This is a genomic window from Streptomyces sp. NPDC002870 (genome assembly GCF_042888505.1).
Lineage (GTDB): Bacteria > Actinomycetota > Actinomycetes > Streptomycetales > Streptomycetaceae > Streptomyces.
Window position 1 is genome coordinate 1 of sequence record NZ_JBIAPW010000032.1, and the last position, 57,671, is coordinate 57,671.

Below are 57,671 nucleotides of genomic sequence, written 5' to 3' on the forward strand. Positions count from 1 at the left end.
ACTTCGCCCGAGCACGGTTCACTTCGTGTGCGTCCACACCCCCAACATGCCCCCAAACACGACCAAGAGGAAGACCTAACGGAGTCCTACTAGGGCGCTTCCGTAGTACTCCGTGTCTCGTCGGGCGCGACCACAGACTGTGTCAGCGGGATCCGGGAGAGCGCGACGGCGCCCAAGGCGATCAGTGCGAGGCCGAGCAGCTGCGGCAGCAGCCACCAGCCGGAGCGGACCTGCTCCTCGTAGAGGGTGATGCCGAGGGCCAGACTCACCATCGCGTCGCCCAGAGTGATCGCGGGCTGGGAGGCGACCAACGGGCCGGCCTGCATCGCGTTCTCCAGGAAGAAGAGTGCGGCTACTCCGGCCAGTGCGAAGGCATAGGTCTGCCAGGCGGCGAAGAAGGCTGCGATCCCCTGATCGTCCAGGATGTGCATCGACGCCTTCATCAGTGCCGCGGTCAGCGCGTAACTGATGGCAGTGGCCGTGCCCAGACAAGCCGCGCGGGCCCGGCCTTCGCTGCGCCGCATCGCCGTGAAGGCGAGTGCGACGACCGCGCCCACGCAGACGACGAGGGCAGGGCCCCAGCGGTCCAGCGGCACATGCGTGCGGTTGCCTGTCGGCGAGGCGGCGACGAGAGCGACACCGAGGCCCGCCACGACGAAGGCCACGGCCACCCAGCCGACGCGCGGGAGCCGTCGGCGCAGCAGGAGTGAAGCGACGATCAGCGTGAGGGGCAGTTCGAGGACGAACAGGGGCTGTACGACCGTCAGTGGCCCGGTCGCGAGAGCCAGCGCCTGGCAGACGGCCGCGGCGATGACGGCGAGGATTCCGGCCAGCCAGACGGGGCGCCGCAGCAGATCGAGGATCAGACCCGCGCGCAGGCCGTCGGAGCGTGGCACGCTCAGGGCGGCCTTGCGTTGCAGCACGGTGGCGACGCTGTTGCTGAGCGCCGCGCAGAGCGCGAAGAGGACAGGCAGCAAGGTACGCACCGTGGACGGCCTCCAAGGCTCAGCGGTCGCCGGGATCAAAGCCGGACGTGGGCCGGGAGAACAGCCGCCGGGCGTTCTCGTCGAGGGCGGCGAACCCCTCGACCAGTTGGGCTGCCACCCTCCAGTGACCGTCCGGCGCCTTGGCTGATCGCCCGTCACCCGACGCGCCGGGTGGCCGGGGTGCCGGAGCGAACTCCCAGACATGGAACGCCTTGCCGGTGAAGGCGTCACTCACCGGCGATCCGTCGAGGCGGTGGCGCAGAAAGAACTCCAGCCGGGTGTGGACGATCCAGCGACCGTCGGGCAGCCGCACCGGCGTGGACATCTGTTCCACGGTGTGGGATTCGTCGAAGAACTCGGCGCGGGCGCCGAGGAAGTCACGCAGCCCCTGCTCGCCCTGCCAGATCAGACCGTCCACGAAGCCCGTGCGGAAGTCGTGGGTGAGGATTTCGTCCAGCATCCGCTCCGCGGACACATGGGCCTGGAGCAGAGCGAAGTACCGCTCGATCGTGTCCCAGATCACCGGGGCAGCGCGCTCGGAAGACATACGACCTCCCACGTCCGCTGAGGTCCGGCGCCCTGTGCTGCCGGGGCCGGGCCGTTGCACTCCTTGTCATGGTGGCCCCGGCCCGCTGTCCTCCGCGATCCGACCGCGCGGCGTGGCGGGCTCCCGGTCCGGGGCGTAGGACCGGACCGACCGGGCTGCGGGCCGTCGGTCGCGCGCCGACAATGGACGAGGACGCACGCCCACGCCCGGCAGCTCCCCGACGGCGGCAGCGGCTGAGAGGAATGTGCCCTTGTGCCCAATGTGCGCAGAGCCGTCCTTGGCCGCGGCGGCAGCCGGCAGCGCCCCTGAGGCGCAACCGTGACCGGCGCTCGTACCGCTGAACGGCCCCGGCGGCACCATCCCGATGCGCGAAAGCCGGAGCGTGCGGCCATCGTGCACCGGGCGGTCCGGGTCACCCTCGCCGCGTCCGCCGGGTTCTATCCGCTCGTGTACGGGCTGTACCAGCCCCATATGGCGCTCTACGCCCTGTTCGGACCAGTGGCGCTCGGAATCCTGTCGCCGATTCCCGGGTCCGGGCGCCAGCGGGCCGCCGTCATGCTGCGGGCGCTGCCCGTCGGACTGGTGCTGGTCGCCCTGGGGACGGCGCTGGCCGTACAGACATGGGCGGCGGTTCTCGGGATGCTGGTCGTCGGATTCGCGCTGGCCTTTGCGGCGGTGGCGGGTCCCCGCCCGGCCGGGGCGGCACCGGGCCTGCAACTCTTCTACATCCTGGCCTGCTTCCCGCCCTACGCTCCGGACACCCTGTGGGCGCGGCTGGCAGGCCTCACCGTGGGCGTGCTGCTGCTCGCTGCCTGCGAAGTGGTTCTGCTGCCCGCCCCGCCGACCGTCTCGTACAGGGAGAGCCTGGCGTACGCCGTCGAGGAAGCGGGCCGGGCGGCCGCGGGGGCCGCGGCGTCTTCGGCGGGCACGGCGGCGCCGGACTCCGGCGCGCGCGACGGCCCGGCTGCCCGCCCGCCCGACGGCCCGGTCGGCAGCTCGTCGGACAGCCCGCGCGACGGCCCGGCCGACAGGCCGGTCGAAAGCTCGCCCGACCGACTGCGCGCGATCGGGCACCAGCTGCGCTTCTCCCGTCTGCCGCCCGCCGAGCGGCCGGCGGGGGCCGGGCGCATCGACCGTGCCATGGCGCAGGCCGGACTCGCGGCCCGCACACTGCTTGACCAGTTGGCACGGCTGAGCGACACCTCGCCGACCGACACGCCGGCCGAGACGGCCCGTCGAGGCGCGCCCGCGGACGCCGCTTCGGCCGATCTCCTCAGCCGTATCGCGGCGCTCTGCGGCGCCACGGCGGCAGCCCTGCGCACGGGACGGCCGCACGCGCTGCCCGGGTCACTGGAACAGGCGATACGGGACTTCCAGGACCTGCGCATCCGGCAGGCGACCGGCCCACCGGAGGCCGTGCCGCCTGTTGCGGAACTGCGCCGCCAGGCCGCCGTCCTGGGCATGGCCGAATCGGCCAGGATGCTGGAGACCGCCGTACGCGTCGGGCTCGACGGGCGACGCACCCGGCCGATCCCGCCGCGGGAGCTCTTCTGGTACGCCGACACCGGCACCGCCCGCCTGTGGTGGCGGCGCGTCGTCGGCAATATGACGCTGCGCTCGGTCCAGTTCCAAAACGCCACCCGGACCGCGCTGGGTCTGGGCGCTGCCCGGCTGGTAGCAGGTTCCCTGGAACTGACCCACGGCTTCTGGGTCCTCCTCGCCGTACTGACTCTGGGCCGCACCACCGCGGGTGAAACCTGGGCGGCAGTGCGTTCGGCGCTGATCGGCACGCTCGCGGGCGCGATGGCGGCGGGCACGCTGCTGCTCCTCCTGGGGCAGCACACAATCGCCTACGCGGCCTTGCTCGCGCCCGGCATGCTGGCCGCTTTCGCGCTGGGGCCGCTCCTCGGGATCGCCTGGGCGCAGGGGCTGTTCACCCTGGTGGTGTCCGCAGCGTTCGCCCAACTCGCCCCCGCCTCCTGGCAGCTCGCCGAAGCCAGAATCGTGGACGTGGTCACGGGCAGCGCAATCGGTCTGGTGTGCGGGCTGCTCGCCTGGCCGGCCGGTGCCCGGCGGGAGGTGCGAAGAACGGTGGCCGGCCTGCTGGACTCCTACGGACCCCTGATCACCGGCACCGTCCGCGCGCTGCTGGCCGACCCGCCGGGAGCCGCGCCCCTGCCCTCCACGTATCCCGTCCTGCACAGACTGCGCCTCGCGGAGACCGCGTACGCGCAGTACCGGAGCGAACCGGGCGATCACGGGATCGCGCGTGCCGACTGGCAGGCCGTGCTCATCACCGCGAACCACATCCTGGCCGGCTCCCGCTGGCTCCCCCGCTTCGATCTGCCCCCGGCCGCCATCACCCCTGATGCCGCCGCCTGGGCCCGTACGACCGCGGACCGGCTCGTTCTGACCACGTCTCGGCTCGCCGCCTTCTGCGCGGGCAAGAGTCCGCCGCCAAAACCTTCTCCCCCACCGGCGCCCCCCACGCCCGCCGAGCCACCGGGCAGCCCGCCGCTGCCCATGCTGATCGACCTCGAACAGTGGCTGAGCAGCCTCGCCGCGGAACTCGGCCATATCGAGCGCTCGGTGTCGCCGCTCAGGAGCGGCGCACCCGGGAAGTCCCGCTGGTAGTAGGCGCGACGGGAACGCGCGAGCGTCCGCGAGCAGCGGAGGCGCACCCAGGGGTGCCGCCTTACGCTCATGGTCATGACCATCGACCGGCGCATGCTGCTGCGCGGCATGGGCAGGGCGGCCGCGGCAGGCGTGGTCGGTGCCGCACTGGCCGCGGGTGACACGGGCAGGCGGGCTGCGACGGCCCGCCAGTCCCACGCGCGGGCCGAGCCCGCCGCTCCGTGGGCCGCGGCTCAGCCGGCCGTCGTTCCACGCACAGCCTGGCAGGCCGCCCCGGTGCGCCGCCGGAAGCCGACTCTGACCGCGAGCGCGGTCAAGGCGGTGTTCATCCATCACACCAACAGCGGTAACGACTACACCCGACGAGAGGTCCCCGACCTCATCCGCTATCTCTCCGGCGATCACACCGAGAACCGGGACTGGGACGATGTGGGCTACAACTTTTTCGTCGACCGGACCGGCACCATCTACGAGGGACGGGCCGGGGGCATCGCCAACCCCGTCGTCGGCGCGCACACCATGGGCTTCAACATCGGCACCGTCGGCGTAGCGGCGATCGGCAGTTTCGGCGCGGGCTCGACCGTCCCCGCGCCCATGCTGGAGGCCATCGCCAGGCTCTCCGCGTGGAAGCTCGGCCTGTACGGGGTCGATCCACGCGGCAGCACGGTCCTGGTCTCCACCAACGACGACAGTAAGTATCCGAAGGGAAGCCGGGTCGTGTTCCACACGATCTCCGGGCACCGCGACGGGTACTGGACGCGGTGCCCCGGCACCGCGCTCTACACCCTCCTCCCCCAGATCCGCGACCGCGCCGCCCGCCTTCAGTCGCGCCCCTCCGGCCCGGCGTCAACCGCCTGACTCGCTCAGAACCGGACACAGAGCGTCCGTGTACGAACGGTGGCGATTGACGCATAGCGCTGCGCGTCACGGCCCGCCGCAGGCGGGTGGTACTGGTGGGGCGGCCGTTGCCTTGTGTGCTTTCACGTCGCGACCCCGGACCGCGCCGGACGGAAGCCGTCCGCGCCACGGTCAAGTCCCGGAGGCGCGCGTGTGCATGAGCCACCACAGCGGTACGGAGTCCGGCACGCCGACCGCGACGGGAGCCAGACCTGTGCCGCGCCGGTCCAGGGCGCCCTCCCGTCGGGGCTCGTCGACTGTGAGCAGCAGAAAGAGCGAGCACCATTCCGGCTACGGAAGTGGGCGCTGCGGAGCTGACCGCTCCCCATCACCTGACCCATGAGTCAGTTGACAATGCATCAGCAAACGGCCGAGAGTTTGCCGCTTTCCCAAAGCGCTCGCCCGCACGGGCACCCGCACCGGCACAGCTTCCGCGCGCCCTGACCGGCGGGGCGAACCTCGCGCCGCCGTCCGGCAGTTGGCACCGATGGACGCGCGTAGAGCGGCTGAAAGGCGCCCTTGCCGCCGATCCAACCGGAGCCCAGGATTCCTACCGGTGCGAGTTGTCAGGATCATGACCGAGTCGATGGTCATGTCCGGGCTTCCGCGCGCTGACGGGTCCGCCCACCCACCGGGCCCCGGATTCCCCCACCGGAGGATGTAGTGAATTTCAAGCGCTTCTCCCCCCTCGGCGGCGTCGCGAGACGTGCGCGGCTGATCGCCGTCGCATCAAGTCTCCTGGCAGTCTCCGCGCTTGCCGCCCCGACCGCCGTGGCCGAATCGGGCGACGGCGTACGGGCCACCACCGCCCAGCTCGCGCAGGCGAGCGACGCCGTGCTCGCCACCGATGTGGCCGGTACCGCCTGGTACACGGACACCGCAACGGGCAAGCTCGTCGTCACCGCTGACGACACTGTCTCGGCCGCCGAGATAGCCAAGATCAAGAAGGCCGCCGGCGCGCGGGCCGGCGCCCTTGAGATCAAGCGCACGCCCGGCACGTTCAACAAGCTCATCGCCGGCGGTCAGGCCATCTACACGGGCGGCGGACGCTGCTCGCTCGGCTTCAACGTCCGCAGCGGGAGCACGTACTACGCCCTCACCGCCGGACACTGCACCGACATCGGCAGCACCTGGTACACCAACTCGGCCCAGACCACGGTTCTGGGGTCCACCGCCGGTTCCAGCTTCCCCGGCAACGACTACGGGATCATCCGGCATTCCAACGCCTCCGCCGCGGACGGCCGGGTCTACCTCTACAACGGCTCGTACCGTGACATCACAGCCGCGGGCAACGCCTACGTCGGCCAGTCCGTACAGCGCAGTGGCAGCACCACCGGCCTCCGCGGCGGCTCCGTCACCGGCCTCAACGCGACCGTCAACTACGGCGGCGGGGACGTCGTCTACGGCCTGATCCAGACCAACGTCTGCGCCGAGCCCGGCGACAGCGGCGGCGCACTGTTCTCCGGCAGCACCGCGCTCGGTCTGACCTCGGGCGGCAGCGGCAACTGCTCCTCCGGCGGCACCACGTTCTTCCAGCCCGTCACCGAGGCGCTGAGCGTCTACGGGGTGAGCGTCTTCTGACGCCCTGATGCGCTGACGCACTGAGGCGCTGACGCACCGCACAGAGCCGGCGGACCCCCTTCGGGCGGTCCGCCGGCTCCTTCCCACCGCATATGGGCACGCCACCGCCGTCAGCCGTTCGGGTCAATCCGCAGCTCGTGCTCCTCCTCGCCGGAGCCGACGTCGCGGTGACCCTCGTCGGTCACCTCGAAGTACATCTGAAGGCCGCGGACGAGGCGCTGGATGTCGTCCGGGCGGCCGTAGACGCGCGCGTGGACCACTTCGGACAGCGGGACGGTCGTGCTGACAGGGCGGCTGGTCCGTACGTCGAAGGACCTGGTCGGCACCGTTGGGCGCCCGTTCGCAGGGGACATGATCGCGCCGGTCCCGGGCAGCGTCGGAGCGAAGATCGCGGCAAGCGTCTCGTACACGACCGAGGCCGCCGCGCTCCCGTCCATGTGCACGCCGACCGTACCCGGCCGACGGCTGCCCACAGATATCTCACCACTCACTCGATGCCGCATTCCTTCAGCATCAGGGCAGCTGGGTCCATCCGCTCGGGGAGCGACCCGGCTCAGAGGACCTTCCAGCGAACCAGCGCCCCCAGCACCAGGGCCCCGGGAAGCAGCGGCAGCCACACCGTGATGATCCGGAAGCCGAGCACCGTGGCGGTGGCCACGGTGAGCGGCACGCCCGACGCGACGAGCGTCAGGACCAGGGCCGCGTCGACGGAGCCGATTCCCCCCGGGGTGGGCACCATCCCTGCCGCGATGCTCGCCGCCAGGTATGCGATGGCGACATGGTGCCAGGGCAGCGGCACCTCGAGAGCAACCGCCACCGACGCCAGGACACAGGCCTGCAGCGCGGGGAAAGCCAGCGCGCCGCCCCACAGTGCCACGACCCGGGACGGCCGGGTGTGCAGGGCTCGCGCGTCGGTCAGGGCTGTGTGCAGGAAGCCGCGGACGGTGCGACGCAGCGGGCGTATGGCGAACAGGGCCAGTGCCAGCGCGGCGAGCACCGCGGCCACCACCAGAAGCAGGACCAGCAGGGTGCGTCCGTCAGGGGTAATTTCGTCCAGTGGGAGGGCGCCGGGGACGGCAGCCAGCAGGGCGAACAGCAGTACGAAGCGGGCGATCGGCTCGACCAGGGAGTACAGGGCGAGCGAGGCCGTCCCCCGGGACAGTGGTATGCCGCAGTTACGCAGGAAACGCAGCGTCACCGCATGCGCGCCGAGGCCGGCGGGCAGCACGTGATTGGCGGCGCCCGCGGCGAACTGCGAGGCAAGCAGCCGCCCGGCGGGCAACCGCTCGAGGATCGCTCCCTGCCGTACGCAGGAAGCCGCCACCCAGCACAATCCCGTCACCGCCACCGCGATCAGCAGCCAGAGGGGGTCCGCACCGCGCAGCCTCTCCGCCCCTTCGGCGATCACCGACCAGTGCGTCACCGCCCAGGCGCCGATCAGCACCAGCGGGATCAGGCACGCAATCTGACGCAGCGGCACTCTTCGCAAGACCGGCGTCCCGGACAAAGCCACAGCCAGCCGCCCTTCCACATTCACAGGCCGCGCGACGGCGAGACGCCGGGCACGTAAGGACCCTGCCCGCCGTGGGCGACGCACCGGTGTCCAGCAGCCGACGAATGGGCAAGGCGCACATGACTGAAACGGCGACCGGCCCGGAGGCCGATGTGCGCAGGCCCCCGGCTAGGGTGACCCGCCATGACGAACCTTGATCACGCCACCGCTCCGGATCCGGCTCCCGCGTCCTTCGCCGTGCACATTCCCGACGCCGAACTGGAGCCGGAGCCCCTCGACCCGGCCCAGATCATCTCCGGCGAACCCGTCGTGACCGGAAAGGTCCTGTGGGAGTCCGCCGACGGCAAGCAGCTGCGCGGGATCTGGCAGATCACCCCGGGCGTGGTCACCGACACCGAGGCCGACGAGCTGTTCGTCGTGGTCAGCGGACGCGCCACGATCGACGTCGAGGGCGGTGACACCCTCGACGTCGGGCCCGGGACGGCGTGCGTGCTGCGAGAGGGCGACCGTACGACCTGGACGGTGCACGAGACGCTGCGCAAGGCGTACCACATCAGCCTCTGAAGGGCCCTTAGGCCCGTACGAAGCTCTCCCGGCGGCCTCACAAGCGGCTCACGCCTCAAGCGGCTCACCGCCGCGCACTCAGGTGATCACGGCCGGGGACACCGGCGGACTTTCTCACTCCTCGCGGCGGGCCGCGCCCGCCACGGTGATGTTCACGAAGCGCGGCACGCGCCGCCCGCTTGTGCGGAACTCCTCGGCCACCGTGGTACGGACATGGGTCACCAACTCCTGCGGCACCAGCACCAGGGCGCTGCGCTCCGGGCGCAGTCCGGGCCACCAGGCGGCCGTCGCACCCGCACGCCGCGCGCTCTCCACAGCGCGCTGGGTGTCGGGTGCGCGGGGGCCTTCCGTGCGGGTCACCAGCAGCGTCAGCCGCGCGCCGTGCTCGGCCGGGTCGAAGGGGATGCGGCGCCGGCCGTGGCTGCCGAGCAGCAGGGCCTGGCCGGGGCGGGCGAACAGCACGGCCTCGCGCAGCGCGTCGTCGCTCCCGGGCGCGGCGGCTCTCGCAAGGTCGGCCAGCCTGGCGCGCGGCGGGTGCCGCCCCGTACGTCCGGCGTGCAGGTCGGCGACCGCGAGCGCCACGGCACACTCCAGCGGTTCTGCGCTCGAAAGACCGGCCGCTGCGGTCAGCGTGGAGTGAATGTGCAGGTCGATGCCGCCGCGGCAGTATCCGGCGCCGGCCATGGTGCGCAGCAGGGCGTAGGTGCGGGCCGCCCAGTCGGGGTGGGGCGGTGGCGGGCCGGTGAGCGGGAGTTCGCAGCTCTGTGCCGGGTGGGCGAGCGAACTCAGTCGTACGAGACCGTCGTCGCGAGGAGCGGCGGCCGCGGCCACCGGCCAGCCTGCGGTGGCGACGAGGCGCGGCGAGCCGACGTGGAAGGCGTGCGGCGCGCTCCACACCGTGGCCGGGGGCCGGTCGTGTGCCGATTCGAGAGCGTAGGCGACCAGCCGGAAGAGCGGGTCGGCCGTGTGGCGGCGGGCGATGTCCAGGGTGCTCATGTCCGTCACCTCGACCCAGTGGCCGGTGGCGACTTGCGGGCGAGCAGCCGGTAGGCGTTGCCGCCGTCGGTGGCGCGGGCCACTGCCGCGCGCGCTCTGTCCAGGGCCGCGGCTGCCGCGTAGCACGGCAGCGCCGCGGTCTGTACGGCTGTGCGCAACGCCCGTCGGGCCACGGTGGCGCCGCCCGGCCCCCAGGGGGCGTGCGGATTGGGGGCGAGCCGGTTAGCGGTGAGGAGGACTGCGCCGACGAAGTCGCAGGACTGGTGGGCCGCGCCGTGCTCCTCGGCCAGGACCGTGAACCCGCGTTCGGCCAGCGCCTGCCGGAGGTTGGCGACCGGGATGAGGTGCTGGTGCTGGGGCTGGAACCAGGGCAGCCAGTACGCGCCCAGCAGACGGGCGAGCCGGGACTCGGGGTCGGGCAGCTCGATGAGCAGATGCCCGCCGGGAGGCAGCACCTCGGCGGCCGCGTCGAGCTCGGCGAGCGGGTCCCGGGTGTGTTCCAGGTAGTGGAACATGCTGACGGTGTCGTAGCGGTGGACGAGCCCGGCGGCGAGATCGGGAAACTGGCCGCAGTGGGCGGTGCCGACCCAGCCGCGGGCCTCCGCCTCGCGCACTGTGGCGGCCATGTCCAGGCCGTCGAAGCGGGTGTCGGGCCAGATGTCGCGCGCGCTGTCGCAGAAGTGGCCGTGCCCGGTGCCCACGTCGAGCCACGCGGCGGGCTTGCCGAACGGCTTGAGCATGGCCGCGCGGCCGCGGTACGAGGGGCCCATCGTGCCGAACACATGGGCTGCGCCACCGACGCCGAGACCGTCGTAGAAGTCGCGGTAGTAGAAGTCGAGGCCGGCGAGGGAGAGGCGGGGGTTCTGGAAGGTGTGCCCGCAGCCGCCGCACTGTTCGAGAGTGAAGTGGCCCGGCTTGCCCTGGAACAGGTCGGGCATGTGGGTGCGTACAGCCAGATCGGTGGAGCCGCACCAGGGGCAGTCGGGGCGGCGGGGCTCGAGGAACCTGTCGGTACCCTCCTTGAGATCGGCGGTGTAGACGGGTCGCAGCGCTTCCAGCTCCGACAGCGCTCCCGCGGAGGCGGAGTCGTCGCTCGCGGCGGTACGCAGTGCGGTGCCCACACAGTGCAGCGGCCGGGCGGCGCTGACGCGCCTCAGGTCTGCCGGGCGCAACGGGCTGCCCGGGCCGCCGAGGACCAGGGCGGGCTGCAGCCAGTAGAGGGCGAGTGCCGCCGCACCCCAGCGGCGGTCTGTGGCGACCGCGCGGACGAGCAGCGCCAGGCCTGCCAGTTGAGCGGCGGCGACCAGGCGCGGGGGCAGCCCCTGGGCGCGCAGCTCCGCGGCCCGCTCGGCGAGATCGGGAGCCGGTGTGGTCAGTCCGGGGGCGACGGCGATACCGGTCGCGGCGGTGGCGTACCCCTTCAGACGGCTGAGCAGGCCGTGCAGTTCCACGCTGTCGAGGTCTGCCTCCGCCTCGGTTCCCGACCGGTCCCGGACGTGGTCTGCCACCAGCAGGGCGTGTCCTGCGCCGCGCACCTTGCCCGTGCGGGCGAAGCGAGAGTCCTTGAGTTCGAGATCACGGAGCAGGCCCAGCGCGTGTTCTGTGTCGAGTCGGCCCGGCACGAGGTCGAGGATGTGTAGACCGGTCCGTTCCGCGTAGGCGACCGCGGCGGCCAGGGTGGCCTTGTCCACCTCGACGCCGCGGGCGGTGATCAGGTGCCAGCCGTCGGCGGGCACACCGTCCACGGGGGCGTCCACGTCCAGCACGGGTACGGCGGCCAGTCTGCGGCGGGCGCGCACCGTGCCTGCGGTGAGCCCGGCCAGGGCGGCGATCGCGGCCCACGGGACGCGAGTACGTGGCTGTGTCATTGCAGCTTCTCCAACCTGTCGGCCGCGGCCGCGGCACCGCCGGCCGCGGCGAAGGACGCCTGGATGCGACGAGCGGCCCGGCGGTGGTCCGGGGCGTCGAGAACAGCGCTCAGGGCGGTGTGGATCTCGTCCGCGCGAGGACGGCCGAAGCGCACTCGGATACCTGCCCCGGCCGCCGCGACCTGCTGGGCGACGATCGGCTGGTCGTCGCGGACGGGCGCGACGACGAGGGGCAGGCCGTGGGCCAGTGCCTCGCAGACGGTGTTGTGCCCGCCGTGGCAGACCACGGCGTCGAGGTGCGGCAGCAACGGGAGTTGGGGGACGTACTCCTGAAGCAGGACCTGGTCCTCCCGTACCGGGCCGACCAGGTCGGCGGGTGCGGCCACAATGAGCTGGACCTGGTCGGCCAGGCGCTCGACGGCCCGCAGGACCGCGGTGTAGAAGCGGCCGCCCGCCTCGCGGTTGAGGGTTCCCAGCGAGACCAGCACCCGGCGGCGTACGGGATCCAGTCGCCGCCACGGGAAGGGTGAGGCGTCGGCCGGGCGGGAGCCGAGCGCGGGTCCCACGAAGGCGTGGTGGTCGGGACCGTCCTCGCCCTCGCCGAGGAGTTCGGGGGTGGAGAAGACCAGAACCAGACGGTCCGAGAAACGCGGGTCCCAGCCGGCCTGTGCGCCGCATGCGGCGAGGAATCCGGCGATCTCGTCCGCCACCCACTCCCCCACCTTGGGGAAACCGGCGAAGGGCCTGGTGAACTCGGCCGTTGTCGTCGCGGACGTCACCCACGGCAGTCCGCGCCGCCGTGCGATCACGGCTCCTGCGATGGCTTGTTGGTCGACGACCAGCACATCGGGGCCGTACGCGTCGACTGCTGCCTCGACTCCGGCCATCATCCCGTGGGCGAGCGGGATGAGCGCCTCCTCCCACAGGAAGCGCAGAGCGGCGACGCCGCGCAGATCGCGCCAGCGGCCGTGCAGCGCGCCGTAGCCTCCCGGCCCGTCGCGGTCGCCGGAGGCGAGGAGGGCGGCACGTGTGGGGAGCAGACCGGACAGCACTTCGGCGGGGCCCGTCCAGGCGACCCGGTGCCCGCGCGCGGTCAGTTCGGCGGCAACGGCGACCGTGGGGTTGACGTGCCCGGCGAGCGGCGGGACGACGAACAGCACCTTCATACCGTCACCGCCTCGGGCTGCCGCCGCGCGGCCTCGGCCAGTCGGTCGAGGACCGCCCCGCGAAGCTCGCCGGTACCGCCTTGGAGCACGTCGTGGCCGAGACCCGGCAGGACGCGGACGGTGCACTGAGGGGCGTGACGGGCCAATTGCCGGGCGCCTGGGACGAGTTCGGAGTGCTCGCCGCAGACGGCCAGCACCGGACAGCGCACCCGGGCGAAGTCGTCGGCCGTGAACGGCCGGGCCGCCGCGATGTCGTCGATCAGGGTGGTTCGGTTGAGGAGTTCGTCGGCCGTGGCGGTCAGCCGGGCGGCCTTGCGCGCGCCGAGCGAGGCCAGTTCCTGCGGCACCTGGCTGCCTTCGAGGCCGAGGGCGGCGACGGAGAGGGTGTCGAGCATGTTCTCGATCCAGGGGCCGCTCAACGGGGGCTCGATCAGGATGAGCCCGGCGACGAGGTCGGGGCGCGCGAGCGCGGTGCGCAGGGCGAGCGTGCCGCCGTAGCTGTTGCCGACGAGATGCACGGGGCGTTCGTCGAGACTCAGGGCGCCGAGCAGGGCGGTCAGATCACGTACTGAGGTGTCGATGTCGTAGCCGGTGGGCGGGCGCTCGGTGCGGCCGTGGCCGCGCTGGTCGTACAGGACGACCTCGTGGCCGGCGCGGGCGGCCGGGACGGCGAGGGTGCAGTAGAAGCTGGAGAGGTTGTCGACGACCAGGCCGTGCAGGAAGACGGCGGTCGCGCCCGTGCCACTGTCCGCGTCGGCGGCGGGCAGCCGTTGGACATGGAAGCGGAGGGAGTTGGCGAGAATCTCGGCCATGGCCGGGCTCAGCCGGCCGCGGATGAGGCGACGGGAGCCGGAGCGCTTGCGACGGCGCGGCTCGCCGGGACGGAAGAGTCGGCCGGGGCGGCGGCCGAAGCGGGTGTGCCGGCGATATGGGACACGAGATCGCCGACCGTCATGGCCAGGATTTCCTCCATGTCCTTCTCGGCCAGGAAGGCGATCAGGTCCACGGCTGCCCCGTACCGCTGCTGGAGCAGTTCGGCGAGTGCGACGAACTCGATGCTCTCCAGCGCCAGGTCCTCGTTGAACGTGGTCTCCAGGGTGACCTCTTCCGCGAGGAGGAACTCGTCGCCGACGGTCTCCACGAGCATGGCGGTGATGTCGGCGAGTATCTGTTCGGCGGTGGGGTCAGATGCCATGGCCGGCCTCCGTCGGATTGGGGGTGGGGGGTTCGGTCCGGGCGACGACGTGGGTCGTGGGTTCGCTGTCGGGGCCGGGCAGATCGTGGACCGTGTCGATGCGTACGGCGTGAGCGCGCCCCTGGGGAGAGCGCACGCTGAGCCCTGCGGGCCCGTCGGTGACGGTCCACTGCCGCAGGCGTCCGCCCAGGCCCGTGCCTTCCGCCTTGGCGGCCGCCTCCTTGGCGCACCACAGCGCGGTGAGCGCATGCGCCGGGCCGCACCCGTCCCGCGCGGCGAGTTCCTCGGCGATGAGCCGCTCGTCCGCGGTGAGCGCGATACGGCTCAGCGCCGCGGGGTCCTCCGTGACGGCCTCGACGTCGATGCCGACGGCGTGGCCGGGGTGGGCGTACGCCACGGCCAGCCGGTCCTTGTGGGCCAGGGAGAGCCGGAATCCGGCGGCGAGCGGGCCCTGCGCATGCGGTCGGCCGTCCTCGTCGTTGCCGACCGGGACCTCCACGGGGAAGAGCGGCCCCGCGCCCCTGTCCCACAGCAGTTGGCGTACGGCGTCCTTCGCGGCGATCCGCCCGAGCAGCCAGGCCGTGCGGGCCCGCGGCGGGCGCTGCTCGTAGGCCATCCGCTCGGCGGCGCCCAGATAGCGCCGCATCACCAGCTCCTGCGAGGCGGGGTCGGTCCAGCGGCGCCGGGCCAGACACCAGCCGCCGGGCTGCGGCTCGCCGATGCCGCAGATCTCCGGGGTGAACTTCATCGGCCACACCCGCTCGTCGGCCGCGAAGCGCCGGTACGTCCAGCCTTCCAGTCGGGCCCACACGGTGCCGTCGACGGCGAGGAGTTCCACGTCGCCGTGTACGGAGCCCGGCCGTACGGCGCGGATGCGGGCTGTGGCGTGCAGCAGTGCGCCATCACGTGGGGCGGGCCCGTACAGGCTGACGCGTTCCAGTGACGCGGGGAAGACCAGCCGGTCGGCGGGCAGGCGCAACTGCATCCAGTGGCCGAGGAGTTGGCCGGCGGCGTCCAGCAGCGCGCCCGGGGCGGGCAGGGCGCGCAGCACCCCGCGAATGCCGTCGTCGGCGACGGCGGTCACCTCATGGACACCGGCGAACTGAGGACCGTGGAACATCCACCGGTCGCGGTAGAGAGCCTCGGCGCTGACGGGGGGCGGTCCTTCCCGGGTCAGCGCCGAGAGATCGGGCGCGGGGCGCACGGGGTGGCGGTCGGCAAGGACGACGGTGACGGTGGCGCACCCGGCGATCTCCACACGTACCCGGCCGCCGGTGGGGGCGGGGATCACGCTGAACTCCGCGTCGACGGGCGGGGCGACGGACAGCCAGCGCAACGCCCGTACGTCGCAGAAACCGGTCACCACACCTCCGGGCACCGCCCTGCGCGCGGCGTCCGCGGCGAGTTCCAGCAGCGTGGTCATGGGGACGACGGGGAAGCGGTCCGAGGCCTCCGGCCAGCTGTCGGGCTGGAGATATACGCAGTGGTCGCGGACGTACGGCATGGTCTCGAGGGAGAGCCGCCGCCGGGTGCGGTGGGCGGGTGGCGTCTCGTCCGGGGCGTTGGGAGCGGGTCGCCTCTGCGGCTGCGGAGCGGGCACGCGCCAGGCTTCGGCGACGGCGCGCGCGGCGTGTTGCGTCTCGTCCAGTACGGCGTCGAGGGCCGAGAGCAGTACGGGCTGGTCGGCGGCGGCTGTCCGGGCCGTCCCCACTGAGCGAGCCAGACGGAGCGGGGACGCGGCGCCACCCAGACTCACCAGCGGGGAACCGAGATCGAGCCGGACGAGGTTCTGCTCGTGCGTCCGTACGGATGGAGGCCCTGGATCGAAACGCACAGACCTCGGCCCGAGGGCCGCGGACCCAGCGGACGCCGCCCGGTCAGCGCGCAGCCCGCCGTTGGGCGCGGACGCGGACGCCGCCCGGTCAGCGGGCGGCCCGCCATTCGGCTCCGGATCGAGCGGCACAACCCCCTCGCCCCGCACCGCGGACGCGCGCTCCGTCAGGCGGTCCCAGCGGGGGTTCAGCCCCTCGGTCCACAGTGCCGCCGCCAGCCGGCGCAGTTGGTCCAGCCCGCTGCCGCCCCGGGACGCACCCGCGGAGACCGCGAGGTGGTCCCGGCCGTGCAGAGTGTCGGACACGAAACCCGGAAGACTGCCCGGGCCCATCTGTACGAAGGCCCGCACGCCCTCGGCGTACAACCGCGTCGTCAACTCCCGGAAGCGCACCGGCTCCAGCAGATGGCGCAGCACCACGTCCCGTACGTCCTGCTCCGCAGCCGGATACGCGGCGACGGTCGTCGCCGACCAGACGGGCACGGCCGGCGGCCGGAGCGGCAGTCGGGCGAACGCGGCGCGCACCTGGTCGAGGTAGGGCGCCCACATGGGTGTGTGGAAGCCCGACCGGAAGGGCAGCTCCTGGGTGAGTACGCCCTCGTCGGCCAGCCGGGCCAGCGCCTCGGCCACGGGGCGGGGTTCGCCGCACAGCACCGACTGGTGGGGGCAGTTGTCGTGGCTCACCGCGACGCGGTCAAGGCCGTGCAACGCGTCGGTGGCCTGCTCCGTCCCGCAGCCGAGTGCCGCGTAGAGAAGATCGGGGACGTCGAGATCGCCCGGCCGCAGTGAGTCGAGAAATGTGTCGACGGCATGCTGCGGGTACATCCCGGCGACCACCATCGCGGTCCACTCGCCCAGGCTGTGGCCGGCCAACAGGCCTGGCTGGACGTCCAGTTCGGGGAGTACGCGAGCGAAGAAGCGGCCGACCGCGATGGCGTCCACCGCCCGTTCCACCAGCGTGCCGCCGCCCGTCAGGGCGGGCCGCGGCAGCCCGAAACGGTCGGCGACGTCATCGACCTGCGGCGCGAAGTCCGGCTCAAGGCCGGGGAAGAGCAGGGCCGGTCGGTCATCGGGCGCGAGCAGCGGGCGCGGTGCGAACCACACGCCGCCGCGCCCGCGCCACGGCCGTCCCCGGGCGACGACCGCAGCGGCCAGGGCCCGGCGCTTCGGGGTGAGGCCGAGCACGGCGAGGCGGCAGGGACCATCGCAGGCGGGCGGCTGCGCGGCCCGCTCCGGAACACGCAACTCATCGACCAGGCGACCGAGTTCGCCGGACGATGCCGCGGCCAGCAGCGTCACCGCGGGATCGTCCGCCGGCGCTTCGACGCGCGCGGCCGCTGCCGATCGGCCCCGTCCCGGCGGGCTGCCCGAGACGAAGGCCCCCGGCGCCTCCTCCAGCACCACATGCGCGTTGATCCCACCGAAACCGAAGGCGTTCACGCCCGCCCGTCGCGGCGCGTTCCCGCGGGCCCAGGGCTCCGCCACCGTCACCGGGCGCATACGCGTCCTGGCGAAACCCTCGTGCGGCTCTTCGAGATGGAGCGTCGGGGGCAGCGTCCCGTCGTGCACCGCGAGTACGGCCTTGATCAGCCCGGCCATCCCGGAAGCCTGCATGGTGTGACCGAGCATCGACTTCACCGAGCCCATGGCGACCGGCTCGGTGCCCGCAGTGCGCGGACCGAAGACGCGGGCCAGGGTGGAGAGTTCGGCCTCGTCGCCCACCGGCGTCCCGGTGCCGTGTGCCTCCAGCAGACCGAGCGCGCCGGGCGCCGCCGGGTCGAGGCCGGCCTGCGCCCAGGCCTGGTGCAGGGCGCGTACCTGGCCGTCCACCAGGGGGCTCATCAGGCTCGCGGCCCGGCCGTCGCCGGCCACGCCGACGCCTCGTACGACGGCGTAGATGCGGTCACCGTCGCTTTCGGCGTCGGCAAGGCGCTTGAGGAGGACGACACCCGTGCCTTCGGACAGCAGCGTTCCGTCGGCGCGGCGGTCGAAGGGGCGGATGCACTGACTCGGGCTGAGCGCCCGCAACTGGGTGAAGACGCTCCAGAGCGTGGCGATATGGCAGTGGTGCACGGCTCCGGCGACCACCAGGTCGCAGCTGCCGGCGGCCAGCAGGCCGGCCGCCTGCTCGACGGCGAGCAGTGAGGAGGCACACGCGGCGTCGAGCGTGTAGGCGGGGCCGCGGAAGTCGAGGCGGTTGGCGGTCCTGGCGGCGGTGAAGCTGGGTACGAGGCCGATCGACGCCTCCGGCCGTTCCGGACCGAGTCCGGCCTGGAAGGCTTCGCGCACGGCTGCGATGCGCTCTTCGCCCAGGTCGGGGGCGAGTTCGCGCAGGGTCGCGGCCAGTTGGTGTGCGGTGCGTACGCGCTGGTCGAGGCGGGCGGTGGCGACGCCCATGAACCCGCCGCGGCCGAGGATGACGCCGATCCGGGAGCGGTCTGCGGGCAGCCGCTCCTCGCCTCCGGCATCGGCCACGGCGTCGGCGATGACGCGCAGGGCGAGCAGCTGGTCGGGTTCCGCACCGGCCACGGCGGCGGGCATGATGCCGAAGCGGGTCGGCTCGAAGGCGGCGAGGTCGTCGATGAAGCCGCCGCGCCGGCAGTAGAAATGGTCGCTGCGGGCGGGCCCTTCGACGGCGTCCGGGTCGTAGTAGACCTCGGGGTCCCAGCGGCCGGGAGGTATGTCACTGATGGCGTCCGCCCCCGCGACGAGGTTCCTCCGGTAGGCGGCCAGGTCGGCGGCGCCGGGGAAGACGGCGCCCATCCCGATGATGGCGGCATCGGCCGGGCGGGGGCCGCGACGGGGGTCAGCCACGGCCGCCCTCCGCCGGGGCCGGGTCCGCTTCCGCTTCCGCTTCCGCTTCCGCTTCCGCTTCCGCTTCCGCTTCCGCGAGGAGTACGACCTGACCGGTGGTGCCGTGCGCCAGCTCGGCGAGGAACGCGGCCGTGCCCGCGGCCGGATCGAGGAGCGGGATGCCCCGGCTCGCGTACATCCGTTCCAGCTCCGGGGTGACCATGCCGCCCGCCTCGGCCGCCCACGGGCCCCAGTCGACGGCGAGGACCCTGCCGGGGAAGCGGCGCGACCAGACGGGGGTGGCCGCGAAGGTGTCCAGGGCGTCGTTGGCGGCCGCGTAGTCGGCCTGGCCGCGGTTGCCGAGGACGCCTGACACGCTGCCGAAGAGGACGAGGAAGACGGGTGCAGGGCCATCACCGTGGTCTGCGGCAGCGTCGGCGAGGTGGCGGGCGCCGTCGACCTTGGTGGTGAACACCCGCGCGAAGGACGCCGGGTCCTTGTCGCGCAGCAGCCTGTCCTCGATGGTTCCGGCGCCGTGCACGAGGCCGTCGAGCCGGCCGTGGCGCATACGTACGTCACGGATGACAGCACGTACGGCAGGGGCGTCGGTGACGTCCGCCGCGTGATAGCGCACTGAGGCGGCGGTGGAGTTGAGGACGGCGAGGGTGGTGCGGATCTCGCGCGCGGCGAGGATGCGGGTCGCGGCCGTCTCGATCTCCGCGGGGGTGCGCAGGCCTTGCCGGACGAGGGCCGCACGCAGGGCGACCCTGTCGTGGGCGTGGGCGACGGCCGGGTCCTCGGCGTCGTCCGGCGGTGGGGTGCGGCCGATGAGTTCGATGTGGCAGCCGGTGGCTCCGGCGAGAGCGATGGCCGTACGGGCCGTGATGCCGCGGGCCCCGCCGGTGAGCAGCACCACCGCGTCGCGGCCGATCGGCAGCGGTGGCGCCGCTTCGGGGTCGGGAAGGGGAACGGCGACGGTTCGCAGGGTGTTGCGGGTGCCGTTGGTGTAGCCGATGACCACTGGCTCCTCGGGGGCGCACAGTTCGGCCATCAGATGGGCCGCGATCCGTTCGGGGCGGTCCTTGGGATCGATGTCCACGGCGCGTACGGCGGTGCCGGGGTGTTCGATCGCCGCGGTACGGGCGAAGCCGTACAGTCCCGCGCCCGGGATCGGGTCGGCAGGGGCCGGCGATTCGTGTGACGGGGCTGTACGGCCGAACGCTCCGCCGCGTCCGGTGACGAGCAGCAGCCGGCGTGTGCCCGCCGTCAAGGTGGCGCGCAACGCGCCGAAGGCTTCCGGAAGCACGGGGTCGGGGGCGGGGCGCAGCGCGCTGAGGTCCACGACACCGTCGGCCCCGGCGGCGTCCGCCAGGCGGTCCGGGTGGAGGGTGCGCACCTCGGCTCCGTGGGACTCCAGCTCGGCGGCGAGGGCGAGGGCGACCCCCAGGCCGTCGTCCACGACGGCGAACCGCAGCCCGGGCAGCACATCGGCGGGGTCCCGGGTGTCGGGGGGCCCGACAGGCGCGACCTCGACCAGGAGCCGGGCCGGGCGGGTGGGGCGGGCAGCGGGGCTCGGCGGGTGCTCGTCGGCGGGCGTGCCGAGGCGGGTGGGCCGGGCCACGGGGGTCGGTGCCGGCGCTGGTGGTAGCACCGGCGCGAGGCTGGGCGGGTGCTCGTCCGCGGGCCCGCCCGGGCGCGTGCCCAGGTCCGGGGCGAGGGTCTCCGCGGCCTGATCCATGCCCGCCGGAACCCGCCCCGTGGTCCCACCGGCCCGGCCCGCGGCCGCGCGCGTGCCCGGGTCCGTGTCGAAGCTCTCCGCGGCCTGGCCCATGCCCGGGGCCGGGGCCGACTCCCTCGTCCCGCCGGTCGCGCCGACGGCCGCGCCGGTGCCTACGGCTCCGGCCGCTGGGCTCAGCGCACGCCCGCCGGGGGCCGCGCCCCGGTCCGTACCCGACTCCGCCGCGAAGGGCTCCACGGCCCGGCCTGTCGCCTCGTCCGCGGCCCGGCCCATAGCCGGGGCCGGCTCCGGGGCGCCCCCGCGCGCCACGATCCAGTCCACGATGCCCCCGATGGACTTCAGCCGGGACAGTTCCTCGACGGCCGACTCCGCCGGACCGTCCGTTCCACGCGGCAGTCCGATCCGGTCCGCCAGTGCCCCGATGATCTCGACCCGTTTGATGGAGTCCACGGAGAGATCGGCTTCCAGATCAAGGCCTGGGTCGAGCATCTCCGGCGGGTAGCCGGTGCGGAGGTGGACGATCTCCAGTACGGCGTCCATGAGTTGCTCGCGCGTCAGGGGTCGGGGGCCGGGGGCGTCTTCGGGTTGCGGTCGCGGAGCAAAGACCCGTCGGGGTTCGGGCTCCGGCACGGGCTGCGCGGCCACCGGCGCCGGCATCGGCCCGCCGCCGTCCGCCCCCAAGTAGCCCAGCAGCACATCGCGTTGCGCGGCGACCAGCTCCCGGGCTCCGCGCAGGTACTCCAGTACGGCGTCCTCCCGCCGGTCCGCGGCCGCCGGGGCAGGGGCCGCCGGGGCAGGGGCCGCCGGGGCAGGGGCCGGGGTCACGCGCCGGGCCGGGCGCAGTCCGCCCGCCACGGGTTCGCCGTCCACCGTCCGGACGAGATGGCCGTCCACCAGCCAGCCGGCGCGCCGGGGGGCCTGGTCGGGCAGCGTCGCGCTGCGGCCCTTGAACAGCGGCTCCGGGTCGAACGGGACGCCCGCCGCGGCGAGTTCGGCCAGCGTGGTCACCAGTCGGCTCAGCCCGTGTTCGCCCGGGACGTCGAGCGGGACGGCGGTGTGCGGCCGGTCGCCCAGGATGCGGCCGACGAGCCCGGTGAGCACCCGGCCGGGGCCTGCCTCGACGAAGGTCCGTACCCCGGAGGCGTACATGGCCTCGATCTGCTCGGCGAAGCGCACGGGTTCGGCGAGCTGGCGGGCCAGCAACTCCCGTACGGCCACGGCGTCGGCGGGGTAGGGGCGCGCGGTGGTGTTCGACCAGACCGGGACCGCGGGCCCGGCCACGGCCGAACCGGCCAGTTCCGCGGTCAGCGCGTCGGTGGCGCCCGCGACGACGTCGCTGTGGAAGGCGCAGGCGACCGGGATGCGTTCGGCGGCGATGCCCGCCTCGCGCAGCGCGCCGATCGCGGCGTCGACCGCGGGAGTCGGTCCCGAGATGACGCACTGCGCCGGTGCGTTGTGGTTGGCGACGACGCATCCGGGCGGGAGTTCCGGCAGGTCCTCGGGCGCCGAGGGCACCGCGGCCATGGCTCCGGGGTCGTCACCGGCGGCGGCGAGGATCGCATCGGCCCTGCGGTCGCTGAGCCGGAGGAGGGTCGCGGCGTCATAGGCCCCGGCGGCCCAGAGGGCGACGAGTTCACCGTAGGAGTGGCCGGCCGTGCAGTCGGGTCGTATGCCGAGCGATGTGAGCAGGAGGTGCGCGGCGGCGCCGGTGAGACCGAGGGCCGGCTGGGCGACGCGGGTGTCGGTGACGGCTGCCCGCTGGGCGGCTCGCTCCGCGGGCGTGAAGGCCGCGGGCGGGAACATCGTCGCTGCCTGGCGCCGGTCCGCTTCGTACAGCAGTGTCCGCAGACGGGGGAAGGCGATGAAGAGGTCGCCGAGCATGCCCGGCCGCTGGCTGCCCTGCCCCGGGAAGAGGAAGGCGACCCGCCCAGGACCTCTCTCGTCGGCTGCGGTGTCGCGCAGATACACACCGTCGCCGGGGCTCGCGCCCGGCTCCCGGGCCCGGTCCAGCTTGGCGGCCAGGTCGTCAAGGCCGGTGGCGACGACCGCGAGCTGGATCTCGTCCTCCCCGGCTGACGTCTCGGCGGCGAGGTCCCGCAGCGGCCAGGGGCGTCCCGCCGCGTCGTTCTGTTCCAGCCGGGCGGCGAGGCGGTCGATCGCACGGAGTGCGGCCACGCGGTCGGCGCCCCGGAAGCAGAACAGCTCGGCGGGCCAGGCGTCCAGGCCGTGGGCGGGCTCGCCCGCATCCCCGTACCCGGTGAGGACCGCGTGGTAGTTGGTGCCGCCGAAGCCGAAGGCGCTGACGGCGGCGAGCCGCCGCCCGGCGGGCGCGGTCCAGGGCCTGGCCTCGGTGTCGAAGCAGAAGGGGCTGGTATCCGGCTGCCAGTCGGGGTTGGGACTGGTCAGGTTCAGGGTCGGCGGCCGTACGCCGGAGTGCACGGCCCGAGCCGCCTTGACGAGCCCGGCAAGGCCCGCCGCGCATTTCGTATGGCCGAGCTGCGACTTGACCGAGCCCAGCGAGCACGAGCCCGCTTCTCCTCCTGCGAACACCTCGGTGAGGACGGCCAGTTCGGTGCTGTCGCCGACAACGGTGCCCGTGCCGTGCGCCTCCACGAGGCCGATCTCGGCAGGCGCGACTCCGGCCCGCCGGTAGGCGCGTTCCAGCGCGCGCCGCTGCCCTTCGGGGCGGGGTGCGGTGAGTCCGAGGGAGCGTCCGTCGCTGGAGGCGCCGACGGCCTTGACGACGGCGTAGATGCGGTCGCCGTCGCGTTCGGCGTCCGCCAGTCTCTTGAGTACGAGGCAGGCGACGCCTTCGCCGAGGGCGATGCCGTCGGCGGCGGCGTCGAAGGGGCGGCACCGGCCGGTGGGCGACAGGGCGCGTACGGAGGCGAACATCAGGTAGTCGTTGATGCCGTTGTGCACATCGGCGCCGCCGCACAGCACCATGTCGCTGTCCCGGTCGCGCAGTTGCCTGCATGCCAGGTCGAGGGCGGCGAGCGAGGACGCACAGGCGGCGTCGATCGTGCAGTTGGCGCCGCCGAGGTCGAGTCGGTTGGCGACCCGCCCGGCGATGACGTTCGCGAGCACGCCGGGGAAGGAGTCCTCGGTCAGCCGGGGCAGCTGGGCGTCCAGCTCGGGCGGCAGCTCACCGAGGTAGCCGGGGTGCAGTGCGCGGAAGCCGTAGGCGCCCGCGAGATCGGTGCCCGCCTCGGCGCCGAAGACGACCGAGGTACGGGAGCGGTCGAAGTGCCGCTCTCCCGCGTAACCGGCGTCGGCGAGGGCACGGGCGGCGATGTCGAGCGCGAGCAGCTGTACCGGTTCGATGCTGCCGAGCGAGGCGGGGGCGATGCCGTGGGCGAGCGCGTCGAACGGCGCGGGCGGCAGAAAGCCGCCCCACCGGGACGGGGTCCGCTCCCCGGCCCGCGCCGGGTCGGGATCGTGGTAGGCGGCGGTGTCCCAGCGGCCGGCGGGCACTTCGGTGACGGAGTCGGTCCCCGCGACGATGTTCGACCAGTACTCCGCGAGGTCGTCCGCGCCGGGGTAGCGGCAGGCCATGCCGACGACCGCGATGTCGAGCGGGGCCTCATCGTGCGGATCGTGCTCGGCCGGCAGTTCGCGGAGCCGCTCCGCCCGCTCGGCGAGCAGGGCGGCGGCTCCCTCGATCACCTGGGCGTGCAGGGCAGCGACGGTGGTGGTGGCGGTGCGGGCGGTGGCGATCTGGCCGAGCATGTAGAGGCCCTCGCCGCGCTGCTCCTCCTCGTCCACCGGGACGGGGCCCGCGCCGGTGTGGCGCAGGCCCTTGCTGGCGATCCGCAGCCGCCCGAGGTTGAGCTTCTCCAGCTCCTCCCAGACCTCGTTGGGGCTCGCGCCGTCCTGCCGAAGCCGCTGGGCGGCGGCGGTGAAGGCATCGGCGTACGGCGTCGCCGCGCAGCGTGTCGCATGACCGGGGGCGGTGCGCAGCAGCGCGGTGGACTCGCACTCGATCGCCGTCCGCTGGAAGCCGGGCAGCACGGCCCCGGCGGCGACGGCCTCCTCGGTGAACAGATAGGCGGTGCCCATGAGGACGCCGGTCCGGGCCCCGCGCTCGGCCAGCGGACCTGCGGCGGCCATCGCCATCGCAGCGGATCGCTCGTCGTGGATGCCACCGGCGAAGAGCACGTCGAGTTCGGCGGCGTACGGGCACGCGAGCAGCCGCTCGATCTGCTCCTCCCAGAGCGGGAAGGCTGCGCGCGGGCCGATGTGGCCGCCGCATTCGAGCCCTTCGAAGACGAACCTGCGCGCTCCCTCTGCGAGAAACTGCTCCAGCAGTCCCGGCGAGGGTACGTGCAGATACGTCCGGGTCCCGGCGGCTTCGAGTGGGACGGCCTGGGCGGGCCGGCCGCCGGCGATGATCGCGTACGGAGGCCGTATCTCAGCGACGGCGGCGAGCTGTTCGCGGCGCAGTTCGTCGGGGGCGAAGCCGAGCAGTCCGACGCCCCAGTCCCGGCCGGCCAGGCGCTCGGCGGTTTCACTGAGCAGCTCACGCACATCCCGGCCGGCCATCACGGCCAGGGCGAGAAAGGGCAGCCCGCCCGCTTCGGCGACGGCGGAGGCGAAGGCGGGCCGGTCGCTGACGCGGGTCATGGGCCCTTGGGCCACGGGCAGGTGGCGTTCGCCGGGGCGCGGCCGGAGGGGGCGGGATCGTACGGCCGCGTCGAGGTGGTCGGTGATGGCTGCCCGGACGGCCTGTACGACGGAGCCGGTGGTGCGGTGGCGCGAGGCGAGCCGGGCGGCGACCGGCCCGTCCTGTCCGATGGGCAGTGGCTGCCTGTGCAGGCCGCGGGCGCCGAGGAGTTCGGCGACGTTCCCCTGTGGCGGTGCCAGGTCGGGACGGGTGTACACCCGGTGGCCCGCGACGACGGTGGTTTCGCTGCCGTCCATGGCCCGGATCGCGGCCTCGACGGCGGCGGGAAGCCGGGCCGCGCCTTCGGTGGTGAGCGCGAGCTGCGTGTCGAGTACGACGCCGGCGGCTCCGCCCGCGACGGCCGCGGCGGCCGTGTGCAGGCCGATGCCTCCTGCCGCCAGGACCGGCACGGTCAACCCGGGGTCGGCCAGCAGCCGTTGCAGCAGTACGGAAGTGGTCAGTTCGCCGACCCGGCCGCCGGCCTCGTGTCCCCTGGCCACGAGGCCGCCCGCGCCGGCAGCGACGGCGGCCGCGGCCTCGGCGGGGCTGATGACCTCGGCCCATACCCGCCGCCTGCCACCGGCCGCCCAGACCTCCGTACCGGTGCGCCACCAGGGCTCGGTGAGCAGCACAGTGTCCACGGCGGCGGGCAGTTCGTCCGGGGTGAGGGGGCATCCGGCCGGTAAGCGGACTCCGTAGCGGCCCTTCAGCCCGGCCATCGCGGTGCGCGCCCGGTCGCGATCCCTGCCGAGGTCGAGCAGACCCAGCGCGCCGGCTCGTCCGGCGGCCGCGACCAGCGGGGCGTTGGGCTCCTCGAACGGGCTGACCACGACGACAAGGTCCCGGCCTGCTTGCCGGGCGGGCTGAGAAATCACGGGCTCTCCTTGGGTGGGGGCTCCCAGCGGGGCCGGGCCAGGGAGCGAAGGAGCGGTGGTTCACGGCCGTGCGACGGTCGGATCGCGGCAGGCAGAGGAGGACGTAGGGGCACCTGGCGAGAAGTAACCGGTGGGTAACGTGTCGTGCCGCGTTGCATCCTGCGGCCCGGTGCCCGCACTGTCAACGCACATCCGCCACCCATGCCGCAGCGGCATGGAAGACAACCTGACTGAATATCAACTTCCGTGCAGGAGCGGGCACTTGTTAACACGGCGCCTCTTACACCCCACACTGCCCGGCGGCTAACGTCCGCCCATGACCCCCACACTGCAACAGCTGCGCTACCTCGTCGCCGTCGCGGACTGCCGCTCCATCACAGCCGCGGCGAGCTCCGTCTACGTCGCCCAGCCCGCCCTCTCCCGCTCCATCCAGGCCCTGGAACGCGAAGTGGGCGTGGAGCTCCTGGACCGCAGGGGCCGCGGCGCGACCCTCACCCCCGAGGGGGCCCGTGTCGTACGCCTGGCTCGCACTGCCCTGGACGCCGTGGCTGCGATCGAGGACATCCGCCCGGCACACGGCGGCAGGGCGCACGCCAAGCTGATCGTGGCCGCCACCCCGACTCTCTCCCTCGATCTCGCCGCCGACCTGGTGCCCTCCTTCGCCGAACGCCACCCAGGCATCGAGGTACGCCTGCTCCCGCACGACAGCCGCGAGGCACTCGTACGCGCCCTGACTTGCGGCGTGGCGGAACTGGGCCTGGTCGATCTGCCGGTCGACAAGGAGTTGTCCACACACCATCTCCAGGACCGTGAGGTCGTCCTGATCTCGCCACCGGGCTCCGGACTGCCCGACCCGATGCCGTTGCGGATGCTGGGAGGCCTGCGGATGGTGCTGCCCACTCCCGGCACGGGCCGGCGCACGGAGCTCGAGGCGATGTTCGGCCGGCTCGGGGTGCGCCCCGTGGCGGTGGTGGAAGCCGACGAGCGGCTGGCCTGGGTGACAAGCGTCGTGGACGGGCGTGGCTCGCTGATCTGGTACCGGGACATGGTGTTACGGGCCTTCGGCCACCGCGTCGAAGTCCGTTCCTTCACCCCGCCGCTGCTGCACGCCGTCGGCATCGCACATCCGCGCGGCCCGCTCAGCCGCACCGCCCGTGCCTTCCTGTCGCACGCCAGGCACAACGCGCCCGTACGGGAACCCGCCGGCTGAAGCCGGGTTTCCCGAGCCCGGCAGTTCGGCACTCTCCGGATCACGGCCACGGCGTCCGATTCCATACGCCGGGCGGCGGCGCCGTCTTCCGGCAATCGGCGCGCCCCCCGCTCGTCGGCTGTACGGCACCTGCATGTCGCACGCCGTGGGCAGCCTGGTGGCGCGACGAAGTCCTGGCGGTGTGTGCGGAGCGGAGACGAACCGAGGCCATGTCCACCCCCCGCGCAAACCTCCTTCGGGGGCTGCCGCTGCGACAGATCGCCTGCCTGGTGCCGATCGCCGCCGTCGGCCTGTGGGCGGCCCAGCACTGGCCTCTCATCACGGCCGGCGGCGGCGAACTCCTCTCGGCCAACCAGCGCTGGCTGCTGGTGGCCGCCACACTCACCGTGCTCGGCTGGGTCGCCGTCGCCGTCACACGGCAGGGAGCGACCCTCGAACCGCTTCCCGCGGTACGGCTCTTCGTGACGCAGTTCGCCGCCGGAGCCGCCAACCATCTCCTCCCGGCGGGCCTCGGCGCGGGAACGGTCAATCTGCGTTTTCTCCTGCGCTGCGGGCTCTCGCTGTCGCGGTCCTCCGCCGCTCTGGCCCTGCACATGCTGGCAGCGAGCACAGCGCGCATCGCTCTGCTGATCGCGCTGCTCGCCGCCTCTCCGAGCGCGCTGCGACTGGACGGCCTCATGCCGGACTCGGCAGGCCCGCTGCTGCTCGTGGCGGGATGCCTGGTCTGCGTGGTGGCGGTGACTCTTGGGACGGTACGGCCACTGCGCAGAGCGATCCGCGCGTTCGTCGACATCGCCCTGAGCGACGCGCGCTCGGTGCACAGCAGGCCCGCGAGAGTGCTGGCCCTGTGGGGCGGCGCGCTGGCCTATCCCACCATTCAGGCCGCGGGACTGGTCGCCGTGGCGATGGCACTGGACGTATCCGTGCCGATGGTCCACATCGGGATCGCCTACCTTGCCGGGAGCACGCTGGCCTCCGTCGTACCCACGCCCGGGGGCATCGGCTCGGTGGACGCGGGGCTCGTCATCGCCCTTGTCACCACCGGGGTATCGATCGCGGTGGCCACCTCCGTGGTCCTCGGGTACCGGATCATCACGGTGTGGCTGCCACTGGTTCCCGGCGCCCTGGTGCTCGGTGTCCTGGTCCGCTCGAAAGTGATCTGAGACCCGCCCGCCATGATCAGTTCATAAGTGCGCCAACAGATCACAAACACGAATCGCTGGCCGTCCGGCGGTGGTTGGGTTCACCGCATGATTCTGAATCGACACCAGTCCCTGCCCGCCGGCACAGGACGCCGTGCTCTGCTGCGCGCCGCCCTCGCCGGAACCGCCACCGCCGGCGCGGGCCTCACACTCGGCACGACACCCGCCACGGCCGCACCCCGAATACCGGCCCCGCGCACTCAGCACGCCACCCCGGACGAGGCGCTGCGTGCGTTGTCCGCCGGAAACCGGCGGTGGCGCAGATTCCAGCAGCAGCACCCTCACGAGTCCCCGTCCGTGCGCCAGGCGCTCGTGTCGGGTCAGCACCCGTTCGCCGTCATCCTGGGGTGCATCGACTCCCGCGTACCGCCGGAGCTGGTCTTCGACCAGGGACTCGGCGATCTGCTGACGGTGCGATCGGCCGGCGAGGTGCTGGACGAAGCCGTCCTGGGCTCCATCGCCTATGGCGTACTGGAGCTGGGCATACCGCTGATCCTGGTCCTCGGCCACCAGTCGTGCGGCGCGGTGTCCGCGGCCGTCCACGCGGACGAGACCGGAGAGCAACTTCCCGCACACGTCCAGTACTTGGCCGAGCAGATACGCCCGGCCATAGACCACAGCCAGCACGGCGACGCACGCGTCGACTCCACCGTCACGCGCAACGTCGGCCTGGTCCGCTCACGCCTCGCGGCCGAGCCCGACCTCGCCGACAAGGTGGCGGCCGGGGACCTCGCCATCGTCGGAGCCCGCTACGAACTGAGTTCACAACTCGTTCACGCCGTCCACTGACCCCGCCCCTCGCCCTCGCCGGTTTCCTCGCGGGAACCAGTCGTGACGGAAGTGTGTCTGTCATGGGGAGAGCCGGTGGGCTATTCTGCCGCGGGCCTAGGGGGGCGAGATGAACGCATGGTCAGTGCCCGGGTACGCGGAGACCCGGGAGTTGGGTTCCGGTGGCAGCGGGCGGGTCGTCCTGGCCGTCCATGAGGCCACCGGCACGCCCGTGGCCGTCAAATACCTCAGCGAGAGGCTGCGGACGGACTCCGCCTTCGTCCAGGAGTTCCGGGCGGAGGCGCGTCTGCTGGGCGACCTGGATTCGCCGTATGTGGTGGGGCTGTACGAATACGTCGAGGCACCGCAGGGCGCCGCCATCGTGATGGAACTGGTCGACGGCATCGCTCTGCGCGCGCTGCTGCTGCGGGAAGGTGCCACGGGCCCAGAGGCGGCGCTGGTGGTGCTCAAGGGCTCGCTGCTGGGGCTGGCCGCAGCCCACCGCGCGGGTGTCGTCCACCGCGACTACAAACCGGAGAACGTCCTGGTCGCGGCGGACGGCTCCTCCAAGCTCGTCGACTTCGGCATCGCCGCGGGCCGCGGCAGCACGCCGGGCGTCGCCGGCACTCCCGCGTACATGGCCCCGGAGCAGTGGAACGGGGAGCCCGCTTCCCCCGCGGCCGACGTCTATGCCGCGACCGCGACGTTCTACGAATGCCTGACCGGCCGCAAACCGTTCTCCGGCGAGAACTTCGCCGAGCTGGCGCTGCAGCACATCGGCGCACCGGTTCCCGAGGAGGGGACCCCGGAGCCCGTGCGCCCGCTGATCAGGCGCGGGATGGCCAAGGAGCCGCAGGAGCGACCCGAGAACGCGGCGGCGTTCGTCGCCGAGCTGGAAGAGATCGCCGGGGCCGCCTACGGCCCGGACTGGGAGGAGCGGGGCCAGCGCAGACTCGCCGCGCTCGCGGCCCTCCTGCCCCTGCTCTTTCCCTCGGCGGCGGGCCAGTCCGCGGGGACCACCGAGCTGGCCACGACGGCAGTGGGCGGCGGCTGGGGCGGCAGCTGGAAACCGGGCCTGCGGGGAGTGCTGACGGGCGTCGCCGCGCTGGTGGTGGCCGTGATGGTCGCCGTTGCGGCGGGAGCGCGGGGGGACGACCCCCGGCAGACGACTGCTCAGTCCCTGGCCACCACCAGCGCGGTGCCGGGCGCGGCCACCACCGCGCCCGGCGACGGCCCTACTTCCGGGGGCCCGTCGCCGTCCGGCAGCGCCTCCCCCGACAGCTCCCCTTCTCCTTCTTCCGCTTCTCCCTCCGCCGGCGCGACCACCGGGCCGCCATCACCCGCTCCCTCGTCGACAGCGGCTTCCCCGACGCCGACGTCCGCGCCGCCCACCGAACCCAGCCCGTCCGCTCCCACCACTCCTCCCGTACGCGTGAAGTCGGTCTCCGTGTCGAGCCTGCGGCAGACGAGTACGACGGGTGCCTCCGCGTCCATCGACGTCGCGACGGACGGGACCGCCCCGGTGACCATCGTCATCGAGTGGTTCACCGGCGACGCCAAGGGCGAACTGGGCGCGCAGGACGGCTCGCAGGCCTTCGAGCGCAGCGGCGCCACGCAGTACACCATCACCCTGGATCACGCCTTCCGGGGAAAGGGCTGCTATTGGGGCGTACGGGCCACCACTGACCCGGCCGCCGCAAACGGCAGTTCCTCGCAGCAGATCCTGATCCGGCGGTGCACCATCCGATGAAGGATCCCCGGACTCCGTACGACGGCCCGGCTCGCGACGAGGCCGAGAACGACGACTACAGCGCGACCGCGCTGGGCAGCCACTGGTTCGAACGGCCCGCCCCCGAGCCCGCGACGGAGAGAGCGACTCTGGTCCAGGGCAAGCAGCCGGCGAGCGTCGCCCCCGACCGCGTGGAGGGCGAGGTCCTCCGCTTCGGTCCCGGAGTGACCGCGGCGGTCCACCGGCACAACCACGGCAACACCACCGCCGAGCTGTGGCACGGCACACTGCCCGGCGGGCCTGCCGGGCCGCAGCCCCCCGCTCGCCGCCGCGGAGGGCTGCGCCGGTACGCCCTGGCCGGGACCGTACTGCTGGCCGTGCTGGCCTTCCTCGCCTGGCAGCGCTATGGGCCCGCCCTGACCGTGGACGACGTGACGGTCCGCACCGCGGCGGAGGGACCAGGGTGTGACGGCACGGCGGACGTCGTGGGCGTCGTGCAGACCAACGGACGGTCCGGCACCGTCACATATCGCTGGATACGCAGCGACGGCACCGCCTCGGAGCTGCTGCGGGAGAAGATGACGCGCGGCCAGAAGCAGGCACGGCTGCATCTGCTGTGGACGTTTCACGGCCGGGGCGAGTACCGGGCCGGCGCGGAGCTGCGGATCGTCTCGCCGTCCCGGCACGCCGCCGCCACGCACTTCATGTACCGCTGCGCCTGATGCTCTGCGGACGTACCCGACTACTGATCATCCTCCGCGAGGTGACTGTGGGTAAGTGACCAGTCTCACTCCGCTCGGCCCCCGGCTCGGGGTTCGGGCCCCTTCCCATCAGCCATGATCCCTGAGTAACGGACCTAAACAGGAATGGAATCAGGGGTGTTGGCGTGATCGATGCGTGGTTACGACGGGTGGCACGGCAGCGGGCGGACGGCGGTGGGGGCTCCGCGTCTCGTGGGCCGGGGGTGTCTCACTCATCGGTCACGGCGAGGCGGCTGGCCGTCGCGGGAGCGGCCGGGGTGCTCCTCGGCCAGCTGCTCGGCGGGCTCCCCGCCGCTGCACAGACGGCCGCCCTGCCGGGGTCCGCGTACCCCCTCGTCCTCGATGTCGATCTGACGCCGAATCCGGTGTGCAGCGGGCCGGTACGTGGTCGAGTCCAGGTGTACGACCCGGCGGCGGCGAAGGCCGGCGCCACCGTGGAGTGGCGCGTGCGCGCCGGTGAGGAGCAGCTGGGCGGCGGGCGCGTGGCCATGGAGGCGAGCGTGGGGGCTGCGGAGTTCAGCATCCCGTTCGACCGGGTGCCGGCGAGCGACACCGCCCTGCGGTTCGACGCCCGCATTGCCGCACCGGACGCCGGCGAGAAGGCGGGCCGCTACGGCAAGGTCTGGCGGGACACCGTCCGCCGGGGCTGCGACCCGGTGCGTGTGGCGTCCGTCGGCGACTCCGTGGTCTGGGGGCAGGGCCTGGACCACGACCAGAAGTTCCCGTATCTGACGGGCGAGCTGCTCGGCCGCGCCACCGGGCGTGGGCATCAGCACATGGACTACTCGATCTCCGGCGCGGTGCTCGACGCGCCCGAACTCCCCGCGGGCAACGACGACGCGGCCTGTCTGCGCAGCAGCGAGAAGCAGGACCCGGACGGCGACGGGGAAATGGAGTTCGGCGAGGTCACCCAGCAAATACCGGACGTCTTCTGCCAGTTGGAGCAGGCCGGCGCCCAGGCCCGGGCGGGCGGTTACGGTCTCGACCTGGTCGTGGTCAACGGGTGCATCAATGACATCGACCCGTTCTTCGGCATCGGGATCGGCATCACCCCGGGCTCGAAGAATCTGCCCGAGGCCGTGCGGCGCGAGTGCTCGGGGATCGGCGCGGCGGCGGAGAACCCGGCGAAGGACGTGCCGTACTTCAGCGGCGCGAAGGTCGGCTACGGCGGCCGTGACATGCAGGCGGCGATCGAGAAGGCTCATTCGCTGCCCGGTCGGCCGAAGGTGATCGTGGCCGACTTCTACTACGCGCTCAGCCGCAGCAGTTCCCCGCTCCCGGTGAGCACTTGCTCCAGCAGGGGTGCGACCGGAGCGCGGCTCACCACCTGCAAGGGCGCGCTCGGCCACGCGGCGGAGCGCTACGAGCAGTACACCCAGCTGGCCAACGACGCCTATCGCAAGGCGGCTGCCGCGGCCAACGAGGCCGCAGCGGACGGCCCTTACGCGGTCGCCGCCGATGGCCTGTTCACTGTGGACAGCGCCGTCCTCGCTCGACACTCCACCGTCTGGAACACCCCGTTCACCGACCCGGCACTCCCGCTGCGCACACGGGCCTGCCCGGAGCTGAGCGCGACGCCGGCGCAGTGTCTGTCGGCGGCCGTCGCCCATCCGGACATCGACGGCGCCCGGCAGTACGCCGACTCGTTCCTCCTCAACCCCAGCGTCCGCGAGTGGTTCAAGCTGCCGCCCGGCGGGCCCCGGGCGCTGCTGAGCGTCCCGAGGGACGCGCCTGTCGGGAGTGAGGTGCGGCTGACCGCGACAGTCGACGGGAAGCAGCCCGCCGCCGGATACCGCTACCGCTGGTACTTCGGTGACGGCACGCGGCAGGAGACGAGCGAGTCGAGCATCACTCACTCCTACGGCCGGGAAGGCCCGTATCTGCCACGACTGGTGGTGACCGCCGAGGGCGGCCGACAGGTGCTGACCGAGGCCGCCCACACCGTCAACGTGAGCTGAGATGAGGGATCCCGCGGCTCCCGCCGGGAAACAAGAGCCGCGGGACGTTTGGGCGGCAGGACGTCGCGGCCGCGGGGCGTCATAGCCGCGGGAAGCCTCACCGCGCGGGACGCCTTAGCCGCGGGCCTGCGCCAGTTGCGGGTACAGCGCGGCGGGGCCGGCCGCGAGCCCTGCCCTGACCTGCCCGCTGATCTCGTCGCCGAGGACTTCGTAGTCGCCCGCCTCGATGCCGTCGAGCGCCAGGTGGGCGACCTTCGCCGGATCGCTCTTGGGAGCGTCGACCTTCGCGGCCATGTCCGTGTCCATGTATCCCACGTGCAACGAGGTCACCAAGGTCTGCTGCTCGGCAAGTTGCACCCGCAGGGAGTTGGTCACGGACCACTCGGCCGACTTGGCCGCGCAGTAGGCGGCGCTGGTGGGGAAGGAGATCCAGGACAGTGCTGAAAGGACATTGAGTAGCGCGCCGCCGCCGTTGCGGGCGAGAGCGGGCGCGAAGGCCCTGCTCATCGCGAGCGTGCCGAAGACATGGGTCTCCATCTCCCGCCGGAAGGCGTCGAGCTCGCCGTCGAGCACGCCGGAACCGGTGGAGATGCCCGCGTTGTTGATCAGGAGCGTGACGTCCTGGGCCTGCTCGGCCGCGGCGCGGACCGAGGCGGGGTCCGTGATGTCGAGTGCGAGCGGCAAGGCTCCCGGTGTCGTGACCGAGCCCGGATTGCGTGCCGCTGCGTAGACCTTGGCCGCCCCGCGCTCCAGGAGTGCCTTGACGAGCTGCTCCCCGAGCCCGCGGTTGCCGCCCGTCACGAGAGCTACTGCGCCTTCGATCTGCATGGTCATGTCTCCTCACCCCGCTTTGCGCGAGTGGTCTTCCCCGAACATCGGAAACCGATCGGTTTCCTCGATGGTAAACCGACCGTTTTCCAATGCCAAGCCCCGGCGGTAACCTCGACGTATGAGTACGCAAGCGACGACGTCCACCCGGGAGCGGCTGCTCGACGCCGCGGCCGAGCTCTTCTACCGCGAAGGCGTCGGCATCGGCGTCGAGGCGCTGTGCCGGGAGGCCGGGGTCTCGAAGCGCTCGATGTACCAGCTGTTCGACAGCAAGGACGCGGTCCTCGCCGCCTCTCTGCAGCGACGCACTCCGGCGTACCAGACGCTGCTCATCCCCCCGAAAGACGATCCGCGGCCGCCCCGCGCGCGGATCCTGCACGTCTTCGAACGGCTGGAGGAGGGCTCCACGGCTCCCGGGTTCCGGGGCTGTCCGTTCCTCGCCGTGGAGGTCGAGCTCAAGAACCCCGAGCACCCGGCGAGCCGGGTGGCCCGCCAGGTCAAGCAGGCCCTCACCGACTTCTTCCGCACCGAGGCCGAACGCGGCGGGGCAACCGATCCCGGGCTGCTGGCACGGCAGTTGACCCTGGTCTTCGACGGGGCCGGCGCCCGCGCCGGGGTCGGGGCGGAGACCCTCGACGGGCTCGCGGTCGCTACCGCCGCTGCACTCCTCGACGTTGCCGGACTGACCTCTCAGAGCCCTGCTTGAGTCGCCTCTCTGCCCTGCTCCGGGCTGTGCATCCACAGGCCGCGTGTCCCGACCGGGCCGGCCGAGCAGCTCTTCCAGTCCGCGCAGGATCCCGGCCACCAGGTGATGGTCGCGCCCCAACTCCTCGAGCACCGGCCTCAGTTCGGGGTGCAGCTCGGCGAGTGCGGGGAAGGCCCCGTCGTCCTCGCCGGTGTGATGTACACGCGACGCTGACGTGGGATCCCATCATCCTTCGGACGGACCGTCAACCGACTTACGGACATCCGGCCCGGCGTCCTTCACCGGAGCCTCGGCCGCGGCCGGGTCCAGGATGCGCATAAGGAAGTTCCTGGTCCGCTCGTGCTGCGGATCGCCCACCACCTGCGCGGCCGGGCCATGCTCGACGATGACGCCGCCGTCCATGAACACGACGCGGTCGGCGACCTCCCGGGCGAAGCTCATCTCATGGGTGACGACCATCATCGTCATCCCCTCGGCGGCCAGCAGCCGCATCACGGAGAGCACTTCGCCCACCAGCTCGGGGTCGAGCGCGGAGGTCGGCTCGTCGAAGAGCATCACCTGGGGGCCCATCACCAGCGCTCGTGCGATCGCCACCCGCTGCTGCTGCCCGCCGGACAGCTGCGCCGGATAGGCGTCCGCCTTGTCCTCGAGGCCGACGCGTTCCAGGTTCTCCCGGGCGACGACGGCGGCGTGCGCCTTGTTCCGGCCCAGAACCCGCCGCTGGGGCAGCGTGAGGTTCTCGGTCACGTTCAGGTGCGGGAACAGGTTGAACTGCTGGAAGACCATACCGATACGGCGGCGTACCGCATCGATGTCCACGTCGAGGTCGGTGACTTCCGTGCCGCCGACGAAGACCTGGCCCGATGTCGGCTCCTCCAGCAGGTTCACGCAGCGCAGCAGTGTCGACTTGCCCGAGCCCGAAGGACCGATGACGCACACCACCTCGCCCCGGGCGATGTCCAGGTCGATGCCGCGCAGCACCTCGTTGTCCCCGAACGACTTGTGCAGCCCCCGGATCTCGATCTCCGGACCGTCCGTGCCCATGCTGTCCACCGTCTTCGACTTCTGTGACATCTCGTCCTCACCTGGCCTTGTCGGCGCGAGCCTCGAGGCGGCGCACCACGAAGCTCAGCGGCACGGTCACGAGGAGGTAGCAGAGTCCGGCGACCAGGATCGGGGTGGAGTTGGCGGTCTGACTGGCCAGGTCCCTGCCGAACTTGGTCAGCTCCCGCTCCTCGAGGGTGACGCCGAGGAACAGCACCAGCGAGGAGTCCTTGAAGAGCAGGACGAGCTCGTTGGTCAGCGGTGGGATCACGATGCGGAACGCCTGCGGGATGATCACCGACACCATAGCCCTGGCGTGCGAGAAGCCCAGTGACCGGGCCGCCTCCATCTGCCCCTTCGGCACCGCCTGGATGCCCGCCCTGATCGTCTCCGCCATGTAGGCGGCGGCGACCAGTCCGAGACCGAGGGCGACCTTGCCGTACGTACCGCCGGGAATCTGCGTGCCGGGGAACGCCAGCGGCACCGCCACACCCACGAAGATGAAGATCAACAGGGCGGGCAGACCACGGAAGAACTCGATGTAGACGCTCGCGACCCACCGGTAGGGGGCGACGGACGACAGCCGCATCAAGGCGATGATCAGGCCGAGCACCAGGCCGAAGATGAACCCGGAGAGCGTATAGATCACCGTGTTGCGCAGGGCGGTGGTGATGATCGCCGGAAAGAGCTCCTTGGCGAGGTCCTTCTGCGCGAACTGGTTCTGCAGCCGTCCCCAGTCGGCCAGGAAGCCGATCACGATCAGCGCCGCGACGAATACGGCGTACTGGATGCCCTGCGAGACGCGGCGCCGCTGGCGCCTGGTAAGCCGAGAGGTCACGACTTGCCCTGGGGCAGCGGGCCGATCCACTGCTCGTACAGCTTCTTGTACGTGCCGTCCGCGCGCGCGTCCTTGATCACCTTGTCGATCGCGGCGAGGAGCTTCTTGTTGTCCTTCTTCACCGAGAAGCCGTACTGCTCACCGGTCTCGATGTTCTGCCCGAGCGTGAACTCGGCGGCGTTCGCCTTGTCCTTGAGCCAGCCCTGGACGACCGGGTAGTCGATGACGACGGCGTCGACCTGGCCCGTACGCAGGCCGTTGAGCACCGCGTCCGAGCTCTCGAAGGCGACCGGGTCGAAGCCCTGCGACTTGGCGTAGCTCTCGCCGGTGGTCTCCGCCTGCGCGCCGAGCTTCTTCTTCTTGGCCTTGACGTCCGCCAGGGACGTCACGCCGCTCTTCTTCGTCGCCAGCAGCGCCTGCGTGGCGTCGAAGTACGGGACGGAGAAGTCGACGTTCTTCTTGCGCTCGTCCGTGATCGTCATGCCGGCGGCGGCGAGGTCGCACGCGCCGGAGTTCAGGAAGGCGCCGGTCTTGAAGTTCTCGAAGGGCGTGTCCAGGATCTTCTGCTCGACCTTGAGATTCTTCGCCACCAGATCGATCAGGGCCACGTCGAAGCCGACGACCTTGCCCTTCTGCTCGAACTGGAACGGCGGGTAGGGCAGGTGCGTGCAGGTGGTCAGCTTGCCCTTGGCCACGACGGGCACGCCGCCCGCCGCCTCACCCGGTCCGTCGTCGCCGGAGGAACAGCCCACGGCAAGGAACATCCCCGCCGCCACGGCACCGGCAGTGGCGCGGGCCCGGATGCTGGTGCGGTGACTGCGATGTCCGCTGGCCGTCCTGAACACGGTTGACCTCCATGATTGTGCGTTGCGGGCGGTCAGCTCGGCGCGACCGTCCGTCGGAGATCGTAAGGCACTAGGGGTGCGGGGTGACGAAGCTGTCCACGATGCGTGCACTGCCTGACCGGGTGCTGGGCAGCACCCGGTCGCGTGTTCCGTGCTCCTGTCGCAGCGCGGGCCTGAGCCGGGCCGCTCCCGCGCTACGGGACCGTGATGACCAGTTCAGGGCGGTCCCACAGCACAGCGGGCGGATTGGCGCTCAGCGTGCCGATCCGCTGCGCGCCCACGCTGCGGTAGAAGCCTTCGGCCGGCGGGTGCGAGACGATGCGCACGGCGGTGAGTCCGGCCTCGCGCGCCTCATCGATCATATGTTCGACGAGGCGGCGGCCGATGCCGAGTCCCTGGGCCGCGTCGGCGACGAACATCAGGTCCAGCTCCGGCGGGGAGAGGATCAGAGCGTAGAAGCCGAGCACCCTCTCGTCCGCGCCCACGGCCACGAAGACGTGGTGGGTCTCGATGTAGTCGGGGCCCACTCGGTATCCGGCGATCACCGAGGCGTACTGGCCCTCGTAGGCGCGGGACTTGCGCACGAGCGCGGTGAGCCGCTTCGCGTCACGGGCGGTGGCTCGTCTGATCCGTACGGCCTCCCCCCGCAGGCCGCCGCCGGTGACCGTCACACGCGAAGTCATGTGGAGAGTATTGCCTGTCGGCCGTCGTCCACGAACAGGCAGCAAGAGCGGGTGGACTGCGGGCTGACCAGGGGCCGGCCGGGACCCGCGCCACCGCCCGGACCGTGCGCTCAGACCGTGCGCCAGTACCCCAGAGCGTGACGGCGCATGCGGCTCCGCGGCGCTACTGCTCCCTGCTGATCAGCGTCCCCTGGTGGAAGTACATCCGCCAGCCCTCCGCCGTTCTGCGCCACAGGGAGCTCCGCCGGGCCAGGCGACCGCTCTCGTCCGACACGTATGTCACCTGGACGAGGCCGGGAGCGAGCAGCTTCCCGGTCAGCTCGCTGACGCCGGTGGCGGTCACCCGCTCACCGCGAGAGGGGGCGATGGCGGTCAGGATCGTCGTACGGTCGTAGCGCGCGCCCGACGCCCCGAACTCGAAGAACTCCGGGTGCAGCAGCTCGGAGACCAGGTGGGGCACGGCGCGCACCGCGGGATCCAGGAGCCGCAATTCCCCCTCGACGGCGGCATCGACCGACCGCTCCTCCTCGTCGTTCATGACGGGAGCCTATGCCCCTGGGCGACCTGCCGCCCGTCAGGCCCGTGACCGCAGAACCGAGGGCCGCGCGACGTAAGACTTTGGTCATCAGGCTGAACGGTGCCGAACGGCTCGCCCTGCCGTTGAATTGAGACCAGGCAGGACCGGGACAGGCCCGGTCCACAGCAAGTGGACGTCAGGAGACGACGGTGGGGCGCGTACGGAAGTGGCTGGGCAGGCCGTGGGGTGTGGCGGCAATGGTCGTCGGGCTGGCGGTGGCCGGCGTGGGGCTGTTCTGGTTCCAGCCGTGGAAGCTCTGGGTGGACGAGACCGTGAGGGACGAGCTCCCCGCGGCGGCCGCGACGCCGGACGCGGCCGGGCCCGCAGCCGGTGCGGCAACGCTGGCTTCCGGCGAGTTGATCAGCCATGAGCACCGGACGAGCGGCTCGGTGAAGGTCCTACAGCTGGCGGACGGGACGCGCGCCCTCCGGCTGGAGAACCTCGATACGAGCAACGGCCCCGATCTGCGCGTATGGATCACCGATGCCCCGGTGAAGGAGGGGACGGCGGGCTGGCGCGTCTTCGACGACGGAAAGTACGTCAGCCTGGGCAAGCTCAAGGGGAACAAGGGCGACCAGAACTACGCGCTGCCCGCCGGCGTCGACCTGAACCGGTACACCAGCGTCACCATCTGGTGCGACCGTTTCGACGTCTCGTTCGGCGCCGCGTCGCTCGCCCGCGCCTGACCCCGCCGACGATTCCCGCGGCTCGCACACCCCCGTCAGAACGGAAGGAGACGGCCCGACGGTCCGCACCGCCGCCGCTGCGCCCCCATGACGGCCTGTGGCATATTCCAGCGGCACCACCGTATCGAGTGTTGCCAAATCCCTTACGGGCCGTCGCTCCCTGTGCAACAGTCATTACTGGTCCTTTGTAGAGACTTGGCTGTGACCGCGCCTGTATCGGAGTACGACATGCCGTCCCATGTGTTCGCGGACCGTCCCGCCCCGCAGCCGCCCGAGCGCGGCACCGTCGACGCGCTGATCACCCGCACGCGTCGGCTGCGCGGCGACGTGGACGCCGTGCGCCGGGACGCAGCGCCGGACGAGTACGACCCGCAGGGGCGATGGCAGCGAGCACTCTGCGACCTGGCGGTCCATCATCTCGACGATCTCGGCGCGCACTTGGGTCAGCTCAAGGAAGGTCTGCCGGAAGAGACCGTCGGCGCCTTCGAGGACGAGCTCGCGGCATACGAGGCGGACAGCGCCCAGAGCACCGGATCGCTGCTCAGCCGGGTCGGCAGCGCGGAGTGGAATCTCCTCACCGACGAGGTGAGTTGGTCCGACGAGCTCTACCAGATCCTCGGGCGCTCCGCGCAGAGCGGCCCCATGTCCCTGGACGAACTGCCCTCCATCGTGTTCGTGGAGGACCAGGCGCTGCTCACCACCCTGGTCACGGACTGTCTGGTCGACGGGCGTCCCATCGACGGCGAGTTCCGTATGGTGCGGGCCGACGGCCGGATCCGTACTGTCCACATGATGGGCGAGCCGGTGCTCGACTCCGACGGATCCACCGCCTCCATGTGGGCGGTCCTGCGGGACGTCAGCGAGCTGCGCCGCACCCAGCAGGCCGTGCGTGAGAGCCGTGTGTCGCTGGAGCGCAGGCAGCACTTCGCGGAGACGGAGCGCCGGGTCGCGGTCGAGTTACAGGAAGCCGTTCTTCCGCCGTGGCGAGGCTCCTTGCAGTTCCCGCTCGACGGCCCCGCCGTGCTGGATGTCGCCGCGCACTATCTGCCGTCCACGAACAGCGCACTGATCGGCGGCGACTGGTACGACGCGCTTCAACTGCCCGACGGCGACTCGCTGCTGAGCGTCGGAGACCTCACCGGGCACGGAGTGACGGCGACATCGGCGATGGCGATGCTGCTGGGTGCGTTGCGCGGGATGGCCGTGGCCGGGATCAGGCCGGGACAGCTCATGGCGCATCTCAATGAGCTGCTGGAGACCTCCGTGCAGCCCGCGCTCGGCAGTGCGGTGTGCTGTCGCTACAACCCGGCGAGCCGGACTCTGACCTGGGCGCAGGCGGGACACCCCGCCCCGCTGCTGTTCCGCAACGGGACGGGGCGTGCGCTGACGCAGCCGGACGGGGTGCTGCTCGGTGCGACCTCCGGCGCCGCTTATGAGCAGGCCGAGTTGCAACTGCTCCCCGGCGATCTGCTTGTCCTGCACACCGACGGGCTGACGCGGACAAGCGCCGCCGAGGTGGGCAACACGGACCGACTGCTCGGGCTGGCGCCGCGATTCGCCGAGGCCCGCAGCGCGCAGGAGTGCGTGCGGACGGTCGTCGAGGAATGCGGTGAGGACGACCGCGAGGACGACGCCTGTGTGATGGTCGCGAGGATCCGTTCGTAGACCCTCGTAAGCCTGGGCGGCGCTGAAATCCCGTACCCCCGGAATGGCGGAATGGCGAAACCCGGCAACCGGGCAACCCGGGCTAGATCTCGGTGCTCCTCGACCTCCTCGAGGGGCTGTTGGGCAGGGCCAGCTGGATTTCCTCGCGCAGATCCTGGATCTTTGCGTACTCCGCGTAGTGCCCGGTGAGCCGGTACATCTCACGGAGCCTGTCCCACGTCCGGTGCGAGGAAGTCTCCCCCATCGAGACGAGTGCCAGCCTGGCGTAGCGGTCGGCCTGTTCGGGGTCGTCGGCGATGAAGCACGCCGATGCCAGTGAGATGTAGTCGAAGATCTTCGAGCGCTGTCGGCCGCCCTCGCGCAGCTCCAGCGCCTGTTTGGCGTGGTTCTGTGCGGTGGCGGCTGCCCCCGGGTCGTGTTCGGCGAGGGTACGGTACGCCAGCGCCTCCATGCCGTGCAGATCCGCCTCGTCGAACATCTGCATCCAACTCGGCGGGGGCACATCGCTCTTGTCGGAGACGAACAGGTCCTCGGCCTCGCCGAGGGTGCGGCGCATGGCCTGGCCGCGGCCCATGGATGCCTGGGCCCAGGCCTCGATGGTGTACAGCATCGCCTGCGTGCGCGGCAGGGTCTGTTCACCCGAGCCGGACTTGGCGAGCTTCATCAGGTCCAGTGCGTCGTCGGGACGGCCCAGGTGGACCATCTGCCGGGCGGCGCGGGAGAGGGCTTCGCCGGCGCGCGGGCGGTCGCCGCCCTCGCGTGCCGCGTGGGCGGCGATGACGAAGTACTTCTGGGCGGTGGGTTCGAGGCCGACGTCGTGCGACATCCAGCCGGCGAGTACGGCGAGGTTGGCGGCGACGCCCCACAGGCGACGCTGCAGATGGTCGGGGTGGCGGTATGCGAGGATGCCGCCCACCTCGTTGAGCTGCCCCACAACGGCCTTGCGCTGGAGCCCGCCGCCGCGGGCGGCGTCCCAGGCGCGGAACACTTCGACGGAACGCTCCAGTGCCTCGATCTCCTGCGACCCGATGGGGGCGGCCTCATAGCGGTCGAACCCAGCGGGGTCGGCGTGCAGGGGACTTTCGATACGGGGGGCGTCGTGGGCGAGTGCGGGGTCGGTGTGCAGCCAGTCGTGCATGGCGCTGCTGAGTGCGGAGCCTGCGGCGAGCGCGGCGCCCGCGCCCACCAAGCCGCGTCGGTTGAGCATGAGGTCCATTCCCGTGAATTCGGTGAGGACCGCCGCCGTCCGTTCGGGCGCCCACGGAAGGCCGTCAGGATTGCCTGCTCCCTGGACGTCCCGCCGCTTCCCCGCTCGCCCGGTCCGTACGAACCCGAGGTCCTCGATGGTCACGACACGACCGAGTCGCTCGGTGAACAGAGCTGCCAGCACTCGTGGCACGGGATCGCGGGGGGACTCCCCCATGTCGATCCAACGCCGCACCCGCGAGGTGTCGGTCGCCAGCTGTGGGTGGCCCATGGCCGCCGCCTGCCGGTTCACGAGTCTCGCGAGTTCTCCCTTGGACCAGCCGGCCAGGCCGAACAGGTCGCAGAGACGGGTGTTGGGTTCTCCGGTCACGTCAAGCCCCCAGGATCTCGGCTGAGTTGACAGTAACCCCCTGTCAGATGCGTGGCGACTATTCGCCAGGGTTCGCCAGGGTGCGCCAGATGGTGTGCCACCCGCGGCCGGGTGTGACGTAGGAACGCGCCACCTCGGCCCGGCAGCCGGACACATTCCCCAGGGTGTTGACCGGCTGCCGGGGCGGGGCCGCGTAGGCAACTTGTCGGCACACGAAGGGATCTGTCGCCCCCATGTACACAGCATCGTCCTCCGTGTCCGCTCCGCACCGGCCGCAGCGCTCCGCCGCTCCGGCCGGCACCGGACCGTATCTCGACCCCACTTACGCCGGTCGGGCTCGGCGGCAGGCGGGGACGGCCGGCCAACCCCTCAGCGGGAGAATCGACTTGTCCGGCCCTCAGGGCGCGCAGCTGCGCATGGCCGTCGCGTCGGTGCACCGCATCTGTCCGGAGTTCAATCCGGTGCAGGTGCTGCGCCGCAGCGGACGCTCCGTACTGCTCGTCGGCACAACAGGACGTACGACAGCCGTCGCCAAGTGCTTACTGGACCACTCGCCCGCATGGGCCGAGCGGTTCCGCCACGAAATAATCGCCTATCGCGCCTTCGTCCGGCACCGCCCACCGGTGCGGGTCCCACGGCTGATCGCCGCGGACCCCGAAAACTGCACGCTGGTGATCGAGCGGATGCCGGGCCGGGCGGCGGCCCTTGCACGGCACCCGGTCGAGGCTCCGCCTCGTGCCGATGTCCGGGCCGCCCTCGGCGCGATCGCCCGGCTCAACTCCTGGCGGCCGCCGGCCGGAATGTTCGAGGCGCCACTGGACTATCCGTCGCGGATCTCGCGCTATCACGAGCTGGGTCTGTTCACCGACCGTGACCTCGGGGATCTGCAGAAGCTGCTGCACGGTCTGGCGCACGCGAGCGGCAGGCAGGGAATGGGGCAGTTCTGTCACGGCGATGCGCTGCTCTCCAACATCCTGTTGTCGCCGACCGGTCCAGTGCTGGTCGACTGGGAGCACGCGGGCTGGTATCTGCCGGGCTATGACCTGGCAACGCTGTGGGCGGTACTGGGGGACGCGCCGGTGGCGCGCCGGCAGATCAGCCAGCTGGCGCAGCAGGCGGGAACGGCGGCGCGGGACGCGTTCCTGGTGAATCTGATGATGGTGCTGACCCGGGAGATCCGTACCTACGAGACGGCTGTGCAGCGGACGATGCGGGAGGCGCCTCCTGCGGGGAGCAGCCCGGCTGCGTCCGGCGGTCTGTCGGCCGGTGAGGAACAGCGGCTGCTGCTGAGGCGGCTGCACGACGACTGCGCACTGGCCCGGCGGGCCGTGCGTGCGGCGGTCGGCACTCGCTGACCGGCTGCCACAGAGGGGGAAGCGCGCTGCGCGCCCAGTGCCGACACACTGGGCGCGCAGCGCGCTGTGCTGCGTCGGCCCGGTCGGGCCCGCCCGGCTGCCCGGGGCGGGCGCCCGGCGTCGGCGGGTCGGTGGCGGACTCCTCCGAGTCCATCGCCCGACCGGATGCCGAGACGCCCTCGGCAGGCGTCAACATCCGTTACATATACGGTTATTGGTCCACGCCACTGACGCGCCGCAGGCCCGCGCCCCCTCACTCAGAAACTCCGTCGCACCGTGCTGACGTGCGAAATTCCTGCCTCTGACGCTGATTGACGGATCGTCCGGGAGCCGATACCCCTGTATTCGTGTCCGGCCCCGCAGACCCCGTCGCGCACCACCCGTCCCTGGAGGCTGCCTTGCAAGCATCCGCCCCCGTACGACCGAGAAGCGCCCGTCGGCGCATGGTGAGGGCAGGGGGCGCTGTGGCGTCGGCCGCTCTGCTGCTGCCACTGGTCTCTGCAGGTCCGTCGGCCACCGCAGAACAGCCCTCGTCCGGCGCGCTGCAGCGTGACTTCGCCGCTGCCGCGGCCCGGTACGGAGTACCGCAGAGCGTGCTGCTCGGCGTGTCCTATCTGCAGTCGCGCTGGGACGCGCACGGGGGCGCGGCGAGCGTCACGGGCGGCTACGGTCCGATGCATCTCACGGACGCCAGGACCGCACTCGCCGAGGCGCCGCACCACTCGCACGGCGTCGAGGACGCACGCGGCGACGACTCGCGTCCGGCGCGCAACACCGCCGAGGCCGCGCTGCCCGAACCGTCCGAGCTTCCTCAACGGCTGCGGACACTGGACCGGGCGGCAAAGCTGTCCGGCTACACCACCGAGCAGCTGCGCGACAACCCTGCCGCCAACGTGCACGGCGGCGCCGCCCTGCTCGCCGGCGCCCAGCGGGGGCTCGGTCGGCCGCTGAGCGAGGACCCGGCCGACTGGTACGGCGCGGTGGCGCGTTTCTCCGGGGCCGACGACACGGCGACCGCGACGACGTACGCCAACGATGTCTTCGACGTGATCCGTACGGGCGAATCGCGCATCACGGACAGCGGCCAGCGAGTCGCGCTCGCGGGTGACCCGGCCGTGGCCCCCGACCCGGCGCAGGCGGCGCTGCTCGGGCTGCGGACGGCCGATGCGGGGAAGACGGAGTGCCCGCGGACGGTGGCGTGCGAGTGGATCCCCGCGCCGTACGAGGAGTTCGGCGATGGCGACTACGGCAACCACGACCTGGCGAACCGTCCCGCGTCCCAGTCGGTGAAGTACATCATCGTCCACGACACCGAGGGCTCCTGGGACACCACTCTGAAGCTGGTGCAGGACCCGACATATGTGTCGTGGCAGTACACCCTGCGCTCCTCGGACGGGCACATCGCCCAGCACGTTCCCCTCAAGGACGTGGCCTGGCACGCCGGCAACTGGTACGTCAACGCCAAGTCGGTGGGCCTGGAGCACGAGGGCTTCCTGGCCTCGCCGGATGCCTGGTACACGGAGGCGATGTACCGCACCTCCGCCCGGCTGGTGAGGTATCTGGCGCAGCGGTACGACATCCCGCTGGACCGTCGGCACATCCTCGGGCACGACAACGTGCCGGGCACGACCGCCGCGACGATCCGCGGGATGCACACCGACCCCGGTCCGTACTGGGACTGGGCGCACTACTTCCAGCTGATCGGCAAGCCGTTCACACCGACCGCGGGCCCGCGCAGCGGTGTGGTGACGATCCGCCCCGACTACGGTCGGAACCGGCCGGTCTACACGGGCTGCGTGAAGCCCGGTCAGGCATGCGTGCCGCACGGCTCTGCCGCCGTCCGGCTGCACACCGCGCCCGCCGAGGACGCCCCGCTGGTCAAGGACATCGGGCTGCGTCCGGGCGGCGAGGACTCCACGACAGGCGTCAACGACACCGGTGCGCGTGCCTCGACCGGCCAGCAGTACGCGGTCGCCGGGCGCGAGGGCGACTGGACGGCGATCTGGTACCTGGGGCAGAAGGCGTGGTTCCACAACCCGCGCAAGCAGCCGACGGCGGTGGGCGCCGGGGGCTTGGTGCTCACTGCGAAGGACGGCGCAACGGAGATCCCGGTGTACGGGCGGGCCTACCCGGAGGCCGCGGCGTACCCCGCCGGCGTCCCGGTGCAGACGATCTCGCCACTGCCGTACAAACTGCTGGCCGGCCAGAAGTACGTGGTCGGCGACCGGACGCCGGGCGAGTACCTGTACGCGACGACGTTCGACACGGCAGGACACCGGGTGGTGCGCGGCAAGGAGGCGTACTACGAGATCCAGTTCGGGCACCGGGTCGCCTTTGTGAAGGCGTCCGACGTGCGCGTACTGAAATAGCCGGGCAGTCGCGGTGCGCCCCCGTTCGTGGGGTCCGGTGGCGCACCGCGGCTCCCCTTGTCCGCTTGTGTGACTAATGGGCCGTAATGAGTGGGCTGTATGGGCGACGGGTAGGGCTGGCCCGTCCACGACCCGTCCGCGCCGAGCGCGGATGCTCACCGAAAGGCCCTGGCGCACATGGCACAGCCCTTCGTACTGCCTGACTTCTACGTCCCGTATCCGGCGCGGCTCAATCCCCACGTCGAACAGGCGCGGCGGCACACCAGGGAGTGGGCACGCCGGATGGGGATGCTGGAGGGCTCCGGCATCTGGGAGGAGAGCGACCTCGAAGCACACGACTACGCCCTGCTGTGCGCGTATACCCATCCCGACTGCGACGCCGACGCCCTCGGTCTTGTCACCGACTGGTATGTGTGGGTCTTCTTCTTCGACGACCACTTCCTGGAGATCTTCAAGCGCTCCCAGGACCGCGAGGGCGGCAAGACGTATCTGGACCGACTGCCGGCCTTCATGCCGATGGACCTGGCGGAGGGCACGCCGGAGCCCACCAATCCGGTCGAGGCGGGACTGGCCGATCTGTGGGCGCGCACCGTGCCGAGCATGTCCGACGCCTGGCGGGTGCGGTTCGCCGAGGCCACGAAGAATCTTCTGAACGAGTCACTCTGGGAGCTGTCCAACATCAACGAGGGGCGTATCGCCAATCCCGTCGAATACATCGAGATGCGCCGCAAGGTCGGCGGCGCGCCATGGTCGGCGGGGCTGGTGGAGTACGCGGCCGGAGCCGAGGTCCCTCGGTCCGTGGCTGGTTCGCGCCCGCTGCGGGTGCTCACCGACGCCTTCTCCGACGGTGTCCATCTGCGCAACGACCTCTTCTCCTACCAGCGGGAGGTCGAGGAAGAGGGTGAGCTCAGCAACGGTGTGCTGGTGCTGGAGACCTTCCTGGGCTGTACGACCCAGGAGGCGGCCGACGCCGTCAACGATCTGCTGACCTCGCGGGTCCAGCAGTTCGAGACCACCGCGCTCACCGAAGTCCCCGCCCTCTGCGCCGAGAAGCGTCTCGGCCCGGCGGAGTGTGCGGCAATCGCGGCGTACACAAAGGGGCTTCAGGACTGGCAGTCCGGCGGCCATGAATGGCACATGCGCTCCAGCCGCTATATGAACGAGGGGGTGGACATCGGCCGGTCGCCGTTCGGCGGGGTACTCGGCACCTCGGCTCTCGACATCAGGACGCTCTTGGGGCGCCCGGCCGCCGCACGGCTGCGCAGCCTCACCCATGTGCCTCAGCAAGTGGGGCCTTCCCTGCTGCCGGAGTTCGACCTGCCGTTCCCCGTGTCGATCAGCCCTCACCACGAGGATGCCAGGAAGAAGTCCGTCGAGTGGGCGGCCCGGATGGGGCTGCTGAACGACATCTGGGACGAAGCGGCACTGACCGGTTTCGACTTCGCGCTCTGCTCGGCCGGGATCGACCCGGACGCCACCCCCGAGGAGCTGGAGCTCAGCGCGGAGTGGCTGACCTGGGGGACGTACGCCGACGACTACTACCCCCTCGTCTTCGGGCGGTCGCGCAATCTCGAAGGGGCGAGACTCTGCAACGAACGCTTCAAGGCATGCATGCCGGTGGACGAACCGGCTGCCGGGGCGGCCGTCGCGGTGTCCCCTATGGAGCGGGGGCTCGCCGACCTGTGGGAGCGCACCGCCGGACCGTTGACTCCCGAGGCGCGGCAGGCCTTTCGCCGGGCGATCGACGTCATGATCGAGAGCTGGCTGTGGGAACTCCACAATCAGGCGCAGCACCGCATCCCCGACCCGGTCGACTACATCGAGATGCGGCGGCTGACCTTCGGTTCCGAACTCACCATGAGTCTGTCCAGGCTGGTCCACGCCGACCGGTTGCCGCCGGAGATCTACCGGAGCGGACCGGTGCGCAGTCTGGAGAACTCCGCCATGGACTACGCCACACTGATGAACGACCTCTTCTCGTACCAGAAGGAGATCGAGTTCGAGGGCGAGCTGCACAACGGCGTACTGGTCGTGCAGTCCTTCTTCGACTGCGACTACCCCACCGCCGTCACGATCATCGACGATCTGATGCGGGGGCGACTACGCCAGTTCCTGCATGTGAAGGAGCACGAACTCCCCTTGCTGTATGAGGAATTCGGACTCGACAAGGACGGCAGGGCCGCTCTCGACACCTATGTGCGGGAGCTGGAGGACTGGGTCGCCGCAATCCTGAACTGGCACCAGGGCATCCGCCGCTACCGGGAGGAGGATCTGCGCGGCGGCCCGGCGACCCCGCCGCAGCTCAACGGGCCCACGGGGCTCGGCACTTCGGCGGCCCGCATCCTGAAACTGTTCGCTCAGCCCTCCCCCGTCAGCACATAGCGCCTGCCGGAGAGTGAGTTGATGACCGGTGCGGCCCCTCGCGAGGACGACGCGGCGGGCCGTGCGGGTCAGCCCTGCTGGAAGAGCTCCGCGGGCAGCGGCTTGAGCAGCGCGTACAGATCGTCGGTGATCGGCCGGTCCCAGCTGGCGATGGTCACCAGGACGTTGTCGCTGCGGTCGAACTGCACGCAGGAGATACGGCTTTCTGAGAGCTTGAGGCGGCGCACGATCAGCAGGTTGTCACCCTGCATCACCGGCGTGTCCTCGACGTCCACGACCTCGACCGGCTCGTCGTTCTCCAGGGCCAGCAGCAGCTGGGCCACCTCGAAGGGGATCTGTCCGTCTTCGAGCTCGCGGGCCGGCGAGCCCTCCGGCAGATTGCCGATGATCATCGCGGGGCCGCGGCCGCCGAACAGGTCGTACCGCAGGAAGACGCCCTGGCAGGTGCCGTCCGGGGCGGGCAGCAGACCGGCGCCGAGATTGCCGGGCCAGTCGCCCGGGTCCATGGCCAGGACATCGAAGTCCGGGCCCGCGGGGGTGGCGGCGCTACGGCGGCGGAGGAACGACATACCGCCATGGTACGTGTCCGGGCGGGCCCGGCGGAGCCGGGGCACGGAGCCTCCTGGACGTCGCCGGTCACCGTCCACGACCGCCGCCGTGGGCCTCGGCCAGGACCTCACCCATGGCCGTCGGCAGGCCCGCCTCGTCGGTGCCCGCCTTTCGGTAGACGGCGGAGAGCAACCTGGTCACGGCCTGTTCGTCGAGGTGGAGAGCGGCAGCGACGGCGGCCCTGTCGCGCCCCTGGGCGGTCAGCACGGCCGCGGCGCGTTCGCGGGCGGTGAGGGCGTCGGTCTCGATGGCCCGCAGTCGGCGCGGGCGCAGCCCGGCGGCCGCGAGTTCGGCTCGGGCGATGTCCGCCAGCCCGTCGGCGCCGCACTGCCCGGCGGCCTCCAGACCGCGGTAGAGATGGTCGGCGGCCTCCTTCGGATGGCCGGTGCGGCGCAGATGCGTACCGAGGTCCACGAGGGCGCGGGCGAGTTCGTACGCGGCCGGAGAGCGCTCGAGATGGGCTACGGCCTCTTCGAGGAAGGCCGTGCGTTCGGTGCCGCCGGACACCTCGGCGGCCACGCGCAGGGCCTGGCCGATCGCCGATGCCGCCCCGAAGCGGCGGGCACGGTGGACCGCTTCGAGAGCGGTCGCGCGGGCCCGGTCCGGCGCGTCGTGCGCCTCGGCGAGTGCGAGGTGGAGCTGCCAGGGGCACCAGGCGGGGTTGTACATGCCGCGTGGGTCGAGCCGCCTGCCCACGGCGGCCAGTTCGACGGCCGCTTCCTTGGGGCGGCCGCGGGCGAGCAGCAGTTCGCCGTACACGGTCTGGGAGTCGGGGAAGGTCACGGCCGCGGGGAAGGGTTCGCCGAAGTCGTGATCCTCGGCGATCCGCACCGCCTCATCCGTGCGCCCGCGGGCGAGCAGGACCTCGACGAGGGTGCCCAGCGCGTACCACTCGACGGGTGTACGGGGCCCGACCCGTTCGGCCAGGCGCAGCCCGGCCCGTACGAAGTCCTCGGCCTCCGCCAGCCGTCCGCGCCGGTAGCGGATGTAGGCGAGGAGGGTGTACGCGAAGGAGAGATGCGCGCCGCGCCACCCCTGGCTCTCGAACTCCGCGGTCCCGGCGGCGAACAGCTCCTCGGCACGGCCCGGCCGGTCACCGTAGAGAAAGGTGAGGGCGACCAGAACGGGGACTTCGAAACCCCGGTCCTCCACCGCCCAGCTCAGTCCGCCCTCCAGTGCCCGCTCGGCGTGGCCGAGGGCGACGGCGGCGGGTTCGGCGCGCAGCATCGCGTCCCAGGCGCGCAGCCCGATGATGTACCGCTCGGTGAGGTCGCGTCCGGTGAGACGGTCGGCGAGCCGGGCCAGCCGCCGCGATCGGGCCGGCGAGTCGGGCTCGTCGGCGCGGAAGGCGTCCCACATGAACTTCTCGGCCTGCATACGCAGCCGGGTGCGCGGATCGCTGGTGAGGCGGGCTTCCCTGGCGAGGGTGTCGGAGGCTTCGCCGAGCCGGTCGGAGTGGGCGAGGACCTGGGACAGGCGGTAGACGATGCCCTGGCGCAGGGCCGGGTCGGCGATGGGTTCCTCGAGGGCGGCGCGCAGATGGTTGACGGTGGTGGCGGGTTCGGTGAGGAGGGAGGCGCAGCCCAGTTCGTACAGGACGGCGGCCCGGTCCCCGAAGGGCGGCGGCTCGCGCAGGGCGCGGGCGAGGTGGCGGCGGGCGGCGTCGGGGGCTCCGGCGCGGAGCGTCTCCCCCGCGGCCCGGCGCAGCTGCTGGACGACCCACGGGTCGCCCTCGGGATGGGTCTCCATCAGGTGGCGGGCGGCGGCCGTGGAGCCGAGTCCGGCGTCGATGACGCACCAGGCGGCCTGGCCGTGCAGGGCGACCCTTACGGCGTCGGGGATGGCCCGGTACACGGCGGTGGCGATCAGCGGGTGGACGAATTCGAGGGTGCCCGATCCGGTGAGGATGCGGGCGTCGCGCAGTCGGTCGGCGGCGCGGGCGGCCTCCTCGCTGCCGAGACCCGCGACGCTCGCGGCGAGTGCGGGCGGGATCTCGGTGCCGAGTACGGCGCCCGCCCAGGCGAGCCGGACGGTCGAAGTGCCGAGGGCTTCGAGGCGGGCGACGAGTCCGCTGCCCTTGACGTCGGCGGCGAGGTCGCGCAGGAGGTGGGCGCCGGCCTCGTTGGGTTCGAGTCCCCGGTCGGTGACCTTGGCGGTGAGCTCGACGGCCTCGAAGGGGTTGCCCGCGGTGACGGTCCAGCATTCGCGGCAGAACGCCTCGTCGGCGTCGTCGCCGAGCTGTTCGCGTACGAGTCGTCCGACGGCCGGTGCCGTGAGGGGTTCAAGGTCGATGGGGCGCTGTCCGGCCCGGCCGGGGAGCCCACGGAACTGCTGTGCGTGGTCGGGGAGTTCCTCGGGCCGGTAGGCGACCACGAGCAGCATCGGGAGATCTTCGGCGCGGGGCGCGAAGGCGGCGAGCCAGCTCAGCGACTCCGGGTCGGCCCAGTGGGCGTCGTCGAGGACGACGACGAGCGGGGCACGCTGGACGGCAAGATGGCTGAGGACCCAGTCGAGGCCGTCGCGCAGGCCCTGCGGGTCGGGCGGTGCGCCCGCCTCGGCGGTGCACAGGCCCAGTGCGGGGCCGACGATGGCGTACCAACTCCCCAGCTGCAGCCGGAGCGCGGCGTCGGACGAGCCTGCGAGCTGGGGCTGGATCAGCTGCCGGGCCACATGGAAGGCGACCTGTTGCTCCTGGTCGCCGCCGCGCGCGGAGAGCACGGTGCAGCCCTTGTCGGCCGCGCGCCGGCGCACTTCGGCAAGCAACGTCGTCTTGCCGAGGCCCGCGTGTCCCGCGAAGGCGAGTAGGGCGCCGCGCGGACGCTCGGGTGGCTCGACGTCGTCCGGCCGGAGGCCGACGAGCTCGCTCAACGCCTCGTCGGCGGCGGCCAGTTCCGCCTCGCGCTCGAAAAGACGACGTCTGGTTCTGCCGGCACGTCGTGTCATGGTGCACCCCCACGGCCGGGGCGTACGCCCGGCATGGTGAAAGGGCTGCCGGACGGACGTCCTCGAGGCACCTCAGAGTACGCCCGCTCGGCCGCGAGCGGGCCCGTCCGGTGAAAGGGGGTTGTCCGGATCGATTATCGGGAACGGTTGTTCCCGTTCCGGCTCGTCACGCCGTTGTCTGGGTTGTGCCGAGTCCGGGGGCGACCGACCCGTTGATCTTGTCTATGGCCTGCCGGGCGTGCTCACCCGGAGTGCGGGCGGTCAGGGACGACACGGACGAGGGCACACCCTGCTGGGTCCGGTCGGGTGCGGGCCTCGCATGGCCTGCGGTCCGCGTGCGCAGCCGATGGCTCGCGGCCTCGTCGAGGGTCACCGGGCGCTGCATCTGGGCGGCCAGCCGACCCGCCTCCTGCCCCAGTGCGGCGATGTCCTCCCACTGCAGACGGAGCACCAGACGGAGTTCGGCCTCCCCGTCCGGGAGGGCCTGGAGGGGAGGACTTGCGGGCTCATTCATGGCTGATCCTCACGGTCTCGGAACGGAATCTCGCGGGAACGCTGCGCACCCGTTTGCGGGGGTGCGCAGAGTGATACGGGAAATCGCCCCGGCGTGTTCAACGGGTGCCGCGACGCGCTCTGTCCGCCATGGCGGGTCATGGCGAATGGTGAGGGCAAGATCGAGTGCGAGAGGATGAGCGGGCACGGTCATGCCCCAACTGCCTTGCGGCACACGGGACACCCGCGACTGGCATGCGCCGTGGTGCTGCACGCCGCACACCGGACCTCGGGGGAAACACACCATGACGAATGAACACGTGCTGGCGGTCTGCCGCAGCAACTGGGAGTACCGAGGGCTCGACGACGCGTCCGTACGGGAGATGCTCGACGAGCTGTCCGCGCAGCTCGCGCACGCCCCGCGACGTCGTCGGCGGCGACATCCGGACCTTCGCCGCGTCCCGGGCACGGGCGCGCAGACCGCTGTCGTACCGCCTGCCGCGGATGGCCGCGATGGTCTCCTTCGTCCTCGGCGTGGCGCTGCTGCTCGGACACCTGCTGCGGTGGAGCGCCGTACTGCCCATACCGCCGAGCCGCGTCGCCTTCTACGCCGCGATCGCGGCCGTCACCGTGGTCTGGGAGCTGCGCCGCGGCAGCCTCGGCGGGCGCAAGGGGTGGCTGGTCGCCTTGGTCGTCGGCCTGCCGGTCTTGGTGATCACCGACCGGCTGGCGGGCGACGAGCCGCTCCTCGACCTCCCTCTGTGGGGCACCCTCCTGCTGCTGCTTCCCGGCCTGCCGTACGCCGTCGCCGACGCGCGGGCCCGGAAGGCCGCTTCGACGGTCAGGTGAGGTCGAACTCCCCGTCTCGGGCGTTCAGGACGAATGCGCGCCACTCGGCCGGGGTGAAGATCAGCGACGGGCTCTCCGGCCGTCCGCCGTTGCGCATTGCGATGAAGCCCTCGACGAAGGCGATCTGGACGTCTCCCGTTCCCTGACTGCTGGACTGCCAGTCGGCGTTGCTGAGGTCGAGTTCCGGCTTGTCCCAGCCCGAAAACCTTTGCCTGGTGGTCGTGCTCTCGGTCACGTCCGTGCTCCTCCCGCATCGGCTCCGGGGCTCAGACTAGCGATCGTCTCCGGTTGCGGACAGGCCACGGAAGAAGGACCGCGGCCTGTCCGCCGCCATATGCCGTACGGCGGACGGTCAGGTGGTGGGCGGCTCGGCGCCGACCAGCCACATGGAGAAGAACTGCGACCCGCCGCCGTAGGCGTGACCCAGTGCCCTGCGAGCCCCTTCCACCTGGTGTTCGCCCGCCAGCCCGCGTACCTGGAGGGCGGCCTCTGCGAACCGGATCATGCCCGAGGCCCCGATGGGATTGGTGGACAGCACGCCGCCCGACGGGTTGACGGGCAGATCGCCGTCGAGTTCGGTGACGCCGGACTCGGTGAGCTTCCAGCCCTCCCCCTCGGCGGCGAAGCCCAGGTTCTCCAGCCACATCGGCTCGTACCAGGAGAACGGGACGTACATCTCCACCGCGTCGATCTCCCGGCGCGGATCGGCGATGCCGGCCTGCCGGTAGACGTCGGCGGCGCAGTCCTTGCCGGCCTGGGGCGAGACGAAGTCCTTGCCCGCGAACATCGTGGGCTCGCTCCGCATCGCGCCGCCGTGCATCCAGGCGGGCGGCCGCGGCGCACGGGCCGCGCCCGCGCGGTCGGTGAGGATCATCGCGCACGCGCCGTCGGAGGAGGGACAGGTCTCGGAGTAGCGGATGGGGTCCCACAGCATCGGGGACGACTGGACCTTCTCCAGCGTGATGTCGTGCTCGTGGAGATGGGCGTACGGATTCTTCAGTGCGTTACGGCGGTCCTTGTACGCGACGAGGGAGCCGACGGTGTCGGGCGCGCCGGTGCGGCGCATGTACGCCCGTACGTGCGGGGCGAAGAAGCCGCCCGCGCCCGCGAGGAGGGGCTGCTGGAACGGGATCGGCAGCGACAGGCCCCACATGGCGTTGGACTCGGACTGCTTCTCGAACGCGAGGGTGAGGACGGTGCTGTGCACGCGGGCCGCCACCAGGTTGGAGGCGACGAGCGCGGTGGAGCCGCCGACCGAGCCGGCGGTGTGGACGCGCAGCATCGGCTTGCCGACGGCGCCCAGCGCGTCGGCGAGATAGAGCTCCGGCATCATCAGGCCCTCGAAGAAGTCCGGCGCCTTGCCGATGACGACGGCGTCGATGTCCGACCAGGTCAGGTCCGCGTCCTGAAGAGCGTGCCGGGCGGCCTCACGGACCAGTCCCGCGATGGAGACGTCCCGGCGGGCGGCGACATGCTTGGTCTGGCCGATGCCGACGACGGCCACGCACTCTTTGGATGTCGCAGCCTTGCTCATGACTCTCCCTCGAGTACGGCGACCAGGTTCTGCTGGAGGCAGGGGCCGGAGGTGGCGTGGGCGAGCGCCCGGTCGGACTTGCCGCGGTGGATGCGGGCGGCGGCCTCGCCGAGGCGGATCAGGCCCGCAGCCATGACCGGGTTGGCGGCGAGCGCTCCGCCGGACGGGTTGACGCTCACCCTGTCGTCGAGCTTGAGGGCTGTGCGCAGGACGACTTCCTGCGAGCTGAAGGGTGCGTGCAGCTCGGCGGTGTCGGCGGGCCGTTCGAAGGCTCCGGCGCGTTCGGCGGCGAGCCGGGTGGACGGCGAGTCGGTGAGGTCGCGGACTCCGAGGCTGTGCGGTTCGATGCGGTGGTCCATGCCGCGGATCCAGGCGGGGCGGTCGCACAGTTCGCGCGCTCTGTCGCCGGCCGCGAGGATCACGGCGGCCGCGCCGTCGCCGATCGGCGGGCAGTCCCCGGTCCGCAGCGGCTGGACGAGGTACTCGCCCGCCGGAACCGAGCCCGTCAGTTGAGCGTGCGGGTTGTCCGACGCTGCCGTGCGGCTGCGGGCGGCGATCTGCGCGAGGGCGGGTTCGTCGGTGGCTCCGGCGTCGATCAGCGCCTGCGCCTGGAGTGCGGCGAGTGCGATGGAGTCGGGCCAGAGCGGGGCCACGTAGTACGGGTCGAGCTGCCGGGTCAGCACGTCGCGCAGCTCTCCGGGCGAGGACTTTCCGTAGGCGTAGACGAGGGCGGTGTCGGCCTCGCCGGTGAGGATCTTGACCCAGGCCTCGTACAGCGCCCAGGCGCCGTCCATCTCGACATGGGACTCGGAGATCGGCGGCCAGGCCCCGACGCCGTCGAGGGCCATGGTGAAGGAGAAGGCACGCCCGGCCAGATAGTCGGTGGATCCCGAGCAGGTGAAGCCGATGTCACTGGTCTGCAGTCCGGTCCGGCGCAGTACGTCGTGCAGGACCGGCATCAGCATCTCGACCTCGGAGAGCTCGTCGGTGCGCCGCAGGTGGTCGCTCTGCGCGAAGGCGACGATCGCCACGTCTCGGGTCACAGCAGCTCCTTGTACGTGTCGTAGTCGGCGTCGGGCTCGCCGGTGGGCCGGTAGTGGTCGGGGTGACGGCCGCCTTCCGCCCAGACCGGTTCGACGCGCAGGCCCATCCGCACCTGGTCGTACGGGATGCCGCCGATGCGGGCGTGCAGGGCGAGGTCGGCGCCGTCGAGGGCGATGTGCGCATAGACGTACGGCACTTCGATGTCGAGATTCGCCGTATGCGCAGCCTTGATGTTGACGATGCAGTACGTGGTGACGGTGCCGCGCGGGCCGACCTCGACCTGTTCGTCGGTGGCGACGCCGCAGGTGGGGCAGGCGCCACGGGGAGGCACGTACACCTTGCGGCAGGACGGGCAGCGCTCGCCCACGGTCCTGCGGTCGGCGAGCGCAGTGATGTAGCCGGACTGGGCGCGGCCGGGCGAGTAGGTGTAGTCCAGCCGGGCGGGGGTGACGATGGCGGTCACGGCGTCGGCGAACTCGCCGCTGTGGGCGACGAGGTGGGCTGTGAGGTTGCCGGTGACGTGGGCGGTCGGCTCACTGTCGTCCGGCTCGAAGCAGGCGATGTCGGTGATCGCGCCGGTCCGCTCCTCGGCCCAGCGGATACGCACGCGCATGCCGCTGCGTACGGCGTCGGGGCCCGGCGCGTCGAGGACGTGCAGGAGGCAGGTGTCGGCCCCGTCGAGCCTGACCAGCACCCATGCGAAGGGGGTGGCGAGTGGCTGATCACGGCGCGGGGCGGGGTTCCAGGCCCAGGTGGTGACGGTTCCGGTGACGCCGACCTCGACGAGGTCGCGGATCTCCTCGGCGGTGGCCGGGTCGTACTCGACGGGCGGAACGAGCACTGTGCCGTCACTGCACTTCACGCCGAGGACCGTGCGCTCGCGCAGGCCGGTGAGGAAGGCGGACTGGACGGGGCCGAGGGAGCGGGTGAAGGGGAACTCGACGACGAGGGGGGCGCGGAGGGTGCGGGGGGCGGGGGTGGCGGCTGTCATGGGCGGGGGTCCTTTCTTGTGCGGTAGGCGTGGGTACGGGCGGGCGGGTACCGCTGCGCGGGGCTTGCCCCCACCCCGCCCCTTCCCGAACTGGGGGCAAGCCCCCAGACCCGCCCCCTACGCCCTGCGGGCGTGGGGGGACCCCCAGTACGCCCTTCGGGCGTGTCCTCAATCTCCCCC

42 protein-coding genes are annotated in these 57,671 nt (G+C 71.9%); 17 read left to right on the forward strand and 25 right to left on the reverse strand.

All coding sequences use genetic code 11. From position 1 onward, the window contains the following. Positions 1-89: 89 nt before the first annotated feature. Both ACFYWY_RS29770 and ACFYWY_RS29775 read right to left on the reverse strand, forming a co-directional pair. Complete coding sequence (locus ACFYWY_RS29770) at positions 90-986, reverse strand: DMT family transporter (RefSeq protein WP_389191675.1); 897 nt, start codon at positions 984-986, stop codon at positions 90-92. A 19-nt stretch (positions 987-1,005) separates the two neighbouring features. After that, on the reverse strand, positions 1,006-1,533 hold the full coding sequence (locus ACFYWY_RS29775) for a hypothetical protein (RefSeq protein WP_389191678.1): 528 nt from the start codon (positions 1,531-1,533) through the stop codon (positions 1,006-1,008). Positions 1,534-1,851: 318 nt separating this feature from the next. Between ACFYWY_RS29775 and ACFYWY_RS29780 the strand changes: the two genes are divergently transcribed. The 3 genes from ACFYWY_RS29780 (at position 1,852) to ACFYWY_RS29790 (ending at position 6,645) form a co-directional block, all read left to right on the forward strand. Then, on the forward strand, positions 1,852-4,167 hold the full coding sequence (locus ACFYWY_RS29780) for an FUSC family protein (RefSeq protein WP_389191681.1): 2,316 nt from the start codon (positions 1,852-1,854) through the stop codon (positions 4,165-4,167). Positions 4,168-4,242: 75 nt separating this feature from the next. After that, on the forward strand, positions 4,243-5,025 hold the full coding sequence (locus tag ACFYWY_RS29785) for a peptidoglycan recognition protein (protein ID WP_389191684.1): 783 nt from the start codon (positions 4,243-4,245) through the stop codon (positions 5,023-5,025). A 702-nt stretch (positions 5,026-5,727) separates the two neighbouring features. Continuing rightward, the gene (locus tag ACFYWY_RS29790) at positions 5,728-6,645 is read left to right on the forward strand and encodes a S1 family peptidase (protein ID WP_389191686.1); all 918 of its coding nucleotides are present in this window, start codon (positions 5,728-5,730) and stop codon (positions 6,643-6,645) included. Positions 6,646-6,755: 110 nt separating this feature from the next. Here ACFYWY_RS29790 and ACFYWY_RS29795 read toward each other — a convergent pair whose 3' ends face one another. After that, positions 6,756-7,136 carry a hypothetical protein gene (locus tag ACFYWY_RS29795; RefSeq protein ID WP_389191688.1) on the reverse strand — a complete coding sequence of 127 codons (381 nt, stop codon included), beginning with the start codon at positions 7,134-7,136 and terminating at the stop codon, positions 6,756-6,758. A 62-nt stretch (positions 7,137-7,198) separates the two neighbouring features. After that, a complete protein-coding gene (locus ACFYWY_RS29800) occupies positions 7,199-8,134 on the reverse strand; it encodes a YbhN family protein (protein WP_389191691.1) in 936 nt (311 codons plus the stop codon). Between the two features lie 207 nt (positions 8,135-8,341). Here ACFYWY_RS29800 and ACFYWY_RS29805 point away from each other — a divergent pair, with 207 nt between their 5' ends. Then, a complete protein-coding gene (locus tag ACFYWY_RS29805; protein WP_389191694.1) occupies positions 8,342-8,722 on the forward strand; it encodes a cupin domain-containing protein in 381 nt (126 codons plus the stop codon). Between the two features lie 114 nt (positions 8,723-8,836). On the opposite strand, the gene ACFYWY_RS29810 is transcribed toward ACFYWY_RS29805, so the two are convergent. The 7 genes from ACFYWY_RS29810 to ACFYWY_RS29840 are packed head-to-tail and all read right to left on the reverse strand — an operon-like array spanning position 8,837 to position 25,847. Continuing rightward, positions 8,837-9,718: a galactokinase gene (locus tag ACFYWY_RS29810; protein ID WP_389191697.1), complete on the reverse strand. Its 882-nt coding sequence runs from the start codon at positions 9,716-9,718 to the stop codon at positions 8,837-8,839. Positions 9,719-9,723: 5 nt separating this feature from the next. Continuing rightward, positions 9,724-11,586 (reverse strand): class I SAM-dependent methyltransferase, encoded by a 1,863-nt coding sequence (locus ACFYWY_RS29815; RefSeq protein ID WP_389191700.1) that lies wholly within the window; start codon positions 11,584-11,586, stop codon positions 9,724-9,726. Continuing rightward, complete coding sequence (locus ACFYWY_RS29820; protein ID WP_389191703.1) at positions 11,583-12,752, reverse strand: glycosyltransferase; 1,170 nt, start codon at positions 12,750-12,752, stop codon at positions 11,583-11,585. Before ACFYWY_RS29820 ends, ACFYWY_RS29815 begins: the two co-directional genes overlap by 4 nt. Then, positions 12,749-13,564, reverse strand: coding sequence for an alpha/beta fold hydrolase (locus tag ACFYWY_RS29825; protein WP_389191706.1), 816 nt, complete (start codon positions 13,562-13,564; stop codon positions 12,749-12,751). The genes ACFYWY_RS29820 and ACFYWY_RS29825 overlap by 4 nt, the downstream gene beginning before the upstream one ends. Before the next feature lie 8 nt (positions 13,565-13,572). Further along, complete coding sequence (locus ACFYWY_RS29830; protein WP_389191710.1) at positions 13,573-13,947, reverse strand: phosphopantetheine-binding protein; 375 nt, start codon at positions 13,945-13,947, stop codon at positions 13,573-13,575. Next, positions 13,937-18,592, reverse strand: a complete 4,656-nt coding sequence (locus tag ACFYWY_RS29835; RefSeq protein ID WP_389191714.1) for a beta-ketoacyl synthase N-terminal-like domain-containing protein — start codon at positions 18,590-18,592, stop codon at positions 13,937-13,939. Before ACFYWY_RS29835 ends, ACFYWY_RS29830 begins: the two co-directional genes overlap by 11 nt. Further along, positions 18,585-25,847 carry an SDR family NAD(P)-dependent oxidoreductase gene (locus ACFYWY_RS29840; RefSeq protein WP_389191717.1) on the reverse strand — a complete coding sequence of 2,421 codons (7,263 nt, stop codon included), beginning with the start codon at positions 25,845-25,847 and terminating at the stop codon, positions 18,585-18,587. Before ACFYWY_RS29840 ends, ACFYWY_RS29835 begins: the two co-directional genes overlap by 8 nt. Positions 25,848-26,163: 316 nt before the next feature. Between ACFYWY_RS29840 and ACFYWY_RS29845 the strand changes: the two genes are divergently transcribed. From ACFYWY_RS29845 to ACFYWY_RS29870, 6 genes are all read left to right on the forward strand, one after another. Then, a complete protein-coding gene (locus ACFYWY_RS29845) occupies positions 26,164-27,057 on the forward strand; it encodes a LysR substrate-binding domain-containing protein (protein WP_389191720.1) in 894 nt (297 codons plus the stop codon). A gap of 209 nt (positions 27,058-27,266) precedes the next feature. After that, the gene (locus ACFYWY_RS29850) at positions 27,267-28,220 is read left to right on the forward strand and encodes a YbhN family protein (protein ID WP_389191725.1); all 954 of its coding nucleotides are present in this window, start codon (positions 27,267-27,269) and stop codon (positions 28,218-28,220) included. A gap of 87 nt (positions 28,221-28,307) precedes the next feature. Beyond that, positions 28,308-29,048, forward strand: coding sequence for a carbonic anhydrase (locus ACFYWY_RS29855; protein ID WP_389191728.1), 741 nt, complete (start codon positions 28,308-28,310; stop codon positions 29,046-29,048). A gap of 109 nt (positions 29,049-29,157) precedes the next feature. Continuing rightward, the gene (locus ACFYWY_RS29860) at positions 29,158-30,777 is read left to right on the forward strand and encodes a protein kinase (RefSeq protein ID WP_389191731.1); all 1,620 of its coding nucleotides are present in this window, start codon (positions 29,158-29,160) and stop codon (positions 30,775-30,777) included. Then, on the forward strand, positions 30,774-31,478 hold the full coding sequence (locus ACFYWY_RS29865; RefSeq protein ID WP_389191734.1) for a hypothetical protein: 705 nt from the start codon (positions 30,774-30,776) through the stop codon (positions 31,476-31,478). The genes ACFYWY_RS29860 and ACFYWY_RS29865 overlap by 4 nt, the downstream gene beginning before the upstream one ends. 242 nt (positions 31,479-31,720) lie before the next feature. Next, a complete protein-coding gene (locus ACFYWY_RS29870; RefSeq protein WP_389191737.1) occupies positions 31,721-33,475 on the forward strand; it encodes a PKD domain-containing protein in 1,755 nt (584 codons plus the stop codon). A gap of 114 nt (positions 33,476-33,589) precedes the next feature. On the opposite strand, the gene ACFYWY_RS29875 is transcribed toward ACFYWY_RS29870, so the two are convergent. Continuing rightward, entirely contained in the window at positions 33,590-34,303 is a 714-nt protein-coding gene (locus ACFYWY_RS29875) for an SDR family oxidoreductase (RefSeq protein WP_389191871.1), read from the reverse strand. A gap of 121 nt (positions 34,304-34,424) precedes the next feature. Here ACFYWY_RS29875 and ACFYWY_RS29880 point away from each other — a divergent pair, with 121 nt between their 5' ends. Next, positions 34,425-35,009, forward strand: coding sequence for a TetR/AcrR family transcriptional regulator (locus ACFYWY_RS29880; protein ID WP_389191740.1), 585 nt, complete (start codon positions 34,425-34,427; stop codon positions 35,007-35,009). A 225-nt stretch (positions 35,010-35,234) separates the two neighbouring features. On the opposite strand, the gene ACFYWY_RS29885 is transcribed toward ACFYWY_RS29880, so the two are convergent. The 5 genes from ACFYWY_RS29885 to ACFYWY_RS29905 form a co-directional block, all read right to left on the reverse strand. Continuing rightward, the gene (locus tag ACFYWY_RS29885) at positions 35,235-36,083 is read right to left on the reverse strand and encodes an amino acid ABC transporter ATP-binding protein (RefSeq protein ID WP_389191743.1); all 849 of its coding nucleotides are present in this window, start codon (positions 36,081-36,083) and stop codon (positions 35,235-35,237) included. Positions 36,084-36,090: 7 nt separating this feature from the next. Continuing rightward, the gene (locus ACFYWY_RS29890) at positions 36,091-36,891 is read right to left on the reverse strand and encodes an amino acid ABC transporter permease (RefSeq protein WP_389191746.1); all 801 of its coding nucleotides are present in this window, start codon (positions 36,889-36,891) and stop codon (positions 36,091-36,093) included. Beyond that, positions 36,888-37,655 carry an ABC transporter substrate-binding protein gene (locus ACFYWY_RS29895; RefSeq protein WP_389191873.1) on the reverse strand — a complete coding sequence of 256 codons (768 nt, stop codon included), beginning with the start codon at positions 37,653-37,655 and terminating at the stop codon, positions 36,888-36,890. Before ACFYWY_RS29895 ends, ACFYWY_RS29890 begins: the two co-directional genes overlap by 4 nt. A 275-nt stretch (positions 37,656-37,930) precedes the next feature. After that, positions 37,931-38,419: a GNAT family N-acetyltransferase gene (locus tag ACFYWY_RS29900; protein WP_389191749.1), complete on the reverse strand. Its 489-nt coding sequence runs from the start codon at positions 38,417-38,419 to the stop codon at positions 37,931-37,933. A 163-nt stretch (positions 38,420-38,582) separates the two neighbouring features. Continuing rightward, the gene (locus ACFYWY_RS29905; RefSeq protein WP_389191752.1) at positions 38,583-38,957 is read right to left on the reverse strand and encodes a DUF4440 domain-containing protein; all 375 of its coding nucleotides are present in this window, start codon (positions 38,955-38,957) and stop codon (positions 38,583-38,585) included. A 188-nt stretch (positions 38,958-39,145) separates the two neighbouring features. Between ACFYWY_RS29905 and ACFYWY_RS29910 the strand changes: the two genes are divergently transcribed. Together ACFYWY_RS29910 and ACFYWY_RS29915 are read left to right on the forward strand one after the other, a co-directional pair. After that, positions 39,146-39,682 (forward strand): DM13 domain-containing protein, encoded by a 537-nt coding sequence (locus ACFYWY_RS29910; protein WP_389191755.1) that lies wholly within the window; start codon positions 39,146-39,148, stop codon positions 39,680-39,682. Positions 39,683-39,910: 228 nt separating this feature from the next. Then, positions 39,911-41,347, forward strand: a complete 1,437-nt coding sequence (locus ACFYWY_RS29915; RefSeq protein ID WP_389191876.1) for a PP2C family protein-serine/threonine phosphatase — start codon at positions 39,911-39,913, stop codon at positions 41,345-41,347. 82 nt (positions 41,348-41,429) lie between these two features. Here ACFYWY_RS29915 and ACFYWY_RS29920 read toward each other — a convergent pair whose 3' ends face one another. Continuing rightward, on the reverse strand, positions 41,430-42,923 hold the full coding sequence (locus tag ACFYWY_RS29920; RefSeq protein WP_389191758.1) for a hypothetical protein: 1,494 nt from the start codon (positions 42,921-42,923) through the stop codon (positions 41,430-41,432). Between the two features lie 233 nt (positions 42,924-43,156). Here ACFYWY_RS29920 and ACFYWY_RS29925 point away from each other — a divergent pair, with 233 nt between their 5' ends. The 3 genes from ACFYWY_RS29925 (at position 43,157) to ACFYWY_RS29935 (ending at position 49,029) form a co-directional block, all read left to right on the forward strand. After that, positions 43,157-44,278, forward strand: coding sequence for an aminoglycoside phosphotransferase family protein (locus ACFYWY_RS29925; protein ID WP_389191761.1), 1,122 nt, complete (start codon positions 43,157-43,159; stop codon positions 44,276-44,278). A 443-nt stretch (positions 44,279-44,721) separates the two neighbouring features. Beyond that, positions 44,722-46,647 (forward strand): N-acetylmuramoyl-L-alanine amidase, encoded by a 1,926-nt coding sequence (locus ACFYWY_RS29930; RefSeq protein ID WP_389191764.1) that lies wholly within the window; start codon positions 44,722-44,724, stop codon positions 46,645-46,647. A 177-nt stretch (positions 46,648-46,824) separates the two neighbouring features. Beyond that, positions 46,825-49,029: a germacradienol/geosmin synthase gene (locus tag ACFYWY_RS29935; protein WP_389191767.1), complete on the forward strand. Its 2,205-nt coding sequence runs from the start codon at positions 46,825-46,827 to the stop codon at positions 49,027-49,029. Positions 49,030-49,097: 68 nt separating this feature from the next. Here ACFYWY_RS29935 and ACFYWY_RS29940 read toward each other — a convergent pair whose 3' ends face one another. From ACFYWY_RS29940 to ACFYWY_RS29950, 3 genes are all read right to left on the reverse strand, one after another. Next, entirely contained in the window at positions 49,098-49,598 is a 501-nt protein-coding gene (locus ACFYWY_RS29940; protein ID WP_389191770.1) for a hypothetical protein, read from the reverse strand. Positions 49,599-49,665: 67 nt separating this feature from the next. Further along, entirely contained in the window at positions 49,666-52,581 is a 2,916-nt protein-coding gene (locus tag ACFYWY_RS29945) for an ATP-binding protein (protein WP_389191773.1), read from the reverse strand. A 166-nt stretch (positions 52,582-52,747) separates the two neighbouring features. Continuing rightward, on the reverse strand, positions 52,748-53,095 hold the full coding sequence (locus ACFYWY_RS29950; protein ID WP_389191776.1) for a hypothetical protein: 348 nt from the start codon (positions 53,093-53,095) through the stop codon (positions 52,748-52,750). A gap of 290 nt (positions 53,096-53,385) precedes the next feature. On the opposite strand from ACFYWY_RS29950, the gene ACFYWY_RS29955 reads away from it, so the two are divergent. Then, a complete protein-coding gene (locus ACFYWY_RS29955; RefSeq protein ID WP_389191779.1) occupies positions 53,386-53,922 on the forward strand; it encodes a hypothetical protein in 537 nt (178 codons plus the stop codon). Here ACFYWY_RS29955 and ACFYWY_RS29960 read toward each other — a convergent pair. The 4 genes from ACFYWY_RS29960 to ACFYWY_RS29975 all read right to left on the reverse strand — a co-directional run bounded on the left by ACFYWY_RS29960 (position 53,915) and on the right by ACFYWY_RS29975 (position 57,491). Next, on the reverse strand, positions 53,915-54,157 hold the full coding sequence (locus ACFYWY_RS29960; RefSeq protein ID WP_389191782.1) for a DUF397 domain-containing protein: 243 nt from the start codon (positions 54,155-54,157) through the stop codon (positions 53,915-53,917). The genes ACFYWY_RS29955 and ACFYWY_RS29960 overlap by 8 nt on opposite strands. Positions 54,158-54,274: 117 nt before the next feature. Continuing rightward, positions 54,275-55,456, reverse strand: coding sequence for a thiolase domain-containing protein (locus ACFYWY_RS29965; protein WP_389191785.1), 1,182 nt, complete (start codon positions 55,454-55,456; stop codon positions 54,275-54,277). Further along, positions 55,453-56,499, reverse strand: coding sequence for a thiolase domain-containing protein (locus tag ACFYWY_RS29970; protein ID WP_389191788.1), 1,047 nt, complete (start codon positions 56,497-56,499; stop codon positions 55,453-55,455). Before ACFYWY_RS29970 ends, ACFYWY_RS29965 begins: the two co-directional genes overlap by 4 nt. Next, positions 56,496-57,491 (reverse strand): Zn-ribbon domain-containing OB-fold protein, encoded by a 996-nt coding sequence (locus ACFYWY_RS29975; protein WP_389191791.1) that lies wholly within the window; start codon positions 57,489-57,491, stop codon positions 56,496-56,498. Before ACFYWY_RS29975 ends, ACFYWY_RS29970 begins: the two co-directional genes overlap by 4 nt. Positions 57,492-57,671 lie beyond the last annotated feature (180 nt).

What these genes read in the sequence shown, in the direction of transcription:
- ACFYWY_RS29880 (WP_389191740.1), top strand. Translation starts at nt 34,425, where the DNA reads ATGAGTACGCAAGCGACGACGTCCACCCGGGAGCGGCTGCTCGACGCC.
- ACFYWY_RS29900 (WP_389191749.1), bottom strand. Translation starts at nt 38,419, where the DNA reads ATGACTTCGCGTGTGACGGTCACCGGCGGCGGCCTGCGGGGGGAGGCC.
- ACFYWY_RS29845 (WP_389191720.1), top strand. Translation starts at nt 26,164, where the DNA reads ATGACCCCCACACTGCAACAGCTGCGCTACCTCGTCGCCGTCGCGGAC.
- ACFYWY_RS29965 (WP_389191785.1), bottom strand. Translation starts at nt 55,456, where the DNA reads ATGAGCAAGGCTGCGACATCCAAAGAGTGCGTGGCCGTCGTCGGCATC.
- ACFYWY_RS29815 (WP_389191700.1), bottom strand. Translation starts at nt 11,586, where the DNA reads ATGACACAGCCACGTACTCGCGTCCCGTGGGCCGCGATCGCCGCCCTG.
- ACFYWY_RS29915 (WP_389191876.1), top strand. Translation starts at nt 39,911, where the DNA reads ATGCCGTCCCATGTGTTCGCGGACCGTCCCGCCCCGCAGCCGCCCGAG.
- ACFYWY_RS29925 (WP_389191761.1), top strand. Translation starts at nt 43,157, where the DNA reads ATGTACACAGCATCGTCCTCCGTGTCCGCTCCGCACCGGCCGCAGCGC.
- ACFYWY_RS29825 (WP_389191706.1), bottom strand. Translation starts at nt 13,564, where the DNA reads ATGGCCGAGATTCTCGCCAACTCCCTCCGCTTCCATGTCCAACGGCTG.
- ACFYWY_RS29950 (WP_389191776.1), bottom strand. Translation starts at nt 53,095, where the DNA reads ATGAATGAGCCCGCAAGTCCTCCCCTCCAGGCCCTCCCGGACGGGGAG.
- ACFYWY_RS29940 (WP_389191770.1), bottom strand. Translation starts at nt 49,598, where the DNA reads ATGTCGTTCCTCCGCCGCCGTAGCGCCGCCACCCCCGCGGGCCCGGAC.
- ACFYWY_RS29930 (WP_389191764.1), top strand. Translation starts at nt 44,722, where the DNA reads ATGGTGAGGGCAGGGGGCGCTGTGGCGTCGGCCGCTCTGCTGCTGCCA.
- ACFYWY_RS29875 (WP_389191871.1), bottom strand. Translation starts at nt 34,303, where the DNA reads ATGCAGATCGAAGGCGCAGTAGCTCTCGTGACGGGCGGCAACCGCGGG.
- ACFYWY_RS29830 (WP_389191710.1), bottom strand. Translation starts at nt 13,947, where the DNA reads ATGGCATCTGACCCCACCGCCGAACAGATACTCGCCGACATCACCGCC.
- ACFYWY_RS29855 (WP_389191728.1), top strand. Translation starts at nt 28,308, where the DNA reads ATGATTCTGAATCGACACCAGTCCCTGCCCGCCGGCACAGGACGCCGT.
- ACFYWY_RS29785 (WP_389191684.1), top strand. Translation starts at nt 4,243, where the DNA reads ATGACCATCGACCGGCGCATGCTGCTGCGCGGCATGGGCAGGGCGGCC.
- ACFYWY_RS29850 (WP_389191725.1), top strand. Translation starts at nt 27,267, where the DNA reads ATGTCCACCCCCCGCGCAAACCTCCTTCGGGGGCTGCCGCTGCGACAG.
- ACFYWY_RS29955 (WP_389191779.1), top strand. Translation starts at nt 53,386, where the DNA reads ATGAACACGTGCTGGCGGTCTGCCGCAGCAACTGGGAGTACCGAGGGC.
- ACFYWY_RS29885 (WP_389191743.1), bottom strand. Translation starts at nt 36,083, where the DNA reads ATGTCACAGAAGTCGAAGACGGTGGACAGCATGGGCACGGACGGTCCG.
- ACFYWY_RS29975 (WP_389191791.1), bottom strand. Translation starts at nt 57,491, where the DNA reads ATGACAGCCGCCACCCCCGCCCCCCGCACCCTCCGCGCCCCCCTCGTC.
- ACFYWY_RS29805 (WP_389191694.1), top strand. Translation starts at nt 8,342, where the DNA reads ATGACGAACCTTGATCACGCCACCGCTCCGGATCCGGCTCCCGCGTCC.
- ACFYWY_RS29820 (WP_389191703.1), bottom strand. Translation starts at nt 12,752, where the DNA reads ATGAAGGTGCTGTTCGTCGTCCCGCCGCTCGCCGGGCACGTCAACCCC.
- ACFYWY_RS29810 (WP_389191697.1), bottom strand. Translation starts at nt 9,718, where the DNA reads ATGAGCACCCTGGACATCGCCCGCCGCCACACGGCCGACCCGCTCTTC.
- ACFYWY_RS29860 (WP_389191731.1), top strand. Translation starts at nt 29,158, where the DNA reads ATGAACGCATGGTCAGTGCCCGGGTACGCGGAGACCCGGGAGTTGGGT.
- ACFYWY_RS29865 (WP_389191734.1), top strand. Translation starts at nt 30,774, where the DNA reads ATGAAGGATCCCCGGACTCCGTACGACGGCCCGGCTCGCGACGAGGCC.
- ACFYWY_RS29935 (WP_389191767.1), top strand. Translation starts at nt 46,825, where the DNA reads ATGGCACAGCCCTTCGTACTGCCTGACTTCTACGTCCCGTATCCGGCG.
- ACFYWY_RS29775 (WP_389191678.1), bottom strand. Translation starts at nt 1,533, where the DNA reads ATGTCTTCCGAGCGCGCTGCCCCGGTGATCTGGGACACGATCGAGCGG.
- ACFYWY_RS29945 (WP_389191773.1), bottom strand. Translation starts at nt 52,581, where the DNA reads ATGACACGACGTGCCGGCAGAACCAGACGTCGTCTTTTCGAGCGCGAG.
- ACFYWY_RS29905 (WP_389191752.1), bottom strand. Translation starts at nt 38,957, where the DNA reads ATGAACGACGAGGAGGAGCGGTCGGTCGATGCCGCCGTCGAGGGGGAA.
- ACFYWY_RS29895 (WP_389191873.1), bottom strand. Translation starts at nt 37,655, where the DNA reads ATGTTCCTTGCCGTGGGCTGTTCCTCCGGCGACGACGGACCGGGTGAG.